Source organism: Mycobacterium sp. NGS18 (assembly GCF_059813185.1).
In genome coordinates this window covers 1-48,400 of sequence record NZ_JCALEC010000017.1, presented here as the reverse complement: position 1 = coordinate 48,400, position 48,400 = coordinate 1, and the positions used below count along the sequence as shown (strand labels likewise).

The 48,400-nt window shown below is 65.6% G+C and carries 45 protein-coding genes and 1 pseudogene; 17 read left to right on the top strand and 29 right to left on the bottom strand.

Going from position 1 to position 48,400, the window contains the following annotated elements; genetic code table 11:
• On the top strand, positions 1-481 hold a 481-nt coding region (locus tag AC5Y31_RS20830), incomplete at its 5' end, for a transposase (RefSeq protein ID WP_499982683.1).
• 457 nt (positions 482-938) lie between these two features.
• Here the strand turns inward: AC5Y31_RS20830 and AC5Y31_RS20825 are convergent.
• Both AC5Y31_RS20825 and AC5Y31_RS20820 read right to left on the bottom strand, forming a co-directional pair.
• Positions 939-2,054 (bottom strand): alkaline phosphatase family protein, encoded by a 1,116-nt coding sequence (locus AC5Y31_RS20825; protein ID WP_499982681.1) that lies wholly within the window; start codon positions 2,052-2,054, stop codon positions 939-941.
• 16 nt (positions 2,055-2,070) lie between these two features.
• Positions 2,071-2,586: a hypothetical protein gene (locus AC5Y31_RS20820; RefSeq protein ID WP_499982679.1), complete on the bottom strand. Its 516-nt coding sequence runs from the start codon at positions 2,584-2,586 to the stop codon at positions 2,071-2,073.
• A 377-nt stretch (positions 2,587-2,963) separates the two neighbouring features.
• Here AC5Y31_RS20820 and AC5Y31_RS20815 point away from each other — a divergent pair, with 377 nt between their 5' ends.
• The 3 genes and pseudogenes from AC5Y31_RS20815 (at position 2,964) to AC5Y31_RS20805 (ending at position 6,873) form a co-directional block, all read left to right on the top strand.
• Positions 2,964-4,502, top strand: coding sequence for an acyl-CoA synthetase (locus AC5Y31_RS20815; protein ID WP_499982678.1), 1,539 nt, complete (start codon positions 2,964-2,966; stop codon positions 4,500-4,502).
• 47 nt (positions 4,503-4,549) lie between these two features.
• Positions 4,550-5,734: an acyl-CoA dehydrogenase family protein gene (locus AC5Y31_RS20810; protein WP_499982677.1), complete on the top strand. Its 1,185-nt coding sequence runs from the start codon at positions 4,550-4,552 to the stop codon at positions 5,732-5,734.
• Positions 5,734-6,873: pseudogene (locus AC5Y31_RS20805) on the top strand (acyl-CoA dehydrogenase family protein). The gene AC5Y31_RS20810 and the pseudogene AC5Y31_RS20805 overlap by 1 nt, the downstream one beginning before the upstream one ends.
• Before the next feature lie 46 nt (positions 6,874-6,919).
• Here AC5Y31_RS20805 and AC5Y31_RS20800 read toward each other — a convergent pair.
• A complete protein-coding gene (locus AC5Y31_RS20800; protein WP_499982675.1) occupies positions 6,920-8,386 on the bottom strand; it encodes a PGRS repeat-containing protein in 1,467 nt (488 codons plus the stop codon).
• A 340-nt stretch (positions 8,387-8,726) separates the two neighbouring features.
• Between AC5Y31_RS20800 and AC5Y31_RS20795 the strand changes: the two genes are divergently transcribed.
• Both AC5Y31_RS20795 and AC5Y31_RS20790 read left to right on the top strand, forming a co-directional pair.
• The gene (locus AC5Y31_RS20795) at positions 8,727-9,488 is read left to right on the top strand and encodes an isocitrate lyase/PEP mutase family protein (protein ID WP_065024318.1); all 762 of its coding nucleotides are present in this window, start codon (positions 8,727-8,729) and stop codon (positions 9,486-9,488) included.
• A gap of 38 nt (positions 9,489-9,526) precedes the next feature.
• The gene (locus AC5Y31_RS20790) at positions 9,527-10,381 is read left to right on the top strand and encodes an SDR family oxidoreductase (RefSeq protein WP_499982674.1); all 855 of its coding nucleotides are present in this window, start codon (positions 9,527-9,529) and stop codon (positions 10,379-10,381) included.
• 19 nt (positions 10,382-10,400) lie between these two features.
• Here the strand turns inward: AC5Y31_RS20790 and AC5Y31_RS20785 are convergent, their stop codons facing one another.
• Genes AC5Y31_RS20785 through purT form a run of 3 tightly spaced genes read right to left on the bottom strand, consistent with a single transcriptional unit; the run spans position 10,401 to position 13,328 of the window.
• Positions 10,401-11,630 (bottom strand): O-succinylhomoserine sulfhydrylase, encoded by a 1,230-nt coding sequence (locus AC5Y31_RS20785; RefSeq protein ID WP_499982692.1) that lies wholly within the window; start codon positions 11,628-11,630, stop codon positions 10,401-10,403.
• A complete protein-coding gene (locus tag AC5Y31_RS20780) occupies positions 11,615-12,019 on the bottom strand; it encodes a rhodanese-like domain-containing protein (protein WP_065024321.1) in 405 nt (134 codons plus the stop codon). Before AC5Y31_RS20780 ends, AC5Y31_RS20785 begins: the two co-directional genes overlap by 16 nt.
• A gap of 43 nt (positions 12,020-12,062) precedes the next feature.
• Positions 12,063-13,328, bottom strand: coding sequence for a formate-dependent phosphoribosylglycinamide formyltransferase (purT, locus tag AC5Y31_RS20775; protein ID WP_065024322.1), 1,266 nt, complete (start codon positions 13,326-13,328; stop codon positions 12,063-12,065).
• An 80-nt stretch (positions 13,329-13,408) separates the two neighbouring features.
• On the opposite strand from purT, the gene AC5Y31_RS20770 reads away from it, so the two are divergent.
• Positions 13,409-15,007 carry a Na+/H+ antiporter gene (locus AC5Y31_RS20770; protein WP_301631915.1) on the top strand — a complete coding sequence of 533 codons (1,599 nt, stop codon included), beginning with the start codon at positions 13,409-13,411 and terminating at the stop codon, positions 15,005-15,007.
• Between the two features lie 109 nt (positions 15,008-15,116).
• A complete protein-coding gene (locus tag AC5Y31_RS20765) occupies positions 15,117-15,479 on the top strand; it encodes a DoxX family protein (protein ID WP_499982671.1) in 363 nt (120 codons plus the stop codon).
• A gap of 46 nt (positions 15,480-15,525) precedes the next feature.
• On the opposite strand, the gene AC5Y31_RS20760 is transcribed toward AC5Y31_RS20765, so the two are convergent.
• On the bottom strand, positions 15,526-16,164 hold the full coding sequence (locus tag AC5Y31_RS20760) for a PaaI family thioesterase (protein WP_499982669.1): 639 nt from the start codon (positions 16,162-16,164) through the stop codon (positions 15,526-15,528).
• Positions 16,161-17,474, bottom strand: a complete 1,314-nt coding sequence (locus AC5Y31_RS20755) for an adenylosuccinate synthase (protein WP_499982665.1) — start codon at positions 17,472-17,474, stop codon at positions 16,161-16,163. Before AC5Y31_RS20755 ends, AC5Y31_RS20760 begins: the two co-directional genes overlap by 4 nt.
• Before the next feature lie 75 nt (positions 17,475-17,549).
• Here AC5Y31_RS20755 and AC5Y31_RS20750 point away from each other — a divergent pair, with 75 nt between their 5' ends.
• Both AC5Y31_RS20750 and AC5Y31_RS20745 read left to right on the top strand, forming a co-directional pair.
• Positions 17,550-18,233, top strand: coding sequence for a peptidase M50 (locus AC5Y31_RS20750; protein ID WP_499982663.1), 684 nt, complete (start codon positions 17,550-17,552; stop codon positions 18,231-18,233).
• A gap of 9 nt (positions 18,234-18,242) precedes the next feature.
• Positions 18,243-19,028, top strand: coding sequence for a site-2 protease family protein (locus AC5Y31_RS20745; RefSeq protein WP_499982662.1), 786 nt, complete (start codon positions 18,243-18,245; stop codon positions 19,026-19,028).
• 7 nt (positions 19,029-19,035) lie between these two features.
• On the opposite strand, the gene AC5Y31_RS20740 is transcribed toward AC5Y31_RS20745, so the two are convergent.
• Both AC5Y31_RS20740 and AC5Y31_RS20735 read right to left on the bottom strand, forming a co-directional pair.
• Positions 19,036-19,905 carry an alpha/beta fold hydrolase gene (locus tag AC5Y31_RS20740; protein ID WP_064854471.1) on the bottom strand — a complete coding sequence of 290 codons (870 nt, stop codon included), beginning with the start codon at positions 19,903-19,905 and terminating at the stop codon, positions 19,036-19,038.
• Between the two features lie 264 nt (positions 19,906-20,169).
• Entirely contained in the window at positions 20,170-21,834 is a 1,665-nt protein-coding gene (locus tag AC5Y31_RS20735; protein WP_499982689.1) for an FAD-binding protein, read from the bottom strand.
• Between the two features lie 158 nt (positions 21,835-21,992).
• Between AC5Y31_RS20735 and AC5Y31_RS20730 the strand changes: the two genes are divergently transcribed.
• Entirely contained in the window at positions 21,993-22,268 is a 276-nt protein-coding gene (locus tag AC5Y31_RS20730; RefSeq protein ID WP_064854470.1) for a hypothetical protein, read from the top strand.
• Positions 22,269-22,328: 60 nt separating this feature from the next.
• Here AC5Y31_RS20730 and AC5Y31_RS20725 read toward each other — a convergent pair whose 3' ends face one another.
• A complete protein-coding gene (locus tag AC5Y31_RS20725) occupies positions 22,329-23,597 on the bottom strand; it encodes a phytanoyl-CoA dioxygenase family protein (protein ID WP_499982658.1) in 1,269 nt (422 codons plus the stop codon).
• 42 nt (positions 23,598-23,639) lie between these two features.
• On the opposite strand from AC5Y31_RS20725, the gene AC5Y31_RS20720 reads away from it, so the two are divergent.
• Positions 23,640-24,554, top strand: a complete 915-nt coding sequence (locus AC5Y31_RS20720; RefSeq protein WP_082947092.1) for a helix-turn-helix domain-containing protein — start codon at positions 23,640-23,642, stop codon at positions 24,552-24,554.
• Between the two features lie 112 nt (positions 24,555-24,666).
• Positions 24,667-25,917: an NADH:flavin oxidoreductase gene (locus tag AC5Y31_RS20715; RefSeq protein ID WP_064854467.1), complete on the top strand. Its 1,251-nt coding sequence runs from the start codon at positions 24,667-24,669 to the stop codon at positions 25,915-25,917.
• A 501-nt stretch (positions 25,918-26,418) separates the two neighbouring features.
• Here AC5Y31_RS20715 and AC5Y31_RS20710 read toward each other — a convergent pair.
• From AC5Y31_RS20710 to AC5Y31_RS20660, 11 genes are all read right to left on the bottom strand, one after another.
• On the bottom strand, positions 26,419-27,312 hold the full coding sequence (locus tag AC5Y31_RS20710; protein ID WP_064854465.1) for a helix-turn-helix domain-containing protein: 894 nt from the start codon (positions 27,310-27,312) through the stop codon (positions 26,419-26,421).
• Between the two features lie 76 nt (positions 27,313-27,388).
• Positions 27,389-27,811, bottom strand: a complete 423-nt coding sequence (locus AC5Y31_RS20705; RefSeq protein WP_064854507.1) for a hypothetical protein — start codon at positions 27,809-27,811, stop codon at positions 27,389-27,391.
• Positions 27,812-27,906: 95 nt separating this feature from the next.
• Positions 27,907-28,575, bottom strand: a complete 669-nt coding sequence (locus tag AC5Y31_RS20700) for an Rv1363c family protein (protein WP_064854464.1) — start codon at positions 28,573-28,575, stop codon at positions 27,907-27,909.
• Positions 28,539-29,984 carry an MCE family protein gene (locus AC5Y31_RS20695; RefSeq protein WP_064854463.1) on the bottom strand — a complete coding sequence of 482 codons (1,446 nt, stop codon included), beginning with the start codon at positions 29,982-29,984 and terminating at the stop codon, positions 28,539-28,541. The genes AC5Y31_RS20700 and AC5Y31_RS20695 overlap by 37 nt, the downstream gene beginning before the upstream one ends.
• A gap of 2 nt (positions 29,985-29,986) precedes the next feature.
• Positions 29,987-31,126, bottom strand: coding sequence for an MCE family protein (locus tag AC5Y31_RS20690; protein WP_064854462.1), 1,140 nt, complete (start codon positions 31,124-31,126; stop codon positions 29,987-29,989).
• Positions 31,123-32,418: an MCE family protein gene (locus AC5Y31_RS20685; RefSeq protein ID WP_064854461.1), complete on the bottom strand. Its 1,296-nt coding sequence runs from the start codon at positions 32,416-32,418 to the stop codon at positions 31,123-31,125. Before AC5Y31_RS20685 ends, AC5Y31_RS20690 begins: the two co-directional genes overlap by 4 nt.
• On the bottom strand, positions 32,415-33,722 hold the full coding sequence (locus AC5Y31_RS20680; RefSeq protein ID WP_499982652.1) for an MCE family protein: 1,308 nt from the start codon (positions 33,720-33,722) through the stop codon (positions 32,415-32,417). Before AC5Y31_RS20680 ends, AC5Y31_RS20685 begins: the two co-directional genes overlap by 4 nt.
• A complete protein-coding gene (locus tag AC5Y31_RS20675; protein ID WP_499982651.1) occupies positions 33,719-34,747 on the bottom strand; it encodes an MCE family protein in 1,029 nt (342 codons plus the stop codon). Before AC5Y31_RS20675 ends, AC5Y31_RS20680 begins: the two co-directional genes overlap by 4 nt.
• A gap of 26 nt (positions 34,748-34,773) precedes the next feature.
• On the bottom strand, positions 34,774-36,177 hold the full coding sequence (locus AC5Y31_RS20670) for an MCE family protein (protein ID WP_499982650.1): 1,404 nt from the start codon (positions 36,175-36,177) through the stop codon (positions 34,774-34,776).
• Between the two features lie 4 nt (positions 36,178-36,181).
• Positions 36,182-37,036, bottom strand: a complete 855-nt coding sequence (locus tag AC5Y31_RS20665; protein ID WP_064854458.1) for an ABC transporter permease — start codon at positions 37,034-37,036, stop codon at positions 36,182-36,184.
• Positions 37,033-37,743, bottom strand: a complete 711-nt coding sequence (locus AC5Y31_RS20660) for an MlaE family ABC transporter permease (RefSeq protein ID WP_064854457.1) — start codon at positions 37,741-37,743, stop codon at positions 37,033-37,035. The genes AC5Y31_RS20665 and AC5Y31_RS20660 overlap by 4 nt, the downstream gene beginning before the upstream one ends.
• Before the next feature lie 384 nt (positions 37,744-38,127).
• Here AC5Y31_RS20660 and AC5Y31_RS20655 point away from each other — a divergent pair, with 384 nt between their 5' ends.
• Positions 38,128-38,565: a CAP domain-containing protein gene (locus tag AC5Y31_RS20655; protein ID WP_234782979.1), complete on the top strand. Its 438-nt coding sequence runs from the start codon at positions 38,128-38,130 to the stop codon at positions 38,563-38,565.
• A gap of 412 nt (positions 38,566-38,977) precedes the next feature.
• On the top strand, positions 38,978-39,364 hold the full coding sequence (locus AC5Y31_RS20650; RefSeq protein WP_499982648.1) for a DUF732 domain-containing protein: 387 nt from the start codon (positions 38,978-38,980) through the stop codon (positions 39,362-39,364).
• A gap of 111 nt (positions 39,365-39,475) precedes the next feature.
• Here AC5Y31_RS20650 and AC5Y31_RS20645 read toward each other — a convergent pair whose 3' ends face one another.
• The 6 genes from AC5Y31_RS20645 to AC5Y31_RS20620 form a co-directional block, all read right to left on the bottom strand.
• Positions 39,476-40,384, bottom strand: coding sequence for an alpha/beta hydrolase-fold protein (locus AC5Y31_RS20645; protein WP_499982647.1), 909 nt, complete (start codon positions 40,382-40,384; stop codon positions 39,476-39,478).
• Between the two features lie 35 nt (positions 40,385-40,419).
• Positions 40,420-41,877: an FAD-dependent oxidoreductase gene (locus AC5Y31_RS20640; protein WP_499982685.1), complete on the bottom strand. Its 1,458-nt coding sequence runs from the start codon at positions 41,875-41,877 to the stop codon at positions 40,420-40,422.
• A gap of 11 nt (positions 41,878-41,888) precedes the next feature.
• Entirely contained in the window at positions 41,889-42,794 is a 906-nt protein-coding gene (locus tag AC5Y31_RS20635; RefSeq protein WP_499982645.1) for a VOC family protein, read from the bottom strand.
• A 3-nt stretch (positions 42,795-42,797) separates the two neighbouring features.
• Complete coding sequence (locus AC5Y31_RS20630) at positions 42,798-43,979, bottom strand: acyl-CoA dehydrogenase family protein (protein ID WP_499982643.1); 1,182 nt, start codon at positions 43,977-43,979, stop codon at positions 42,798-42,800.
• 45 nt (positions 43,980-44,024) lie between these two features.
• Entirely contained in the window at positions 44,025-45,185 is a 1,161-nt protein-coding gene (locus AC5Y31_RS20625; RefSeq protein WP_499982641.1) for a 3-ketosteroid-9-alpha-monooxygenase, oxygenase component, read from the bottom strand.
• Between the two features lie 210 nt (positions 45,186-45,395).
• Entirely contained in the window at positions 45,396-46,256 is an 861-nt protein-coding gene (locus tag AC5Y31_RS20620; RefSeq protein WP_499982640.1) for an IclR family transcriptional regulator, read from the bottom strand.
• Between the two features lie 287 nt (positions 46,257-46,543).
• On the opposite strand from AC5Y31_RS20620, the gene AC5Y31_RS20615 reads away from it, so the two are divergent.
• Positions 46,544-46,951 carry an SDR family NAD(P)-dependent oxidoreductase gene (locus tag AC5Y31_RS20615; RefSeq protein ID WP_499982638.1) on the top strand — a complete coding sequence of 136 codons (408 nt, stop codon included), beginning with the start codon at positions 46,544-46,546 and terminating at the stop codon, positions 46,949-46,951.
• 203 nt (positions 46,952-47,154) lie between these two features.
• The gene (locus AC5Y31_RS20610) at positions 47,155-47,832 is read left to right on the top strand and encodes a PadR family transcriptional regulator (protein WP_064854450.1); all 678 of its coding nucleotides are present in this window, start codon (positions 47,155-47,157) and stop codon (positions 47,830-47,832) included.
• 166 nt (positions 47,833-47,998) lie between these two features.
• Here the strand turns inward: AC5Y31_RS20610 and AC5Y31_RS20605 are convergent.
• On the bottom strand, positions 47,999-48,400 hold a 402-nt coding region (locus AC5Y31_RS20605), incomplete at its 5' end, for an IS1634 family transposase (protein WP_499982637.1).

The window sequence follows — 48,400 nt, the reverse complement described above, 5'->3', positions numbered from 1 at the left end:
CCAGCGGGTGGCCTCACTGCTGCGTCTGATCGACATCCTCGATGCCGAGCAGACCGCGTTGTCTGACCGAATCGCCACAGAGCTGCAACGCCACGCCGGTTACCGCGCGATCCAAGAGCTGCCGGGTGTGGGACCGATCTTGGCGGCCGTCTTCGTCGCCGAGATTGGCGACGTACACCGCTTCACCCGCCCGCAACAGTTGTGTTCCTGGGCAGGGCTGACACCGCGGCACTATGAGTCCGACACCGTGGTGCATCGCGGGCACATCACCAAGCAGGGATCCAGGCTGGTGCGCTGGGCAGCAATCGAGGCAGTGCAACGGCACCAGTCCACGGCCAAGATCGCCGCTGACAAAGATCGGATCGCCGCTCGACGTGGCACCAACATCGCCAAGGTCGCTGCTGCCCGCAAGCTACTCACCCTGGTCTACTACGGCCTGCGTGACGAACACATTCGTGCGTTGGCTAAGGACGCAGCGTGAGTAATCCGGGTGCGGTATACGCGTGGTCGCCGCAGAGTCTGGCCTCCCCAACCGGGGCATGGCCGTGCCGTTGATTGACCCCGCATACCGCACGCCGCAGCGCTCCATGCCCAGCCAGCCTGGGCGAAGGGATGACCGGCAGCCCGGAACAACCCCGGGCCTTGCCCAGCCTTGATCGGCATCACACTGGAGAGCCGCACCACCCACAACTCCACACCAGGATTGCCGTTTCGGCTCCGCGCCGATTCTGCGCTGAAACGGGCCGCCGTCAAGACCGTTCGTCCTCGCTACGCTGCGGGCGCTGCGTCTTGACCCCGCCCCTCATTCAGCGCTGCCCGCACATATTCCGAAACCGAACAAACCGCAGCACACCAACCCTTGACCGGACCCCACCCCTTCAGGGATGACTCTGCGCGTACCAGGCAAAAGTGCGAGTGACCTGCCTGGTGGCCGCTCGTCAACGCAGGGTGATCAGCGGGATCGCGGTCTCGGCCGGGGTGGGCCCGCCGTGGAAGCCCACCAGCTGCGCGGTCTGCGGCGGTTCGTGCTCGGTCGCCAGGATCGCGGTGTCGCCGCTACAGGTCACCACGATGTCACCGATGCGGGCCAGGTGCTGCTCGCGCACCGGCCCGAAAACGCCTGCGGCCACGGCCTGTTCGCGGGTTTGGACCAAGGCCCGGCCGGCGAGCAGTTCAGTCCAGGTGGCCAGCACCTCGGCCGTCGCACCGGGCTCGGTGTGCAGGTAGCGCACCCGCGGCTCGCCGGCCACCACCCGGATCCCGGAGCGCAGCCGCGGGTCGGCATCCAGGTCGATGCGCGCCCGCTCGGGCACGTTCAGCCCGCCGTGGTCGGCGGTGACCACCAGCGCGGCATCGCCGGGCAGATGGTCGAGCAGATGTCGCAGCAGCGCATCGACTTTGGCCGCCGCGGCGTGCCAGTGGCCTGAGCCGATGCCCGAGACGTGCGCCGCGTGGTCCAGCGCCGCGGTGTAGCCGTAGACCAGGCCGGGTGCCGCCGCCAGTTCCGCGGCGACCCGCGCGGCGTAGTGCTCGCCCTTGGCGACCGGGCGAAACTCCGCGCCCCGGTAGGCGGCCTCGGTCAGGCCGCTGCCGATGAACATCTCCGGCAGCACCGCCCGGGCGCTGATCCGGGCGTCGCGAAGTCGTTCGAACCAGGTCGGCACCGGCTGCCAGGACGCCGGCGACGGCTCGTCAGCCCAGAAGATGTGGGTCAGCACGGAAGCGGTTCCGGGCACGTTGACGGTGAAACCCAGCACACCGTGCTCCCCCGGCGACGCGCCGGTGCCCAGCGAGACCAGGCTGGTCGGCGTGGTCGACGGGAAGGTGCAGTCCAGCTCGGTCAGCTGCCCCGTGGCGCCGGCCAGCACCGCGGCCAGCAGCGGCGCGTCGACCGCCAACTGCGGCAGCAGGTGATAGCCCAGCCCGTCGACCAGCACCACCGCCAACCGCCGTACCTCGCCGATCTGCTCTCGCAGACCCAGCAAGTCGGTTGCGCCGACAACCCCGAGCGCTGCGGCCGCGGACGGCAGGATGTCGCAGATCGAACCGGGCACCGGTTCAGACTGCCACCTACGGCAGGGCCGCCGGCTGGGGCGTCGGTGCAGCGTTAGTGGCGCTGGTGTTGGACTTGGTCCGCGGCGCACCACCACCGCCACCGCCCGAGCCGCCACCGCTGCCGCCCGAGCCGCTGCTGGGGAGGCTGAATTTGGGCATGCTGGGCAGGCTGTTGTGGGAACTGCCGCCCTCGTTTTCGTCGGCACCGGTATGGGTATCGGGGGTGCCATCGGAGGACGCACCGGAGCCGGCGGTGTCGGGAGTCGGGTCGTCGCCGGCCCCTTGGTGGAACAACTGGTCGAGCTGGGCCAGCGGATCCTGAAGGACGCCGCCGAGATCGCCGAGGTCACCCGGGTCGGCCGGGATCGCGCCCAGGTCTACGTCGGCACCGGCAGTCGCTGCGCCGAAAATGCCGTCGAGCAGGTCGTCGAAGTCGGCGTGCGCAGTCGGTGCGGCCAGCAGGCAGCAGCCCAGCGCCAGAAACGCCGCGACTACCCCTGCTCCCGAACCGCCCCGCCGGCGACCGCTCATCTGCGAAACCCTTCACTTGGATTGCGCCGAGCATTGATCGGCTCGGCGATCATGAACCTAGCCGCTTCCTGTCCGATTACGCGAGCCGAAAAGTCGGAAGAATGACAATGTTCAAGGGCCGTTCATCTAGCGTCATCCGTCCCGCCATCACCGGCACACCATCCGGCATTTCCCCAGGTGGCGATCGGTATTGAGACCTCCGTCACAATGGTTCACAGTTAAAATCACCGCGCGCAATTTCATTTCTCACATAAAAGCGCCCCGCCGCCCACATCCGGTGAAAGAAGATCAGCGTCGAAAGACATAAAAAATCAGGCCGCGCGTTAAAGGGGGCGAATCGTGCCCCGACGCAAGGCTCTGGCGTTAGCGTTCACCGGGTGAGCACCGCTCCTATCGACCTCGGCTCCTGGATCGCCCGGCGGGCGGCGGCAACGCCGAAGCTGCCGGCGATCACCTTCGGCGAAAACACCTGGACGTATCGGGATTTCGCGGATCGTATCGACCGGCTGGCGGCCGAACTGGGCGCCGGCGGGACACGCCGCGGCGACCGGGTCGGCTATGTCGGCCTCAACCACCCCGACTTTCTGGTCACGCTGTTCGCCGCCGCCCGAATCGGCGCGGCATTCGTACCGCTGAATTGGCGGCTCACCGCCGACGAACTCTGCTACATCCTGGGCAACGCGGGAGTGCACACGCTGGTGGCCGACGCCGAGCGCGCCGCGGTGATCGACCCGGTGCGCGCCCAGGCCGGCTTACAACGCGCGATCGCCCTGGCGCCGGTTCCCGGTTGGGAGGTGGTCGACGACCTGCTCACCCAGCGCGCCCCGCTGGCTGACCCGGTCTTCGCCGACGCCGACGAGGTCGCGGTGATCATGTACACCTCGGGGACCACCGGGCGGCCCAAGGGGGCGATGCTCACTCACGCAAACCTGTTCTGGAACAACTTCAATGCCCTCTTGGCGTTCGACACCTGCCAGCACGACGTGTCGTTGGTCTGCGCACCGCTGTTTCACATCGGCGGACTCAATGTCACCACCCTGCTGACCCTGCAGAAGGGTGGCCAGATCGTACTGATGCCCGCCTTCGATCCGGGCGAAGCGCTCCGGCTCATCACCGAGCACCGGGTGACCACCATGTTCGGGGTACCGGCGATGTTCTTGTTCATGAGTCAGCACCCGGAATTCGCCGACTCCGATCTGTCCAGCGTGCGCCACTTCGTGTGCGGCGGCGCGCCGGTACCCGAGTCGCTGATCCAGCGCTACGGGCAGCGCGGTATCCCGTTCGCGCAGGGATACGGGCTCACCGAAACCGCGCCGCTGGCGTTGGTGCTGCGCACCGATGAGGTCGGCGCGAAGATCGGCGCCGCCGGCAATCAGGTACTGCCGCTGTCGGATGTGCGATTGGTCGACGCCAACAACGACCCGGTGCCCGCCGGTGCGCGCGGCGAGATCTGCGTCCGCGGGCCGCAGGTGATGGCCGGTTACTGGCGTAACCCCGAGGCCACCGCCGCGGTGATCGACGCCGAGGGGTGGTTTCACACCGGCGATATCGGCCAGGCCGACGACGAGGGCTACGTCTGGGTGATCGACCGGGTCAAGGACATGGTCATCTCCGGTGGCGAGAACGTCTACCCCGCCGAAGTCGAAGACGTGCTCTACGGGCATCCCGCCGTCGCCGAAGTCGCCGTGTTGGGCACCCCGCACGACAAGTGGGGCGAAGCGGTGACGGCGGTGGTAGCGCTGAAGGCGGGTACCACCCTGACGCTGGACGAGTTGCGCGAGTTCGCCCGGGCCAAGTTGGCGGCGTTCAAGCTGCCGATCCGGCTGGAGTTCGTCGACGCCCTGCCCCGCACCCAGTCCGGGAAGGTCGTGAAATATCAGCTGCGCGAGGCGATGTCGGACGAACCGAAAGGTTGAGTTCGGCCGGGCAAGCTGTGCGCCGTCAACGGTGGCAGGATGAGCTGATGGCACACGGTAATACCCCGGAATTCGACCCACTCGACCCGTTGAGCCTGGACAGTCTGTTGTCCGACGACGAGATCGCGCTGCGGGACACCGTCGCGAAGTTCTGCGCCGAACACGTCATGCCCCACATCGCCGAATGGTTCGAGATCGGCGACCTACCCGCCCGCGAGCTCGCGAAAGAATTCGGCAAGCTCGGGCTGCTGGGCATGCACCTGCACGGGTACGGGTGCGGCGGGGCGTCGGCGGTGCACTACGGCTTGGCCTGCGTGGAGTTGGAGGCCGCCGATTCCGGCCTGCGCTCACTGGTGAGCGTGCAGGGCTCGCTGGCGATGTTCTCGATCTACAACAACGGCTCCGAAGAGCAGAAGCAGCAGTGGCTGCCGGGGATGGCCACCGGGGAGGTGATCGGCTGCTTCGGGCTGACCGAGCCCGACGTCGGCTCCGATCCGGCCGCCATGACCACCCGGGCCAAACGCGACGGATCGGACTGGATCCTCAACGGCCGCAAGATGTGGATCACCAACGGGTCGATCGCCGACGTCGCGGTGGTCTGGGCCGCCACCGACGACGGCATCCGCGGCTTCATCGTGCCCACCGACACGCCCGGGTTCTCCGCCAACACCGTCCACCACAAGCTTTCGCTGCGCGCCTCGATCACCAGCGAACTGGTGCTCGACGACGTGCGACTTCCCGCCGAGGCGATGCTGCCGCACGCCCTCGGCGTCAAGGGCGCACTGGCCAGCCTGTCCGAGGCGCGTTACGGAATCATCTGGGGATCAATGGGTGCCGCGCGTTCGGCGTGGCAATCGGCCCGCAACTATGCCATGGCGCGCACCCAGTTCGGCAAGCCGATCGCCGGTTTCCAGCTGACCCAGGCCAAGCTCGTCGACATGGCCGTCGAACTGCATAAGGGTCAGTTGCTCTCACTGCACCTGGGCCGGCTCAAGGACGGCATCGGTCTGCGCCCCGAGCAGGTCAGCTTCGGCAAGCTCAACAACACCCGCAGCGCCCTGGAGATCTGCCGCACCGCGCGAACCATCTTGGGCGGCAACGGGATCTCGCTGGAATACCCGGTGATCCGGCACATGGTCAACCTGGAGTCGGTGCTGACGTATGAGGGCACCCCGGAGATGCATCAGCTGGTGCTGGGCCAGGCGTTCACCGGGTTGGGCGCCTTCCGCTGATGCTGAGCTACAACTCCGAGCATCACCAATTCCGGGAATTGGTAAGGGATTTCGCGCGAACCACCGTCCTGCCCACCCATGAGGACGCCGAACGTGATGGCAGCTGGGATCGTTCGATATTCGTCGAGGCCGGCCGGCTGGGCCTGCTCGGATTTCCGGTCCCGGAGGAGCTCGGCGGACCGGGTGTCAACGACTTCCGCTACCACGCGATCGTCGTCGACGAGCTGCAGCGGGCCGGGGCCGCCGCCGAGGCGATCGCGTTCTCGTTGCAGAACGACGTCGTACTGCCGTATCTGACCGATCTGACCAACGCGGAGCAGAAGAAGCGTTGGCTGCCCGGCGTAGTGACCGGCGAGACGGTGCTCGGCATCGCGATGACCGAGCCCGGCACCGGCAGCGACTTGGCCGGCATCGCCACCACCGCACACCGCGACGGCGAGCACTATGTGGTCAACGGCGCCAAGACCTTCATCTCCAACGGGCAGACCGGCAATCTGTTCGTGGTCGCGGTCCGCACCAGCGCAGACCGATACAAGGGCCTGTCGCTGCTGGTGGTCGAGCCCGACACACCCGGGTTTCACCGGGGCCGCAACCTGGCCAAGATCGGCTTGCACGCCCAGGACACCTCCGAGCTGGCGTTCACCGACATGCGGGTGCCGATCGACAACCTGCTCGGCGAAGAGGGGCAAGGCTTTTACCAGCTGGTGCGCAACCTGCCCCAGGAACGGCTCTCGCTGGGAGTCGGTGCCATCGCCGCCGCCGAAGGGGTGCTGGCCGAGACCCTGGAGTACGTCAAGCAACGCCGCGCCTTCGGCACAGAGATCGCCGGATTCCAGAACACTTAGTTCGTCCTGGCCGAGGTGGCCACCGAATTGGACGTCGCCCGAACCTTTCTCGACGACTGCATCGCAGCGCACTTGGACGGCAAGCTGACCGCGGCGCGGGCCGCCAAGCTCAAGTGGTGGAGCACCGACGTGCAGTTCCGCACCGCGCACCGCTGCCTGCAGCTCTATGGCGGTTACGGCTACATGCGCGAGTACCCGGTGTCGCGGGCCTTCGTCGACGCCCGCATTCAGAGCATCTACGGCGGCACCAACGAGATCATGAAGACGATCATCGCCAAGGATCTGGGGCTCTGACGACGGCGGCGTCACCGGCGGCGCCGTCGTGCGTTCAGTCGCGTGATCAGGTACCGCTGCCGGAACCGGCGGGCGGGCCGTCCGCACCGGGCTGACCGGCCTGACCGGGTGCGCCGGGCGTGCCGGTGCTGCCGTTGCCGTTGACGACGGGCGACCCGGGCGCACCGGGCTCGCCACCCGGACCGCCGGCGGCGCCCACGCCACCGGGTCCGCCGTTGCCGCCGTCGCCGCCGTCACCACCGGTCGCAAGACCGTCCGAGCCGGTGGCCCGGGCGCTGCCGCCATTGCCGCCGTTGCCGCCGGCCCCACCGTCGTTGCCGGCACCACCCTGACCACCGTTGCCGCCGTCACCGGCGTCACCACCGGTGGCGGTGCCACCCATGCCGTGCGAGAGCGCGTCGCCGCCGGCCCCACCGGCGCCGCCGTCACCGCCGACCGGCCCCGGCGTCGCCGGCGTGGCCACACCGGCACCGTCACCGCCGTCGCCGCCGTCGCCGCCGACGGTGTTGCCACCCGAGCCGTTGGCCGTGGCCGCGCCGCCGGCCCCGCCGTCGCCCATCACCTGACCGCCGACACCGCCGTCACCCCCGTCACCGCCGTCCCCGCCGAACGCGGTGCCATCCGACCCGTTGGAGGTGGCCTCGCCACCGGCGCCACCGACCCCGCCGTTACCACCGATGGTCGAGCCCTGGCCGCCGTTGCCGCCGGCCCCGCCGTTCCCGGCGGTCACGTCGCCGCCTTGGCCATTCGCGACGCCCTCATATCCGGCGCCGCCGGTCCCGCCGACACCGCCCGCACCGAAGATCGTGCCCAACCCGGCGCCACCGTCGCCGCCGATGCCGCCGACGCCGCCGTCCACACCGGTACCGCCGGCGCCACCGGCACCGCCGACGCCCATCAGCGTCCCGCCGGTGCCGCCCATACCGCCGGCGCCGCCGTCGGCTCCTTCACCGCCCATGCCGCCGTTACCGATCAAGCCGGCGTCACCGCCGACGCCGCCCACGCCGTCGGCGTCGGTGCCACCGGCGCCGCCGTCACCGAACCACAGCCCGCCGTTGCCGCCGGCCGCGTCGGCCAGCGTGCCGCCGTCCATACCGTCGGCACCGTTGCCGATCAGGAACTGGCCAGAAAGCGTATTGATCGAGTTGTCGACGAACTGACCGAAGTCGCTGGTGATCCAATCCTGCTCCCAGGTGTGGATCATGGCGTAGGTGTTCGCGTCGACCGACAAGTCGCCGAACAGGCTCCCAAGCAGGCCGCCGAACCAGTCACCCTCGCTGCCGTCAGCCGCTCCCGCGCTCGACGGGTCGAACAGCGCATCCCAACTGAAGGTGGTCGCGCTGGCGTCCGCGGCCGGAGCCGCCCAGTCGGTGGGGCTGAACAGGTCCAGAAGCCAGTCCAGCTCGTCGGCCTGAGCTTTGGGCGCCGCGCCCATCGGCGAGACGGCGAACGCCATGAACGCAGCCGCTGCCGCCCCCGCGCCCAGACTCCGAGTAATCCATTGACCGGTCATCTGTGCCACTTCCCTTACGTGCGAATCAAAGTCGGTTGCTTTCATAAACGGCCTACGGCACTGCAAGCCTTATGGTGAATCACAGGGCCGTCTCATCCCCCACCCGGAATTCAGCGGGGCTATACCCACCGCCGATGCCGGCAAAACCCGCGATAACCCAAGAATCCCAACGCAGTTCGCTCTATGTTTTCGGACTTCAGTCGAAGACCGTTGCAGTCCTTACCCGCTCGCGAAGCCGACCGAGGGGAGATGGAGACAGTTCGTCCGCATTCCTCGACCATTCGCCACAAGCCCGGCCCCGCTGAGCGGCCGGCAAATACCACATGGAAGAGTTGTAAAAATGACGAGTCACGAGGTTCTTGGGCAGCGGGCGGCGGCATTCCTGGCAATGCACCAGCCGGGCAATCCGGTGATCCTGCCGACCGTGTGGGATGTGTGGTCAGCCAAGCTGGCAGTAGGTGCCGGATTCGCGGCGCTGACGATCGGCAGCAAGCCGGTGGCCGAATCGATGGGCCTGAGCGACGGCGAAGGGATGTCGTTCGCCGAGGTGCTGGGCCGGGTCCGCCAGATCACCGAGGCCGTCGACGTGCCGGTCTCCCTCGACATCGAGTCGGGCTATGCCGAATCCGCCGAGCGGCTGGTCGAAGGCCTGCTGGCGGCCGGCGTGGTCGGCTGCAACATCGAGGACTCGGTGCACAGCGAAGACAAGCGGCTGCGCTCGGCGTCGGAGCATGCCGAGTTCGTGGGCGCACTGCGCGCAGCCGCCGACGCCGCGGGCACGCACCTGGTGATCAACGCCCGCACCGATTTGTTCCTGCGCAAGGACGGCGACGACGCGGACCGCATCGACCGCGCCATCGCGCGGCTGACCGAGTGCGCCGAAGCCGGCGCGGACGTGCTCTACCCGGTCGGGCGCCACGATGCGGAGACACTGCGCGCCCTGGCCGCCGGGCTGCCCAAGCCGGTCAACGCGCTGGCCGCCCCCGACCAGGACGACCCGGCCTCGTTCGGCGAGCTCGGGATCGGCCGGGTCAGCTTCGGGCCGCTGTTGCAGGCCGCGCTGGGCAAGCACGCCGGGGAGATCCTCGCCCGCTGGTCCTGAGGCTTTCCCACGAACTTGACACCTGTTAAGTTCGTCGCGTGGACAACATTCGTGGCAAGACCATTGCCATCACAGGTGCCGCCCGCGGGATCGGGCTCGCGACGGCCGCCGCCCTGCTCGCTCGCGGCGCCCGGGTCGTCATCGGCGACCGCGACGTGAGTGTGCTCGACAAGGCGGTACAGCAGCTCGGCCCCGGAAACCCGGTCAGCGGCTACCCCCTCGACGTCACCGACCGTGAGTCCTTCTCGACGTTCCTGGACAAGGCCCGCACCGACGGAGACGGCCACATCGATGTGCTGATCAACAATGCCGGGGTGATGCCGGTCGGGCCGTTCCTCGGCCAGAGCCAGGAAACCATCCGCTCGGCGACCGAGGTCAACTTCTACGGCGTGCTCAACGGCTGCCAGCTGGTGCTGCCCGAGATGGTCAGACGCCGCGCCGGCCACATCATCAACATCGCCTCGATGGCCGGGATCGTTGCCGTTCCAGGCCAAGTGCTCTACGCCGGAACCAAATTCGCGGTCGTCGGTCTGAGCACCGCGATGGCCGACGAGTTCGCGCCGCAGGGTGTGGCGATCAGCGCGGTGCTGCCGACGTTCACCAACACCGAACTGATCTCGGGCACGACGCCGTCGGCGGCACAGAAGCCGGTGCAGCCCGAGGACATCGCTGCCGCGGTGGTCAAGGTGCTCGACAAGCCGAAGACGCTGGTGTCGGTGCCGAGTTTCGGGCGTCGCACCGCGATCCTGGCGACCCTGCTGCCCGATCGGGCGCGCCGTTGGCTCAACAAGAAGACGCACAACGACACGGTGTTCCTGCAATTGGACACCGCGGCCCGCAAGGCCTACGAAGACCGCGCCCAGCACGCCACCGGGGTCATCGAGAACGAGTGATCCGGGGTCGCTCGGTGGACTATCTCAGCGCCTGATCCAGGTCGGCGATCAGGTCGTCGGTGCCTTCCAGCCCGACCGAGATCCGCACCACCCCGTCGCCCAGACCGATCGCGGCGCGCCCCTCCGGCCCCATCGCCCGGTGGGTGGTGGTCGCCGGGTGGGTGATCAGCGACTTGGCGTCGCCGAGGTTGTTGGAGATGTCGATCAAGCTCAGCTTGTCCAGCAACTCGAACGCCCGCTGCTTGGCGGTGCTCGCCGGGGCGTCGAGCTCGAAAGTGATGACGGTTCCGCCACCGGACATCTGCTTGCGCGCCAGGTCGTGCTGCGGATGCGACGCCAGAAACGGATAGCGCACCCAGCGCACCGCGAGATGCTGCTCGAGGAACTCCGCGATCCGCAGCGCCGCGGCATTGGCGTAGTCGACCCGAACAGCCAGTGTTTCAAGGCCTTTCAGCAACAGCCAGGCGTTGAAGGCGCTCAGTGCCGGGCCGGTGTGCCGCATCAGCGTCTGGACCGGGCCGTCGATGTAGTCCTGGTCGCCCAGGATCGCCCCACCGAGCACCCGGCCCTGGCCGTCGAGGTGCTTGGTGCCCGAGTACACCACCACGTCCACCCCGAGCGGAAAGCCTTGCTGCAGCAGCGGAGTGGCGAATACGTTGTCCAGCACCACTTTCGCGCCGGCGGCATGGGCCAGCTCGGTGACCGCGGCGATGTCGACTAGTGACTGCATCGGGTTCGACGGCGTCTCGAAGAACACCGCTTGAGTGGGTACCGACAGCGCCTGCTCCCACTGCTGCAGGTCGTCGCCGTCGACGAACACCGTCTCGACCCCCCAGCGGGGCAGGATCTCGTTGCAGACCACGAAGCACGACCCGAACAAGCTGCGCGCGGCCACCAACCGGTCACCGGCACCCAGCAACGCCCCGAGCGAGACGAACACCGCCGCCATGCCGCTGGCGGTGGCGAACGCCGCCGGGGCGCCCTCGATCAGTCGCAGCCGCTCCTCGAACATCGACACGGTCGGATTGCCGTAGCGCGAGTAGACGAACCGGTCGACCTCCCCGGTGAACGCCTGCTCCGCGGCGGCCGCCGACTCATAGACATAACCCGAACTGAGGAACAGGGCCTCGGCGGTCTCGTCGAACTGCGAGCGCAGTAAGCCGCCGCGCACTCCCAGGGTGGCTTGGCTTACTCCGTCGGGCAGCGGTTTGGGAACGCGGACCGAGCGCTCGCTCACGACTGCTGCCAGGGCAATCCGACTGCACGCCAACCGCCGGCGCCGCGGTGCCCGTGCTCGTCGAGTTGGCCTTCGAACCCGTCCAGCACGTTGTAGGACGGCGTGATGCCGGCTGCGGTGGCGGTCGCGGCGGCCGGAATGGAGCGGTTTCCCGAGCGGCACAGGAACACCGCCGGCCCGGCCGGCACCCGGGCGGCCAGTTCATCCGCGAAATTCACATTGGGGCTGCCGTCGGAGTGGACCCACTCGATGCAGACCACCGCGCGGTCCAGACCGGATAAGTCCGGCAGTCCCACGAAGCGCCATTCGGCGTCGGTGCGCACGTCGATGAGCGTCGCCGTCGGATCGTCGCGCAGTATCGCCCAGGCCTGCTCGGGGGTGATGTCTCCTGCGTAGCTCACCTGCGGAAGTCTCGCACCCGCGGCGGGTTCACGCCACGGCGGGTCACGGCCACAGCTTGCCGAGAACGGCCGCGACCTGCTCGGCCCGGTCGCGGGCGACTGCCACGTCCGGACCGGTCGCCAGCGCCAATCCCAGCCGCCGGCGCGGGTGACCCTCGTGGTGTCCGAACACCACCACATCACTTTCGGTCACACTGAGCGCATCGGCGACCACGGCCACGCTGTCGGCGGTGGCCTCGGTGGCCGCCCCGCCCGGCACCCGCCGCGAGTAGATCAACCGGGCGGCGCCGGGCGAGACCATGATGGCGTCGATCGCCAGCCCGAGGATCGCGCGTGCCTGCAATTCGAAACCGGAGAGCCGCTGGGTGCGCAACGTCAACAGCGCGGCATCGTAGGGCCGCACGTTGACGCCGGTGAAGTACACCTCGTCGCCGTGCACCAGCAACTGCACCTCGAACAGGCCGCGACCGCCGAGTGCCCGCGCGATGCGCGCAGCAACCGATTTGGCCGCATCCAGCGCCACCTTGCTCATCGGGTAGGGCTGCCACAGCTCCACTGTCAGTTGCCCGTTCGGGTTCTCTTCGGTGCGGTGCCCGATCGGCGCGCAGAAATCCAACGCCGGACCGTCCGCGCCGTCGCGATGCACGGCCAGCAAGGTGACCTCGCTGTCGAACTCGACCACGGTCTCGGCCAGCACCCGGGCCGGTGCGCCCGGACCGGCGGCTGAAATCGCGCGTTGCCAGGCCGGTTCGATGTCGCTCTCGCGCACCATTACCGAGCGGCCCTCGCCCAGCGCCCCTGCCACCGGTTTGACCACCATCGGGAATCCGGCGTGCTTGGCCACCGCCTGCAGTTCCTCGACCGAACCGGCGAACCAGAACGGCGCGGTCGGCAATCCGAGCTCGTCGGCGGCCAGCCGCCGCAAACCCTCCGGGTCGCCGGCCAGCCGGGCACCGCGCAGGCCGGGCACCAGTTCGGTGAAACCGGTGTCGACGACGGCGGTCAGCGCCTCTGTAGCCACCACGTCGGAGGCGACCACCACGACTTTCGGCTGCAACCACCGGATCGCCGCGGCCAGCTCGTCGTTGTCGCTCAGATCCACCACCACCGAGCGGTCGGCGATCCCGTGCAACGCGGCGTCGGCGTAGCGGTCGATAGCGATCACCTCGGCGCCCAGGCGCTGCAGCGCCGTCACGAGCTCCCGGCTGAGCTCCCCGGAGCCGAGCAGTGCCACCCTGGTCCGACTGGGACCGTCGGCGGACAACCGCTCGGTCGCGACCTCCCGCCCTTCCTCGGACTCCCCGTTCAACCGCCCTACCCTCCCGCGCCAAGGCAATGTTGCATGGTGCTCAAGGATAAAGGTGAACGCGGACGGAGGTGCGAACGACGGTGAACCCCGCACTGTTGGGCTCGCTGGTGGCCGCAGTGCTGGTGGCGGCCATCGCCCGGCACCACAAGTTGTCCGCGCCGCTGGTCTTGGTGATCGCCGGCCTGCTGGTCGGACTGATCCCGGCGGTGCCCGACATCGCGCTGCGGCCCGACCTGGTGCTGTTCGTGATCCTGCCGCCGCTGCTGTGGTCGGCGGGGCTGGAGAGCTCCTACATCAACATGCGCCGCAACCGGCGCTCGATCATGCTGCTGGCGGTCGGCCTGCCGCTGGCCACCACCGTCGCCGTCGGCGTGGTCGCCTACTACACCGTGCCAGAGTTCACCGTGGCGGCCGCGCTGACCTTGGGCGCGATCGTGGCGCCGCCGGATGCGGTGTCGGCGACCGCGGTCGGCCGCCGGGTCGGGCTGCCACGCCGGATCATGACGCTGCTCGGCGGGGAAAGCCTGCTCAACGACGCCACCGCGCTGACCGTCTACAAGATGGCGCTGGCCGCGGCGATCGGCGCCGCGACCGGCTGGGGCACCGGTCTGGCGACATTCGTGCTGTCCGCCGTCGGCGGCGTGGCGGTCGGGATGGCCTTCGGGGCACTCATCGTGGTCATCCGGTCCAAATTGACCGACCCCCTGGTGGAGAGCGCTGTCGGGCTGGTTGCCCCGTTCGTCATCTACCTGGTCGCCGAGGAGGTGCACGGCTCGGGGGTGCTCGCGGTGGTGGTCGCCGCCTTGATCCTCGGACAGCGCTTCACCCGGGCCCACTACGCCACCCGGCTGCAGGACCAGGCGGTCTGGCGCGCGGTGCAGCTGGTGTTGGAGTCGTTGGCGTTTCTGCTGATCGGCCTGCAACTGCCGACCGTGGTGAAGAACATGCAGGGCGTACGCTTTTCCACTCTGACCGTCGCGTCGCTGCTGGTGTTCGCGACGGTGCTGGCGGTGCGCGGGGTGTGGGTGCTGACGTTCTCCTACCTGCCGCGGAGGCTCTCGGCCGGGATCCGGCAACGCGAGGCCGCCCCCACGCCCGGGCAGGTGTTCATCCTGGCCTGGGCCGGGATGCGCGGCGTGGTGTCGCTGGCGGCTGCCTTCGGTGTTCCGATGACGACGCTGGCCGGGGAACCGTTCCCGGGCCGCCCGCAGCTGGTGTTTCTGACTTTCGTGGTGGTCGTCGGCACGCTGCTGCTGCACGGGATGACGCTGCCGTGGCTGATCCGGCGGCTGGATGTTCGCACCGATCAGGACCGCAACGATGCGATCGCCGCGGCGGCCGCACAGGACAAAGCGGCCCTCGCTGCCGCCAACCGGCTCGACGAGGTGCTCGCCTCCAGCGAGCCGTCGCCGGCCAGCGAGCGCGCCGCCGACGCCTTGCGTACCTGGAACACGCGTCGGCGTAACGCGGCCCGGGAACGGCTGCGCCGCTTGGACCCGGATAACGACGACAGCGACGAGACCGCCGCCGCGGCCTTTCGCCGGCTGCGGCTGGAGATGCTGGCCGCCGAGCGTGCGGCGCTGGTCGCCGAACGCGACCTCGGCCGCATCGACGACCAAGTGCTGCGCAGTCTCCTGCACGGGCTGGATCTCGAAGAGGCGACACTGAATCTGGACTAGTTCCCCCTTCTCCTTCCGCGAGCAGACATGAAAGCCCCCAAAACCGGGTTCCAGAGGGGGCTTTCACGTCTGCTCGCGGTCTACGGCGCCCGCGGCTACAGTCGGATCCATGAGCGCGCTGACATCGCCGAAGACCTACACGGGGCTGGCGGCCTTCCAAGTCGCCGACGCGGTGGCCTGCGCCATCCCGGTGCCCTACATCGCCACGGCGCTTGACCAGCTGGGCTGTTCACCCGAGGTCCGCAAGGTGCTGCCGATCGTCAAGGTGGCCTCGGCGGTCGGTCTGCTGTCGGTGCACCGCTTCCCGGTGCTGGCCCGCGTCACCACCGCGGCCTTGACCGTGTACTTCGTCCTGGCGGTGGGCGCGCACATCCGGGTCCGCGACGCGGTCGTCAACACCATCCCCGCCGCGTCGTTTCTGGCGCTGTTCGCGACGATGACCGTCAAAGGCCCGCGCTCAGGCTCAGTCTGATGGCGTCGACCCGCAGCGCCCGGCTCCGCCGCGCTTGCGATCGACGCTAGGGCTGCCCCGGCAGCAGTCGCACCATCAGCCCCTGCGCTTCGGCGAGCACGGTGCCGTCGGTGTCGGTGAGCTCGGCGGTGATGAATGCCTTGCGTCCCTCGGCCTTGTCGATCCGACCGTGCACCAGCAGTGGGGCGTCGATCGGGGTGACCTTGCGGTAGTCGACGTGCAGGAACGCGGTCCGGCTGATCGGGCGGTTCGCGGCGTGCACCACCATCCCGAACATCCAGTCGAACAGCAGCGGCAGCACTCCGCCGTGCACCGCGGAGTTGCCGCCCACGTGGAACCGGCTGAAGTGGCCCTTCATCGAGACACCGTCGGGCTCGAACCGGGTGATCCGCCATGGCGGCAGCAGCAGGCTGCCCATGCCCGGCATCGACGGCGCCCGGCCTGCCGGGGCCACAGCCTGCGACGCCGGGTACTTCTCCAGCAGCGTCACCAGCGCCTCGGCGCGGTCGGCGGCGTCGTCCCAGGTGGCGTCGTCGGGTGCGGTGGACACCGCCAGGTCCTGCAGGCGCCGCATGGTGGTGACGAACCGCACCAAGCCCGGGCTGGGATCGACGACGGCGAAGTCCGGGAACCCGCCGTGACTGGCGTAGTCGGGATCGTGTTTCTCGGGCTGACCCTCGCTCACGCGTGATCCCGCACGACGACATCTTGCACAACATCGCGGCGCACAATGGTCTGCTCCCGGCCGGGGCCGACCCCGATGCACGAAACCTGGGCTCCGGCGATATCTTCCAGCCGCGACACGTAGTCGCGCGCGTTGGGGGGCAGCTCCTCGAAGGTGCGGGCGTTGGAGATGTCCTCCCACCAGCCCGGCAGTTCTTCGTAAACCGGTTCGGCACGGGCGAATTCGTCCTGGGTCATCGGCAACTCGTCGGTGCGCTTGCCGTCGACGGTGTAGCCGACGCAGACCGGCACGGTCTCCAGGGAAGACAACACGTCCAGCTTGGTCAGGAAGTAGTCGGTGATCCCGTTGACCCGGGTGGCGTAGCGGGCGATCACCGCGTCGAACCAGCCGCACCGCCGCTGGCGCCCGGTGGTCACCCCGACCTCGCCGCCGGCCTTGGACAGATACGCACCGTTGGCGTCGAACAGCTCGGTGGGGAACGGACCCGAGCCGACCCGGGTGGTGTAGGCCTTGAGGATGCCCAGCACCGTGGTGATGCGGGTGGGCCCGACACCGGAGCCCACAGCCGCCCCGCCCGCGGTCGGGTTGGACGACGTCACGTACGGGTAGGTGCCGTGGTCGACGTCGAGCAGGGTGCCCTGCGAGCCCTCCAGCAACACGTTCTCGCCGCGGTCCAGCGCGGCGCCCAACAGCAGGGCGGTATCTGCGATGCGGTGTTTGAAGCCCTCGGCCTGCGCCAGCAGATCCTCGAGTACCTGTTCGGGCTCCAGCGCCTTGCGGTTGTAGATCTTGACCAGCACCTGGTTCTTGAACTCCAGGGCGGCCTCGATCTTCTGGGCCAGCGACTCCTTGTCGAGCACGTCGGCGACCCGGATGCCGATCCGGGCGATCTTGTCCTGGTAGCAGGGCCCGATGCCGCGGCCGGTGGTGCCGATCTTCTTGCTGCCCATGTAGCGCTCGGTCACCTTGTCGATGGCGACGTGGTAGGGCATCAGCAGGTGCGCGTCGGCGGAAATCAACAGCCGGGAGGTGTCCACGCCGCGGTTCTCCAGCCCGGCCAGCTCGTCGAGCAGCACCCCGGGATCGACCACCACACCGTTGCCGATGATGTTGGTGACGTGCGGCGTCAGCACCCCCGACGGGATCAGGTGCAACGCGAAGTTCTCCCCGGTGGGCAGCACCACGGTGTGGCCGGCATTGTTGCCGCCCTGGTAGCGCACCACCCACTGCACTCGTTCGCCGAGTAGGTCGGTGGCTTTTCCTTTGCCCTCGTCACCCCATTGGGCGCCGATGACGACGATTGCCGGCATGGATTCTCGCTAACTGTCTTGGCTTACTGTGGTCCAGCCGGGGTCTGAGCCTATCTGAAGTGATTCACAAGGAGCATGTTGTACGCCATTAACGGCACGACCAACCCCGAAACCGCTGTCCTGGTGTTTGCCGGGCGGGCGCTGCCGCGCCCGTTGCGTGGGCTGGCTACGGTGCCCATCGACGACGCCGCTGCGGGCGCCGAGACCATCGACTGGGCGATCGGCCGGCACAGCCGGTTGGTGGTCGTCGGTGGCGACCCGGACCTGGCCAGGGTGCTGACCCGGCTGCTGCGCACCGAGCGACTGGACGTCGAGGTCGGCTACGTTTCGCTGCGGCGAACCCCCGCCACCAGGGCCTACCGACTGTCGGCCGGCTGGTGGGGGGCGAGGCAGGCGCGGCGCGGCACCGCGCGCGCAGTGCCGCTGATCCGCGACGACGCCGGAACCGCCCTGGTGGGTGTCGGCCGGTGGTTGCCGGTGGACGGCGCCGAGGTGCTGCGCGGGGAGGGCATCGTCGACGACGCCGCGCTGTTCGACGGAGAGGTGGCCGAGGTGCTGATCGAACCGATACCCACCGCGCCGGGGCTGCGGGCCGGCATCCCGTCACGGCGCGGCCGGGTGCGCCGTTGGGTGTCGGGCCGGGCGGCACAGCTGGGCACCGCCGGCGCGCTGGTGGTACGCGACGGGCTCTACGGCGCCCGGACGGTGAAGCGCTCCACCTTCTATCGACACATCGAGGACTGGTTGCTGGTCGGATAAGTTCGTGCGGTGAACGTCCATCCGCTACGCGGCCAGGCCGTGCGGCCCAGCCCGATCTTCCTGGCCCTGGTGGCGGTGACCGTGCTCGGCGGGGTGCTGGCCTGGCGGGCGGCCGCCGACATCGGGCCACTGGCCTACGCCGGCGTGTTCGTGTTCGTGATCGCCGGCTGGCTCGTGTCGCTGTGCCTGCACGAGTTCGGCCACGCCTATACCGCATGGCGGTTCGGCGACCGCGACGCCCAGATGCGCGGCTACCTGACCCTCAACCCGCTGCGCTACACCCATCCGGGGTTGTCGTTGGTGCTGCCGATGCTGTTCATCGCGTTGGGCGGCATCGGCCTGCCAGGCGGGGCGGTGTTCGTGCAGACCTCCTTCATGACGCCCCGGCGCCGGACGCTGGTCAGCCTGGCGGGGCCGCTGGCCAACTTGGTGCTGGCGCTACTGCTGCTGGGCGCCGCCCGGATGTTCTACGACCCGGCGCATCCGGTGTTCTGGTCCGGGGTGGCGTTCCTGGGTTTCCTGCAGGTCACCGCACTGGTGTTGAACTTGCTGCCGGTGCCGGGGCTGGACGGCTACGGCGCGTTGGAGCCGCACCTGAGCCCGGCAACCCGCCGCGCTGTGGCGCCGTTCAAACAATGGGGCCTGTTGGTGCTGCTGGTGCTGCTGATCTCGTCGCCGATCCTGAACCAGAAGTTCTTCGGGTTGGTGCTGTGGTTCGTCGACCTTTTCGGCGTACCGCGAATGCTGGTGTCGTGGGGGATGTCGCTGACCCAGTTCTGGAACGCCTGGCTCTGAGGCCGGCTCAAGAGGACGGCGGGTGGGCCTCCTTACGCAGCAGGAAGGCCAGGACCACGGCCTCGAACGCTTCTTTAGCCTCGATCATGGCCCAATGCCCGCAGTTGGGGAACACATGAAGCTCGGCACGGGGAATGGTGCGCATCGGGATCAACGCCATGTCCAATGGGCTGACCCGATCATCGCGGCCCCAGGTGATCAGTGTCGGGGCCGTGACCTGATGCATCGCCGCCCACGGTTGGGGCCCTTGTGCGGACTCCATCGCCTGGATCATCGCGGCAAAGGCTGCCCTGCTGTACATCCGTCGCGCCCCGGCGAGCGCCTCCGGGGCGGTGGCAAGCCGCCAGCGTTCTTCGATGAGTTGCTCGGTCACCATCGCCGGGTCGTAGACCATCGAGTGCAGCCAGCGGATCAGCCCCTCGCGAGTGGGACTTTCGGTGAACTCCTGCAGCAGTCGGATGCCTTCTGAGGGACCGGGACTCAAGATGCTGCGGCCGATACCGCCGATCGTCACCAACCGCTGTACCCGCTGGGGTTGTGCAATCGCATAGTTGATTGCCACGCCCCCACCCATCGAGTTCCCCACGATGTCGACGCGATCCAGACTCAATCCGTCCACCAGGGCACCCACCGCGTCGGATGCGGTATGCATCGGGTGACCGCCGAAGTCGTCGCTGACACCGAAACCGGGAAATTCGAGCACCAGGCAGCGGAAGTGTTGACTGAAGGTATCCAGTACGCCCCGGAAGTTCTGCCACCCGCTCACCCCAGGACCCGAACCGTGCAGCAGCAAAAGCGGTGGGCCGGCACCAGCTTCGTGATAACGCAGCACGCCCCGCTCGGTGCGAAGCTCCCGCAGCGTCTCTCGGTGACTCATTTCAGCCCCCTTCGTTCGGCTCGCAACGCTGACTGTCCACTGGTATTACCCCGGCATCGACTGCTCGATCGATCGAGTCGCGCAACGCCGGGCAGGTCGCTGTCCATCTACTGCACTCGCCGGCGGCGGCTCTCCGGGCGAACTCGGCGCAGGCAGACTTCGCATCGGTCAGCCATTGCACACTGGTGTGCGTCGGACTGTACTTTTCGACCAGCACCGGCGTGCCGCATCTGTCGCAGCGCAGTTCTTGCATGCCTTCTCGCCTCAGTGAACTCCGGCGGCATGCCGGGCCGCGATATAGCCGAACACCATTGCGGGCCCGATCGTCGCGCCTGCTCCGGCGTAATCATTTCCCATCACCGATGCCGACGCGTTGCCGGTGACATAGAGGCCCTCGACGAGGGTGCCATCAGGGCGACACACCTGCGCGTCGGCGTTATACGCCAGTCCGCCTTTGGTTCCCAGATCGCCGGCCCGCAGTCGCATCGCGTAGTAGGGCCCCCGGTCGATGGCATCCAGGGTGGGCTGCGGCAGGGTCGGATCACCATAGTAGTTGTCGTAGGAGCTTTCCCCGCGACCGAAATCGGCGTCCTTTCCGGTCCGCGCGAAGCCGTTGAACCGTTCCACGGTGTCGCGCAATGTCGCCGGCGGGACCCCGATCGCGGTGGCCAACTCCTCGACGGTGGCGGCACGGTGGATGAACCCGGGTGCCAGCCAGTCGGCGGGGAATTTCTGTCCGGGTAACACGCCGCCAATCTGATAGCGGCTCTTGGCTTTCGTGTCGAATACGAACCAGATCGGATCATGTCGCTCGGCAAGCTGACGGTGCACGAATGTCACATACGGCGCAGCTTCATTGGCGAACCGCTTGCCGTCCTGGTCGACGATAATCGAGCGAGGGATGGACCGTTCGGACACCAGGACGACCATGATGCCGTCGGGCCGTTGAAAGGACGGCATCCACCAGGCATCATTCATCAGGTCGGTCGCCCCGCCCACCGCCTGGCCCGCGACGATTCCGTCACCGGTGTTGTCGACCGAGCCCGCGCTGTAATCGTCTGTGCCACCTTCGCGAAGATAGTGTTTCCGCATCTCCGCGTTGTGCTCGAACCCTCCGCTGGCCAAGAGCACCCCCTTGCGGGCGCGTACAGCGATCACCGAGCCCTCATGCACGACGCGCACCCCGAGGACCTTCCCCGCCCCATCGGTGATCAGCGACTGCAGCGGCGTGTTGAGCCACAACGGAATGTCAGCCTCTTTGACAGCCAATCGCAGACGACCGATCAGCGCCTGCCCGAGTGTTGCCATGTGACGACGTAGCAGGCGCGCCTTGATTGCACGCCACCCCGTGCGCAGCGCAGCGCGCCGGCCCGCCCAGGTTCGCATCACCATGTTGAGGCGGGCGAATTCCTCCGAGGTCACATACAGCCCCGCCGGTGTGGCCAGCGTTGCCGGTCGCAGCAACGCCTCGTCTGCACCCAGCTTCTTCAGGTCGAACGGGAGCGGCTCGATGCTGCGTCCCCGGGCACGCCCACCCGGCGCTTCGGGGTGGTAGTCGGAATAACCGGCACACCACTGAAACCGCAGACGCGGGCTGGCCCGCTCGAGGAAGTCCATCGTTTCGGGGCCGTAGTCGATAAATGCATCGAGATTGCCTGACGGCACCCGGTATTCGACGATGGCGTCCAGATAACGGCGCACGTCAGCCCGACTGTCCGCCAACCCGGCCCGTATGAGGGTCGGGTTGTTGGGGATCCAGATATTGCCGCCGGACAGCGCGGTACTACCGCCGTACACGCCGGCCTTTTCGATGATCAAGGTGTCGAGCCCGCAAGCATTGGCGGTCAGCGCAGCAGTCAGACCACCGCAGCCGCTTCCTACGACGACGAAGTCAACCAGGCGCTCTGTGGGCTCTACGCTAGGCAGCATCTGCGCCTCTTTCTCGTCACTCGCCAATTGGATTGGCCCACACAATCACAGCGATTTCTCGGTTGGAGTGATTGGTCCCGCCCAGCGGGAAGAACGGCCCAGGAACGGGTTACGGGTGCCTCTTACGTCCGGTAAGCGCACGCACACGAAGAGCGTCGATGCGGCCCGCAAGCTCCACCGGCAGTCAGCAGTTCGGCTCGATCCTCAACGACGCGCTGTTTGACCCGAACACCAGCATCATCTCGGGCATCCTCAACGCCCGCGACGACCTGGCAACGTCGGTCATGACCGCCAACGGCGGATTCCCGACCGAACTGGGTTCGCTGGCCACCTGGGAGTGGGAGCACATGTCACAGTTGACCGATCTGAGCCTGGCCACGGCGTGGGCCGACCTCGGCTCACTATTCAATTCCGCCGATCTCCTCGGCGCCTGAGCTTGGCGGGGCCGGCCCAGTTTTACCGGGCCGGCCCCGAGCACACAGCTCCGAAAATCCTTAGACGACCGCCTGATCGGCGACGTCGAAGAAGCTGGGTTGATCTCCGGTGCCGTAGCCGGGCAGCACCTGCTCGAAGGCTTCGAACCGGCCGAGCAGTCGCAGCGTGTCGGGCCCGTAGAAGGGCAGGTAGACGGTGCGGCGAGTACCCTCACCTACTGGTGGCGGGCCGGCATGTGTGGTGCACGAGTAGTGGATGGTGACGTCACCGGGCTTTGTGTCCATCGGGATGGCATTGGGCTCGTCCACCGTGATCTTGCCGGGGCTGTGCGTGACCTTGCCGTTGGAGCCGGCCAGCGCCCAGAGCTGCGATCCGGTGGGCCCGGCACTGTCGAGATGGATTCCGATGTTGATCGACGGGCACATGATGGTGCATCCGCCGAGATCGCAGTCCCGGTGCCAGCCGAGGTTCGCCGCGATGCTGCCGCCGAGGTCGGCTCCGACGCCGAACGGCTTGAGCACGGTCAGTGGACCCTGCCCCCGGTCGTGCAACGGCACCAGGTCCCGTTTGGCCAGCGCGACAAGGGAAGCGACGGTCGGGTCGTCCTCGATGAGCGAGCGAATCAGCGCGGAATACTCCGACATGAACAGCAGCCGATAGGGAAAGCGTTTTCCGGTCGCCTTGTTGTCAACCCACCACGAGAACATCTCGCCCTCTTTCGCGGCGGCCGTGAGTCGGTCCACCTCGTCGGCGATCTCGTCGCGGCGATGGGCCATGGCGCCACGAACGACCACGTAGCCCGCGGTGCGCAGGAAGTGCGACAGGTCTTCATGGTCATCATCGAGGGTGAAGGACTGCCGCAGATCGAGCGGGTCCCCGTGGCGATCGGTGAAGGCCATCGCCGGGTCGTAGATGGGGCGCCCGGAGTACATGCACCTAATGGCCGGTGCCCAGGTGTCCCAGTCGTCGTAGCCGCCGCGAACGAAGCGCACGCTGTCGGCCAGCACCAGCGACGGCGGGTTGCGGAACTCGTGGACGTAGTCCTGCCAGGCGCGCTCCTGGAGTTCCACGATACCGACTGCGGCGTCGGAAACACCGGCATCCACTCGGACCGACCCGTCCTCACACACGTAGGTGTACGCGCGACCGTCGGGCAGCGCAATGGCGAGCGGCGCCGCGTTCGCCACATCCCACGCGACCTGCTCGTTGACACCTTCGCGTAGCCGTCGAGGCAGCTCGGTGCGGTGGAACTCGTCGAAGTCCCACCGTTGCAGCCCCCATGCCTCCAGGCTGCCGACGCTCGTATTGCGGCTCATTTGTTCTGTCATCACCTTGCTCCTTTTTCCGACTATTCGTGGTATGGTTCCGGTATGCCGGATAACCATAAGGCACCCTCACCGCCGACGGCAAGGGTGTTCGCGGTGTTGGAAGCACTTGCCGAGTCGTCGAGCAGTGGACTGTCGCTGTCTGAGGTCTCCCGCGAACTCGCGCTGAGCACCTCCACGACCGCGTCGATCCTCGCCACGATGGATGCATCCGGCTACGTCGAGCGGCTGCCCAACCGGGCATACCGGCTGGGGCCCGGCCTGATCAGACTCCTTGCGGGACTGCGGAGCCGGTATCCCCTACTGGGTGCGGCTGACGAGGAGCTTTCTCGGCTTTCAGCGGTGGCCGGCTGTGGTTGCACCCTCGCGCGCATCAACGCCGAAGACCTCGAGGTCGTCCTGACGGTGGGGACCGTCGACGAGTTCGACACCCGGGTCGGCCAGCGCATGCCGCTGCACCCTCCGCACGGCAGCATCGCCGTCGCGTGGCGATCGCCGGCCAAGATCGATGAGTGGCTGTCCGATGCGCCCGATCCGCTGGCGCCCAACGAGATCGCCGCCGTGCACAGCACTCTGGCCGAAATTCGGGAACGCGGCTATGCGGTCTACAACGTCAAGCGTGACGTTCAAACCATGGTGCACCAGATCCGTGACCTCCTCGGCCAGGCCGACGATCACGCCCCCACCGAGGTGCTGCGCCGCCTGCTGCTCAGTGCTGTCGTGGGAATCGGGATCTACAGCAGCGACGAACTCACCGACTGGCGTCGGCGCCCCGTCAGCTACGTGATCGCGCCGGTTTTCGGACCTGATGAGCAACCGCGCTACCTGGTGTCGCTGCACATCATGCGGGACGCCGTGTCGGTCGCTGATCTCAACCTCTACATCGAGGCGCTCGTGCAGACCGCCACGACCTTGACCAAGGTTGGGGGTGGCAGCTGGCCGAACCGGCCGCTGACGTGAATGGCTGTTTCGCAGAGATGTTTCCGCTGACTGGGAAGGGGCACTTGACTGCCACGGCGGCTGACGCAAAGGTCTGCCAGGCGCATCCCCTCGGAGAAGGAGCCCCGAAACGATGACAACCAACGCCGCGCCGAACCAGCCGCTGCCCGATCCGTTCTCCCCGGTGATGCTGGGGCCGGTGCAGTTGCGGAATCGCATCATCAAGGCGGCCACCTCGGAAGGACGGTCACCGGATGGGTTGGTGACCGACGACCTGATCGCATTCCATCGCCGTTTCGCCGACGGCGGGGTCGGAATGACGACCGTCGCCTATTGTTGCGTTTCCCGAGAAGGCGCCAGCGCGCCAGGGCAGATCGTCATGGATCAGCGGGCCGTCCCCGGGTTACGCCAGTTGGCCGACAACGTTCACGATGCCGGCGCCGCGATCTCAGCGCAGCTTGGGCATGCCGGCGTGGTGGCGTCAAAATCGATAACCGGCGTACGCGCGGTAGCGCCGAGCAGGTTCGTCAATCCGTCATCGTTGCAGTACTGCCGGAAAATCAGGCCCCGCGAGATCACGCAGGTCATCGACCAGTTCGGATCCGCAGCCGAAGTCGCGATAGCGGCGGGCTTCGACGCGATCGAACTGCATTTCGGCCACCTGTACCTGCCGAGCTCGTTCCTGAGCCCGCTGCTCAACCGGCGCAAGGACGAATACGGCGGTGGCATCGACAACCGTTCTCGATTCGTCCGTGAGATCGCCCAACGGGTCCGAGAGGTGGTCGGCGACCGGATCGCGGTGATCGCCAAACTCAGCATGGACGACGGCATTCGTGGAAGCATCTGGTTGGACGAATCACTGCGCACCGCCCAACTACTCGACCAAGACCGCAATCTAGACGCCATCGAGCTCACCCAGGGTTCATCGGTGTACAAGCCGATGTACCTGTTCCGCGGAGACGTCCCCGTCGCGGAATTCGCCGCGGCGATGAATCAGCCTGCCAGAACCGGCATCCGCCTGCTCGGCAAGAAAGTCATGGGAGACTACCCGTACCGCGACTTGTACATGCTTGACTCAGCGCGCCAGTTCATCTCGGTCGCCAAAAACACCCGGCTGATCCTGCTGGGGGGCATCAGCGCCCGTGAGCACATGGTCACCGGCCTACAGGAGGGATTCGACTTCCTCGCCATGGGCCGAGCGCTGCTACGCGAACCAGACCTGCTGAATCGGATGATGAACGATCCCACGGTCCGAAGCCGCTGCAATCACAACAACAAATGCATGGTCACCGTGTTCGGCCGCACGCACTGCGTACTGGACCCTGCAGAGCGGTACGGGGCAGTCCCTGACCCACAACCCGCCACCCCGCCGACCGTCCAGTAGCCCGCGTTCCAACGGCCCGACGACCGCCAGACCCGCTCTGCTCTCGACGCTCACACCAACTCAGCCGCTGAATAGTGAGCCGAGGTCGGCCCACGCCGTGGCCGGGCTCAGATCGGTCAACTGTGACATGTGCTCACTCCCAGGTGGCCAGCGAACCCAGTTCGGTCGGGAATCCGCCGTTGGCGGTCATGACCGACGTTGCCAGGTCGTCGCGGGCGTTGAGTCCCCGCCGCGCGAACAGCATCAGCAGGCACGATGCCTCGGTTATGAATTGCCTTGCAGCGCATTATCTTAGTCGATATCTGAACCCCTCCGATGCGTCAGGCTGTTATTTACCAAGACGGACACGGCATACGGTAATGAAGGCGTGCTAGGTGAACCGGGGGCTCAGTTCCACTGAACGGGAGACTGATACGCCGGGTATCCAGCGCCTCACGGTGCCGAACAGGTCACCATTGCACTGCCCCCGTCCGGTCGAGCTTCAGATGCTGCGGTGAATCTTCACAGCGCGCTCAAATACGCAGCGGTAGCCTTGATTTCATTCATGTAGTGTTCGCGCCCGGCCGCGCTCACCGCTGCGCTCAGCGGACCGAGTTGCAGCTCGTAGGTAGCATGCCCCTGCTCGTCGAATACCGGTACGGCGAGGTAACTAACCGAGAGATCCCCGGACGTTGCGAGCTGGGTAGCAGTGTACGGATGACCGCTCAAGCTGAACAGCATCTCGAACACGCGTTGGCGAAGGGTTGCCCGGCGAGGGTGCTCGGCGAGGAGCTCAGCCACTTCGGCCAGCGTATTGAGCGCCTGCGGGTCGGAGTTCCCCATGCCGAATACCGCCACTCCGCTCTGTCGTACCTGCGACAGCAGGTCGGCAAGTCCCGAGCGGTTCGCCCCGGCCGACTGCAGCCAGTCACGCTGAGTCCCTGAGTCCCGGTGCGCCACTACAGTCGCTCCGACAGGCGCCATCAGCGGAAGCCGGACACCTACACCGACACCGGCCGGAAACCGCTCTCGCGCGGCGGCGACGCTGAGGAAGGTCAGGTCGGTCGCACCGGCGAACGCCAGCGTTGCACCGCAGTTCGCCCGTCGCGCCAACTCCTCGACGGCACTGGCGTATTGGCCGCCAAGCGGCAACGCTGCCCGAACCGCTTCGGCAACCCCGATCAGGCCGACCCCCAACGTGTAGCGGCGGTCGGACTGCCGCGAAGCCCAGCCGGCCCTTTCCAACGCCCCCAAAATAGCGGTCGCCGTGGACCGATTGATCTCGAGCCGGGAAACGATCGAAGCTACCGAAATGGGCTCAGACAGCGTCGCGAGCAGTTCCACGACGGCCACCACGCGGTCGGTCGGCGGCGATCCCGCCCGTTCATCGCGGTCCTGAGATCGGGCCCGTGACATCGTGTTTCCCTGCCGATCTGCGGACAACCGTTGACTAACGAAGCACCGCCAGCGTATATCCTCAGCTGACCGTCGGCTAGATCGGATCGAATGCCGACATCAGCCACCGGCCGTTCACCTTCTCGAGGCTGACCCGAACGCTGGAAGCCAGGTTGGTCGGAGATTCCGCGCCCACGGTCGTCGTCTGGTTTACGAACACCAAAACGACTGCATGGTTGCTGCCCGCGGACACTGAAGCCGCGGCGGGCACGGTGGCGACCGCTGAGATCTTTTTCTCTTTCGCCCCGGGCATGACAACGTCGTGCGTGAACGAACCGTAGGAGTCCCACAGGGCTCCGGTCATCAGATCGCGGGCGGCGTCAAGCTCTTGCTCGACCGTATCGGGTCGGTAGGTGAGCATCTTTATGGTTCCCTGGCTGGCAGCTTGCACTGACTCAACCCGGGAGACCTCCGCACTCCGTGCGCTGGCATCACGAAACTTCAGAAATCCACTGCCCATCGCCAGCAGCAGGGCCACACCGGGTAACAGGCCATATACCAACACCCGGATCCAGGAGCTGGGCCGCCGGCTCGACTGGTTCAGGTCCTTTTCGCTCACGGCACGAACCCCACATTCGACACCTTCAGTGCGCCGTCCACCTTCTGGACCTCGATCCGCATCCGCCAGTTCCGAGGTTGCTGTTCAGCAGCCCCGGCATTCGAGGTCTGTACCGAAACCGCCACCAGGGCCTGCGCCGAGGCACCGGCCACCGACTCCAAACCGGCCTCGGTGATCGTGCCTACTGTCTTTGACTGAGCCTGCTTGACGACCTGGATGAATGCCGGTGCCCGCTGCTGGAAGTCCTCGTAGAAAATGCCCGTGGCCGAACCCAGGATGCGCTGGATGTCAGCTTCGACGTCGGCGTGGTCAATCGTGGTCAGGTTCAATGCTCCCTGCCGTGCTACCTGCAAATAGAGTTTCTCCTGCTGCTCAGACTGGCCGGACTCGTAGGCACCGAACCCGAACACCCCGGCAAGCCCGGCCAATATCAGGACCACCACCACACCGAGCGCCATTGCCGACCGGGTCTCCGGCCCCGGTTCGTCTCCACCCACCTCGTCATCGACGTGGTCGGCCCCAGCAACCGCTTCGGTGGCGGCTTGATCGTCGACCTCAGGCACGTCGCCCGCCTCCCCGCTGTGTTCAGGTGCTACGGCGGTGTCACCGTCGGACGGGGGAGGGGTTTTCAGTTCCCCGCGGGGGGCATCATCATGGTCTGCCATGTCGGCTCCTGCAAGGTGGACTGGGCTAGGTCGGACTGGGTGTACACGTGTCCGTCGGGACCGATATAGGTTCCGGTGGTGGGGTCATATGCGGTGGCTGCAATCGGCGACCCTGGCCCGGCCGGCGGAGAATCCGGTCGCAACTGCGGGATGTCCTGGCCAGTGTAGGTAGCGTTCGGATCACCCTTCCAGTTAAAGCCCTCATTGAGCGGAACGTACTCCTCGTCGCTTTCACACATTGCCGCGGTCGGAGCACGCTTGCCCGGCTTCGTCGCGCACGGGATGTTGCGTGCACCCCGCACGTACCACGGCGAATCCTGGGGTATCCGGCAGTATAAGTCGCCGTCCGGCCGGTCCGGGTAGTCCTCGAAATTCGCCGACCGCATCTGACGGGCCGGCAGGTAGCCGGTCGTGCAGGGCGGCGGCAGGCCAAAGTTGATGTTGAAGTCCAGGAAGCCGCTACCGTGGACAAGGCCCTTGACGTTGCGGTTCGCCACCGAGATCGCCTGCATCATGGCAGCCCCCTGCGGCAGGAGCACGAGTAGCTGTTCGATGCCGTCGTGGTAGGCGACGGCCACCGGCGCGACACTGGCGAGATTGGCCAACACGATCGGTAGCGTCGGTTTCAGCCGTTCAATCAGGTTCCGTGCCTCATCTGCTGCTGGGCCGCCCTGCTCCAAGACACCGACTGCGGCGTGGTCTTCGGTCCGTACCTGGTCGGTGATTGCGCGTAGGTGAGCGGCCCAGGCCTGGATCGCATCCGCAGTATCAATCTGGGTATCCATTATCGGCGCAGACTGGTCGATCAGCGCGGTCAACGAATCGAGGTTCTTGCGGGCATCAATGGCAAGCTTGGTGGAACCTCGGACCATGCGGGAGATCTCCGGGCCAAGACCACCGACGGCAGTGTAGCTCTCGTCGATGACCGTTTTGACATTGTCGTGTGGAATCGCCTGCAGGCCACGGTTTGTGGCATCCAGCAGTTCGGTGATGTCAGGGGGCACCGAGGTACGGCTCCGCGGTATGACGTCACCGCCTCGCAGTGGCCTCGCCTCCGCGGTACGCGGCAACAGGGTCACGAACTGCTCCCCGATCGGTGTCTGGCTATGCACCTGGGCATCCAGATCTGACGGAATGGCCAAATCCGACCGCAACGACAGCACAGCCTCCACGCCGGTATCGGTCACGTGGACTCCCTTGACACGGCCCACCTCAACGCCCCGGAAGGTAACGTTTCCGTTGTGGTAGAGCCCACCGGCTTGGGGCAGTTCCATCCGCACGGTGTAATACCCGACCCCGAACAGCACCCTCGGCAGCTGCATGTAGGCGAAGACCATGACTCCACCGGCGACCAGGGTGATGACCGTGAAAATAATCAGTTGGATCTTGATCCGTCTGCTCAACACCATGGCTATGACCCTTGGTCCAAGTGGTACGGAACGGTCAGTGGGTTTGTGGCGGTGTAGGGGCTGGGTAGTTGTCCGATCGTGCGGCCCCACTGCATCTCGAGTTGGGTGAGGTTGCCTTCGTAGCGGGTGCCCGTGAAAAATGACGAGTCGAGGCGGCTCAGCGTCAAGTCGATGACCGCCGTCAGGTTGGCGTAATCGCCCCGTACCCAGTTGGTGAGCGTCTCTTTCGACCATGGAAACGTGGCCAACAGGCTCAGCGAGCGGGTCAGCGACGGCCCGGCGTCGCCCAGCGACTCGAAGACGGGGCCCAAATTCCTGAGTTCTTGAACCACGGCATCTTTGGTCTGGTTGACCGATTCCGCAGCCAGGGAGCTGAACTCGCCCACCTGACCTAGTGCGTCACCGAGGGTGACTCGCTGCTCTTTGAGCACCCTCAGCGCATCCGGGATGACCCGCAGCGCCCGATCCATCACGTCCTTCTGATCCGCGAACTGACCGACCAGCTTGTTCAGGCTGTCGGTGGCCGCAATGATATCGGGGGTCTGGTTACTGACCTGACCCATATAGATATCCAGTTGCCGGATAAGGCTTTTCAGGTCTTCCACACGCCCGGCGTTGGCAGTGCTGAACGCCTCGGTGATGTCTTGGAGCTGGCCGACCCCACCGCCGTTGAGCAACAGCGACACCGCCGCCAATGTCTGCTCTGTGGTGGGTTGCTCGCCGGCTCGGGCCAGCGGGATCAGGGCGCCATCGTGCAGCCTACCTTCAGACGGCACATCTTTGGGGGACACCAATTCGATGTGCAGGGATCCCAGCAGGCTGGTCTGACCCACTTTGACGATCACGTTGGCCGGTAGTTCGACGTCCCCGTCGAGCCGTATGGTCAGCAGCGCATGCCAACCCTGGCGTTCGATCTTGGTGACGTTGCCGACCGTCACATCGCCGATCCGGACACGGGAGTTCTGTTGGATGTTCGTCACATCATGTAGCTGCGCCTGAATGGTATACGCGCCGGGACCACGACCGGCAGTACCCGGCAACGGCAGCGAGTTCAATCCGTGCCAATCACCACAACCGGGCAGCGCGGCAACGGCGAGTGCCACCACCGCGCCGGCAGCGCTGCGGCGCAACGTCCACGTCACGATCCCCCCCCTGGCGGCAGCATCATTCCCGGCAACCCGGTCGCGGGATTGGCCGGAACCGAGACGGGCGCGGGATGCCCGGCCGGATTGGGTGTATCGACAGGTGGTTGCGCTTGCGGCGGAATGTAATCCGGGCGCATCCAGTTTTCGCTGTAGTCGATCTCGTTGGGGCGAGCCATCGCGCCGACGAAGAGGTTCTCTCCGATCGGGGCGAAGTTCCAGGCCCGGTTCTTGGCGATGGGCGCCATGTACTGCACGCACAGTTTCGCCGCTTGGTCGGCGCCGAGCCTTGACGCCGCTTGGATCGCACCGCAGATGAAGCCGACCGGGTCCGCGAAGTTGTTGATGACCAGCTGACCGGTCAGCGCGTTCTGAGCGGGCTGGTAGATGTTCGAGAAGTTGGCGAATGCGTTAGGCGCAATATGCAGTAACTGCTTGATTTCCGGAACACTGTCGTTGGCGGCCTGGCTGATTGTGGACAGCCGGTCCACCCCCGTGCCCAACGCCTCCCGATTGTCCTCGATGAAGCCGCGTACGTCGCCGATCGCGGTGTGCAGATCCCGGAGCGCGTTGCCGACCTCGTTGGGGTCGTTGGCCAGTACTGCAGTGGCCGCTGCGAGGTTGCGGTTCAGCTGTCGCATCGAGCCGGTGCTGGTTTGTAGCGCCGACACCAAAGTCGACACGTTTCGTACCGATGTGAAGATGTCGTCGCTATGGTCTCCCAGGGTGGAAAACGCCTGGGAAAGCTCGATAACAGCATCACGGATATTCACACCCTGGCCGCGCAGGTTGTCCGCTGCGGTATTGGTGAACTCGCCCAGCGTGCTGACGCCGCCCGGACGGGTCGGCTGCAGCATCTCGGTGAGCTTCTGCAGCTGGTCGCGCAAGTCGTCGTATTCGACCGGCACTGCGGTGCGATTCTCGGGGATCACCGCGCCGTCCGGCAAGGTCGGGCCACCGGTGTAGGCCGGTGTCAGTTGGATGGTGCGCGGTGTCACCAGAGATGGCGACAAGACCGCAGCGCTCGCGTCGGCGGGCACCTTGTACTTGTCGTCGAACCAGAACGAGATCTTGACCCGGGTGGGTTGTGCCTCGATCTTGTCAATCTTGCCGACCGTCACGCCCAGGATGCGGACATCGTCGCCGACGAAGATCCCGTTGCTGTTCTCGAAGTAGCCCACGACGTTGACGCGGTTGGCTTCCTCGATGCTGCGTACCGCCACCAGCAGGCCGGTGATCAAGCACAGCGCAGTGACGGCGGCCAGTCCGATTCTGGCGTTACGGCGCGTCATCGATGTCCACCGTTCGACGTCGGCGCTTCACCCGGGGCCGGCACGTACGCCGGCGCCGGAGTCGGCTGTGGTACCGAATCACCGGGCGGCAGGGGCATCGGCAGACCAGGGGGCGGACCACCCGGCGCACCCGGCGGCAACGGCTCTCGGTACGGATAACGCGGATCGCCCGGGTTACCCGTGATCGCATCCGACACCGACATCGGCGGATCGCCGCCGCGGCCGGTGCGCGGAAACGGCATCGGCAGCGGCGGAGTACCCGGCTGACCGGTCGGTGGATCCGTGCGATCAGACGGCAGCAAGGTGTGGGGGTCCAGGCCGAGGTCGCCGAACGCGACATCGATGTAGGGCTGCAGGAACTGGCCGGGGATCAAGTTGACGATATAGGCGTTGAAAAACGGCCCCGCAGATACTGATTCACCAAGCGACAGCGCGTAGGCATTGAGGGGTTTCAGCGCCTTCTGCACGCGTTCCTTGCGATTGTCGACGATCGTCAACACCCCGTTGAGCTTGTCCAATGCGGGCCGGAGTTCGGCGCGGTTCTCGGCGACGAAGGCCGACAGTTGTCGAGAGAGCGCTGAAATATGAGTGGAGATGCGGTCTAGAGCCATGCTCTCGGTTCGCAGTTGGGCCAGCAGTGCGTTGCTGTCCGCGATCAGGCTCACTACCTGTTCGCTTCGCTGCGCGAGGACGGCGGTTGACTTGTTGGCGTTGGCCAGCAGCTTGCGCAGCTCACCATCGCGCTGGTTCAACACCTCCGAGAACCGCGCGACCCCGTTGACCGCTTCTCGCAGATCGGCCGGAGTGTCGTGAAACGTCTGGGCCAGCGTGGATAGCGCGTCAGAGACCTGCCCGGTGTCCAGGCCACTGATGGTAGTGGCCAGATCGCCCAGGGCGTCGGGCAACTGGTAGGGCGATGTGGTGCGCTGCAGCGGTATTGGCTGGCTCAATTCACCATCTCCGCGGGAGGTCACTTCGAGAATCTTCGAGCCCAGCAGGTTCTTGGTCTTGATCGCTGCCTCGGTGTCGGCCCCGAGGTGGACATTTTTCGAGATGGTGAACTTCACCAGTACTTGCGGGCCGTCCAACGCGGTGCTGGAAACCTTCCCGACCTGGTATCCCGACGCGTGTACGGCCGCCCCCGGGACGAGCCCGCCGGCCTCGGCGAAGTATGCCGAATAGCTATTCCCGCCGGCGATGAACGGCAGCTTGTCGTACCCAAGGGCGCCTAATACCGCGCCAGTCGTCACAGCGATACCGACCATTCCGACAGCCAGCGGATTCCGTTCACTGAAGAGCTTCATTTAGGCGCGCACCGCCCGGTGTCCTGGCCGACTACCTTGGCGTACAGCGGTTGACCACCTCTGCCGTTGAGCTTCAGCACGACGTCGCACAAGTAGAAGCTGAAGTACGCCCCGGTGAGCGCCTGGCGGGCAAGCGCCTGATAGGGGATCGGCAACGTGTTGAGGAAGTTGTCGAAGTACTCATGGTCAGCGAGCACGTTCGTGGCTGTGCGGTTCGATTCGTGGACTGTCCTGGCGAACGGCTGACGCGACTGGCTGAGCAGGTCGGCGAACGACCCGGCGGCCGCGTCTCCGCCGGCGACCGCTTTGGCGATGTCAGTCTTGCGATCTGACAATGTCTTCACCAGTTCCGACAGCGAATCGACTGCCTTTTCAAACTGGCCGCTCTGGTCACCCAGCGAACCCAGCGTGGTGCTCAGGTTGGTGATGACTTGGCCGATCAGCTGATCACGGTCGGCAAGAGTGTTTGTTAGCGCGGCGGTCTGGGCGAAGAACGATCCGATGGTCGCTCCCTGCCCCTGCAGCGCGGCGATCAGTTGGCTACTGAGCGCGTTGACTTGCTCCGGGTCAAGCGCGCGAAACAGTGGACGGAATCCGCCGATCAGCGCATCGAGATCCAGGGCAGGTTGAGTGCGGTCGACGGGGATGGTGTCGCCGGGTACGAGTTGCTTGACTTCCCCGGCGCCCTCCTCGAGCGCGAGGTAGCGGTCACCGATCAGGTTGTCGTAGCGGATCGCCGCCCTGGTTCCTGCGGTGAGCATGACCGATGGGTCGGCGGAGAAGTCCACCGCCACAGCGCTGTCCGGCAAGACCGTGATGCGCTTGACCTTGCCGACCTCGACTCCGGCGATGCGGACGAAATCGCCGTCGGCCAGGCCCGTCACGTTGGTGAACAGTGCCTGATACGTATTTTCAGCCCGGAAGCGCAGAGCACCGAAAGTAATGAACAGGAGGGCGATTCCAAGCGCGCAGACGACCATGAAAACGACAAGACGCCACCCGGCGCCTACCAGAGCCTGTTTCATGGTGTGGTTCCTCTGCTGCTCAGCGGTCACTGGCTTGGTCGGAGCGGCGGTGCCGGCTCACTCGGTTGGGACGGCTCATCGGGCCACAGCGGCGTACCGAATATCCCTTCGTAGATCGGTGTTCCAGGTGCGGCTGGATAGGCCGGGGTGCCGTCTGGCGTGTACAGCGGGGCTCCATAGGGTGGCGAGTTGGGCGGTCCGGGAGCCGGCGGCCCCGGATAGCGCACGGTCGGTTCTTCCGGTACTGCGCGGGTGTAGGGGAAGAAATCGACCCAGCCCGGCACGCCCACCCCGGGGTTGGGGCGTACATCGATGCCAGTGCCCCAGCCGGTGTTGGTCACCAGATAGGGCACGGGGAAGTTGTCGTCCACGAGAGGCAACTTCCCGCAACCGGGTTCGCCGCCGGGACCGCCCTTGGCCGCGATGATCGGCAGGTTATCGGGATAACGGTACGGGTCCTTCCCGAACAGAAGGCCGTCGTCCAATACCGCTGACCTGCCGTTTCCTCCAGCCATGTAGTAGCCGGAACGCTCGACATAGAACTGTGCGCCGACGAGCGTACATGTGTAGACCGGGTTGTATTTCATCAGCAGATCGGTCGTCGGTTTCAGGGCATTGACTGCCCGAACAAGGTTGTCCTGGTTCGGTTCGAGCAAGCTGACCCCGCTGCTAGAGAGCCCGATTATGCTGAGCAGTAACGTATTCAGTTCGCCGGCGTGATCGATCACTGTGGCGCTTGTCGTGCTGGCCGCGTCCATGATCGACGTGATGTCCGCTGCAGCGGAGCTGTAGGTGTCACTGAACTCCTTCAGCGCGCGCCAGTCCCGGCCGATGGTCGGATGCCGCGTATTCAGCGCCACCAGAACCTCGTTGGTGGCGGTGGTCGCTTCGCCGATTCGGCTCCCCTGTCCGCGCACACCATCAGCCACTGCGGTTAATACGGCATTCAACTTGGCCGGGTCGATCTGATGCAGCACATCCATCAGGTTCTGGAAGACGTTGTCCACCTCGGTCGCCACATCACGGGTGGGCACCATCGCGCCCGCGGCCAGCCGCTTCGGGCTGGGCGAATCAGGGTAGACGAGATCGACGTACTTGGCCCCGAACGCGGTGGTGGCCCGAATCCGCGCTTCCACATTGGCCGGGATTTGCTTGAGTTGGTCGCGGTTGAGGTGCAGTTTCAGGGTCACCGATTCTTTCCCGACGCTGACTGACTCGACCCGTCCGACCTGGACGCCGCGCAATTTGACCTTCCCGCCGGGTTCCATCACCAGTCCGGCCCGGTCGGCACTCACCGTCACTGGAATGGTGCTCGTGAAGGACCGGGAGAACAGGGCCATCGACATATACAGCCCGATGATGACGACGACGATCAGGCCCGACGTCCACCACCCTGGGTGGGTTACCCGTATGCCAGTTTCGTCTAACATGTCGCTAACCCGACAGATTGAAGTTGCCGGATTGGCCGTAGATGGCCAAGGTGCCTAACACAGTCACCGATACCACCACGATCAGCGAGGCGCGCACCGAACGCCCTACTGCTTCACCGACTCCGGCCGGACCGCCACGAGCCGTAAAGCCATAGTAGGTGTGAATCAACATCACGACGATCGCCGCCATGATCGCCTCGAGGAACGACCAGATCAGATCCGTGGGGTTCAAAAACGTATTGAAGTAGTGGTCATACACCCCGCTGGCCTGCCCGTAGTACACCGTGGTTCCCACCCGAGTAGCCCAAAACGATGCCAACACCGCGACGCAATAGAGGGGTATTACGACGATGACACCGGCCACCAACCGAGTGGAGGCGAGGTAGGCGATCGAGCGGATGCCCATCACCTCCAACGCGTCGATCTCTTCGGCGATTCGCATCGCGCCAAGCTGCGCGGTCGCGCCTGCCCCGATGGTGGCTGCTAACCCGACGCCGGCCACCAAAGGCGCGATCAGCCTCGTATTGAGAAACGCTGAGGTGAACCCCGCGAGCGCCTCCACGCCGACATCGGCCAACTGGTCATAGCCCTGCACCGCCAACAGTGCACCCCCGGACAGCGTCAACAGACTCACGATCGAGATCGTGCCGCCGATCATGAGCAGCGCTCCGGCACCGAGGCCCATCTGCGCGATCTGTCGAACAATCTCGGTTCTGTAGTGCGCGAACGCCTCACCGACCGATGTCACGGTCTTGCTGTAGAAATACGCCTGGGCGCCGAGCCGGTTCCATCCGTCGACCGATCGACGAAAGCTGCGGTAGAGCCGCGGGTAGAGCGGGCTCACGACACTGGCGCTCATCCTTTGACCTTGACCCCGACGGCGGTCGCGATCACATCGATGACAAACAGCGCGACGAATGAGAACACGACGGTTTCGTTGACGGCGTTGCCGACTCCAGCCGGCCCCCCACCGACCGAAATCCCCTTGTAGCAAGCAATCAGGCCGGCTGCCAGCCCGAACAACGTCGCCTTCACCAGGGAGATCACCACATCAACTGTCCCGGTCAGCAAGGTCAGCCCAGCAACGAAGGCTCCCGGCGTCACATGCTGAAAGAACACCGAGAACACGAAGCCGCCGACGAGGCCGACCATGGTCACAAGTGAGGACAGTGCCAGTGCGACAACCGTTGCCGCGATGACGCGCGGTACCACAAGCGCCTGAATCGGCTGGATTCCCATTACCCGCAGGGCGTCGAGCTCTTCGCGGATGGTGCGGGCACCGAGGTCTGCACACATCGCGGTGGCAGCCGCACCGGAGATCACCAACACAGTCGCCATCGGGCCGATCTGGGTGACGGCGCCCACGGCGGCGCCGGTACCGGAAAAGTCAGCCGCGCCGAGTTCGATCAGCAGGATGTTGATGATAAAGGTGGTGATGACGGTGAACGGGACCGCCAACAGCAGTGTCGGAACGATCGAAACCCGAGCGACGAACCAGGTCTGCAGCACCAACTCCCGCCAGGCAAACGGTCGCCTGAACATCAGGACCAGGGTGTCGAGCGCCATCGCGAAAAACCCCCCGAGGGCGCGGATCGGCTGAGAAGCAACACCGGCCCACTGAGGATCGAACCGGGCGGTAATCGCCCGCGGTACTCGACGCGCATTGCGGAGCAACACACCCGCCACTAGGTCTTCCCCTTCCCCCTGCGATTCGAACCCTTGGTTTGACGCGACCGGCATAGGTTATGAGCGCTCAACGCGCTGAGGACGGCCCGTTCCCACTCACCGGGAATACGTTGCCGTCGTCGACCAGTCGCCCGCGACAATGTGGTCGGTTCAAGGCATCGTCGGGCGCCGGCCCGTCACGCCGAAGGAGGAACAATGGCGGCCAGTCCTAGCAGAGCCCGCCTGGCGGTCGCTGTATGTGGGTCACTCGTAATGGTCGCGGCCATGCTGTTCACCGCCGCGGGGGCAACCGCCGACAACCTCCGGCTCAACAAGAGCGTGCTGAACGACATTCTCATTGCACAGGCGAACAACGGCTGCCCGGTGCAGTCCCGGATGGATCCGCGGTTGACCGATGCTGCACGCCGGCACAGCTTCGACGTGCGAGACAACCAGATCGATGGGCACATCGGCTCCGACGGATCGACAACCGCGGACCGGGCTCGCGACAGCGGGTTCATCGGCAGGAGCGCCGAAACGATAGCGATAGCCCCGTCGGTGGCTATCAGCGGGATCGCAATCGTCAACCAGTGGTGGAACGATCCGGAGTCGCGCGCCATCATGCAGGACTGCAGCAACACCGCCATCGGCGTCTGGTCGGAGAATAGCCCCTTCCGCACGGCGTTGGTCGCGGTATACGGCCAACCCGGGATGCCGCAATGATCCGCCCACTGCACGTCTTAGTTGCGCTGTCTACCTTGGGGCTTCAGCTGGTATTGCCAGTAGCACCGGCTCGAGCGCACAGCGTCGAGAACTGCTTGTTCGAGCTGTTCCCCCCGCAGCGCACCACGTTGCCGGGCGGAGCCACCGGTGTCGCCGCGACAGCTCAGGCGACCAAGTGCAAGGGCACGGCCCAACCGGTGAAGGTCACAGTCTGCGTCGCGTCACCTGCGGACCCCCCGGTTTGTGACACGAAGTACGCGTGGGTGCCGGCGAAGGCCTTCCTCGGTTCGACGCAACCGGGTGTGAAACTCACCGTAACCGGCAGCGGTTGTTCCATCAGCCCCTCCAACGATTCCGATTCGGACGCCAGCCAGGGCAGCTGTCAGTCACTCGGACCACTGGAGACCACAACATGAGCGGCCGCAAGAAACCGTGGGCCGGACCGGCATTTACTGTGGCGGGCATGCTGAGCTTCTCGGTAATCGATGCTCCAGCTGCCCGGGCCTGGGACGAGACCGCGTATCTGTTGAACGTGTTCATGCGGCCCGGCTACAACTTTGGCAATGCCGACGAGGCGCTTGGCTACGGATACGGCATCTGCCACAAGATCGAGCAGGGTGGCAGTTACGCCCTGCTCGTCGCCGGGGTCAAGGCCGACTTCCAAACGGTGGACGAGTTCCAGGCGTCTTATCTGATCAGCCAGGCAGCCAACGAGCTGTGTCCGAATCTCATCTGGCAGCTGAGGAATTCGGCCGCCAACTACACGCCGGCGTCGAGTTTGGAGATGTTCCATGGATGAAGAGGATTACGACCTCAGCGATGAGCTTGTATATGCGAACAACTGGTGGGCCTGGATACTGAAGGGCGTCTATCCGCCACCGGGGTTCCCGCAGGTCTGAGCTCGAGGAGACTAGCCGCGGATGGTGCTGACGATGTCCTCGGACATCACCGACAGTTGCGGGGCCCATGACGACCAGCCGTGGTCGCCGCTGACCGGGAAATCGAAGTGACCGAATTGGCCACCGACAGCCCGGTACTGCGTGGAGAACATCCGGTTGGTGGCCTGGATCTGATCGGGGTAGCCGAGCATGGCGGCCGGGTTTTCGGCAGTCAGTGTTGCTGGGCTGAAAACCCATATCCGGGTGGTGTTGTCGGCGAGTCGAGACGCATGATGCCAGGGGTCATGCCACTTCCACCGGCCGGCTTGGAGCGGCCCCCACATCTCGTAGGCGTCGGCGCCGCCGAACTGTTGCAGACCGGTGATGAGCGCACCGCTCATCGTGGTTTCCGAGGGATAGAGCAATCCGGACATGGAACCCGCGTAACGGAAGCGGCCGGGATGGAACTCTGCCAGCGTCATCGCCGCGTATCCGCCCTGTGCGGCGCCCACGACGGCGTGACCGCCCGGCGCGAGGCCCTTGTTGGCCGCCAGCCAGTCCGGCAATTCGCTGGTCAGAAACGTCTCCCACTGTCTGCTGCGGTCGCGTTCCCAGTCGGTGTACATGCTGTAGGCGCCACCAGCCGGCGCAACCACCGAAATCCCCTTGCCCGCCAGGGTATTCATAGCATTTCCGGCAGTCACCCAATTGCTGACGTCGGGGGCGGCGTCAAAAGCATCAAGCAGATACACCGCGTGCGGTCCGCCGGCCAGGAACGCGACCGGGATATCGCGGCCCATTGCCGGCGACGGCACCATCAGGGATTCGTATGCCGCCGCCCGAGCCACGCCGGAGGATCCCACGGTTGCGCCGCTGCCCCACAGTCCCAGCGCCAAGACCGCGGCGCACACCATCCGCAGGATAATCGATAGAGCCCTCATGCACACCTCACCGAATAGGTTGTGTTCGTTCTGTTCTAGGCTGCCGCCCGGCGACCGGCTCGTCGCCCGTAGAAGCTTCCGTCACCCAGGGAAACACCGCTGGCATATCCCCAGGCGGCCAGTCCGGACGTCGCCCGTCCCGCGGCGAACAGCCCCGGGATCGGTTCGCCGCTGACGTGCAGCACCTGGCTGTGCAGAGTGGTGGACAGGCCGCCGAGAGTGAAACCTCCAGTGCTGCCGCGTAGGTCGATGGCACCGACCGGGGTTCCGATCGGCTTGAGCCACTGCGCTTTCTTGTGCAACACCGGATCTCCACCGGCCTCCGCCGCCTGGTTGTAGGCGGCGACGGTGGCTTGCAGCGTGCCGATCGGCAATCCGATCTCCTGCTCCAGATCGGCCACACTCTCACAGACCCACGTCGGTGGACGCAACAACTCTGGAGTCGCTGATCGGGCCGCCATCGCCTGTTCGTGGGCGTCGGCGTCAATCACCAGATAGGCCTTGTCGTCTTGGTGATACAAGGTGAGCTGCCCGATTCGGCCCGGGTAGGTGTCTTCGGCAACGTAACGCTGGCCGCGACCATTGATCAGGATGCCGCGCACCAGCAGCTGCGGGTCGACGAAGAAGGCTACTTCGGTGGCGTCCATGTGGGCCAAGTCCGCGCCTACAGCCTGCGCCATCCGGATGGCCACCCCGTCGTGCTCCTCGATGGAGGCGGCTGAGCGTCCGGCCAGGCGAGGAGCATATCGGGTGACCATCGAATCGTTGTATGCAAAGCTTCCGCTTGCCAGCACGACGCCGCGACGGGCCCGCACGGCCACGGTCTTGCCGAATTGTCGCGCCCTTACGCCCACGACGCGTCCGTCGGCGGCAACGATGAGGTTGCGGACCCGCATGTTGTAGGACGCGCGGACGCCGAGCGCAGTCGCGGTGTCCACCAACGGTTTCATCAACATGTAGCCGCCGCCGCGTTCGCCGGTTCGCTTGTTGTCCATCTGTGGCACGTGACCGCGGGGCGCTGGGACGGCGACCTCGTTGAACGGATGGGCGTTTTCACCGCCGGTGTACATCAGGCCGTCATCTGTTGGCGGTTCCCAGCCCGGCTCAGCATAGAAGCTCGGCTTGAAGCGAACCCCGCAACCGACCAGCCACTCGAAGTGCTCGACGCTGCCCGCGCAGTAGTCCGCGATGCGCGTTTCGTCGGCTCCCGGTCCCATCGCCGCGCACAGGTAGGTGGCCATGTTCTCCGCTGAATCTTCGAAGCCGCACACCTCCTGGATCGCGGTCCCGCCGCCGAGATAGATGAATCCGCCGGCCAACGAGGCCGCGCCTCCCCACCCGCCGGTCCGTTCCAGCACCAACACGTCGGCCCCGGCGCGACCGGCCTCCACCGCAGCCGATACACCGGCGATGCCGTAGCCGACGACGACGACGTCAGCGGTCTCGTCCCATCGCACAATGCTGCGTGCCGGCACCGGCCAGACATCGGTCATCTCGGTCGTGTTCACATCGCCGCCAGCGGTTGGCTGCCGGACCAGTCATGTCCCCAGTAGCTGTCCGCGGTGATCTCCTCCGCGGTATAGACGGATTCGTCGACCTTCATTCCCTCGGTACCGAACTCGATGTCCCAACCGCCGGGCGCCCGCACATAGAAGGAGACCATCTTGTCGTTGGTATGCCTGCCCAGGGTCGAAGACAGCGACAAGCCTGCGTTTTTCACACGATCCAACGCTTGGCCTACAGCGTCGAGCGAGTCGACTTCCACCATGATGTGGATCAGTCCCGGAGCGCCCCCATGCGGTGTGGGGCACAGGGCCAGGCTGTGGTGACGCTGGTTGATCCCGAGGAACCGGATCCGCATTGGGCCCAACTCCGGCGGCGCCGGCAGGCGCATTGCCCCGCGAGGAAGAAAGCCCAGCACCTCGGTGTAGAACGTGAATGCACCGCCCACATCGGTGGTGGGCAGGACCACGTGACCGAGACCTTGACTCCCGGTGATGAACTTCGCGCCATGCGGGGTGATCACCGGGCTGTGGTCCAGTATCGGCCCGCAGAAGGCCTCCAGGGGGGCTCCAGTCGGATCGGTGAAGGAGATCGCATCCTCAACGCGACGCGAGTCGGCGTCTTGCAGGGACAGCGGCGTCACCGCAACTCCGGCGGCTTCCAGACATTCACGCAGCCGCCGCAACGCCGGGCCGTCGCGAACCTCCCAGCCGATATTGACCACTTGGTCGATCTCACCGGGCAGTACCACGATGCGTGCGGCCCGCTCGTCCATTCGCAAGTACAGCGCATCCGGGTTCGGGCCGTGCCCCTCAGCGAACCCGAGTACGTCCAGAGCCAAGCTGCGCCAGCCAACCATATTTGGGGTTCGGATGGTGATGTAGCCCAGGTTCTTGACCTCGCTCATAACTCAGATCATCTTCCGCAGCGGTTCGGCAGGTTCGAGACCCAGAGATGCCAGCGCGGTGCCATGAAACACGGTGCTCGGCACATGGATCGCGTGGTTGAGCCCGGCATGCGCGTCACGCCAGAATCGCTGCAGCGGGCTGTCGAGGCGCAACGCGTTACCTCCGGATCGCGCGAAAATCTGGTCTACCGCCATCACCGCCCGCCACGCGGCGCGTACCTGGGTACGCCGACCGACCGCGCGCCGCTCGAACGACACCTCTTTACCGGAGTCGACGATGTCCCAGATTGCGTCGGCGTTGGCCAGCAGCTCCTGCCGTGCGGCATTGATATCGGCGGCTGCCTCGCTGATCGCATACAGCACGTAAGGGTCATCCTTGATCGCAGTGCCCTGCGCACCGACGCGGTCGCGCTGGTAGTCGAGGTGCGCGGCCAGCGCACCCTCGGCGATACCGATCACCGCCGAAGTAATGCCCAGTGGGAACATGTGCGACCACGGGAGGCGGTACAACGTCTCGCTGACCCCCGCCTCCTTTTGGGTGGTTCCGTCGATCACCTGGTCGCCATTCATCACCCGGTAGGAGGGCACGAAGACATCGCGCACAATGATGTCCTTGGACCCGGTTCCCTTCAATCCGACAACGTTCCACGAGTCTTCGACGATCTGGTAATCGTCGCGCGGCAGGATCATGTGCAGCATGGTCGGCGGGTTCGCGATGCCGCCGTCCGCGTTTCCGAGCATGGCGCCCAGAAAGATCCAGTCGCAATGATCGGTGCCGGAGCTGAATTGCCAGCGACCGTTGAACACGTAGCCGCTATCGGTCGGCACCGCAATACCGGTGGGCGCATACGGCGAAGCCATCCAGGTGTTGTTGTCTTCTCCCAGCACCTCCTCTTGCACCTTGGGATCGGCGAACGCCAACTGCCACGGATGCACCCCAACAACTCCCGAGATCCATCCGGAGGCACCGTCCGATGCGGCAATTGCCATCACCGTCTCGGCGAAGTCGCGGGGGTGCGCCTCGTAGCCGCCGTAGCGTTTCGACTGCAGTAGCTTGATCGGACCGGCTGCTTTCAGCAGCTTCGCGGTCTCATCCGGCAGGCGACCGAGTCGTTCGGCCTCGGCGGCCTGCCCGCGGATCTCGCCTGCGATCCGCATGATATTGTCGAGGACTTGGTTTGCCATGGTCTTCCTTTTCGCGTGCAGGGATCGATTGGGTGAGGAAGCGCTTCAGGCGTTTGCTTCCGCTGCCTTCGTCAGGTTCGCGGCAACCTCGGCCTTCCAGCTCGTGACGGCACGTTCGGTGTCGACCTCGAACTCGAAGCGGTTGACCATGTCTTGGGCTACGTCCTCGACATCGACATAGAACTGCTCGTACCAGCGCCGCAACTGATACACCGGGCCGTCCTCTTCAGTGAGGAGCGGATTGTCGATCCGGGTTTTGTGTTTCCAGATCTCGATGTCCTGCTTGAATCCGAGCTCGACTCCCTCGGCGAACTGCGCTGCCATCTGGCCCGCGGCTTCATCGCTGACGGCCTCGGGCTTCTTGACCATTGCCCCGTACTGCAACACGAATGAGTTCGGGGTCACCGGGTAGTGACAGTTGATCAGCACCGTCTCTACGACGCCGCCGTGGGCCTCGATCCAAAGCTTGTCGATCATGTATGACGGCCCGTAATAGGAGGCGTCCGACCGAAGCGTCGAGTTCGGATCACCGTAGTTGGTCCCCGTCACGATGTCTTCGCGTGCAGTCGATTCCATGTACTGGGTGGCCACGTGGCCTTCGAAGACGTTCTTGAAGTACCGCGGAAACGAATAGTGCACATAGAAGAAGTGCGCCATGTCCACGACGTTGTCGACTATCTCCCGGCAGTTCGCGTTCTCGACCAGCAGGGAGTTCCAGGTCCAGTCGGTCCACTCCGGTGTGCCGTACCCCTCGATGGCCGGGATCGTCACGTCGCCAGTTGGCTTGCTGCCCTGCGGGTCGTGCCAGATGAATAGCTGTCCGTTACGTTCCAGGGTCGGCCACGATTGGGTACGGGCTACCCGCGGAACTCGACGCGCGTACGGGATCTCGGTGCATTTGCCGTCGCCACCCCAGCGCCAATCATGAAAGGGGCAGGCAATGGAATCGCCCTTGATGGTTCCCCTGGTGAGGTTGCCGCCCATGTGCCGGCAGTACCCGTCGAGCACGTGGAGTTCGCCGTCGGACTGGGACGCGAAGACGACCAGGGTGGCCCCGAACGCATCGACCCGGTGCGGCTTGCCGTCCCGGAAGGCATTCGCCAAGCCGAGACAGTGCCAGCCCCTAGCGAATCGAGTCAGCGCATTATCCGCCTCAATACCTCTGAATGTTGTTGAGTCATCACGTGACTCATCGATCGAGTTCATCGCAAACTTTCCATCCGTGACCTCTGACGTTGGTGATGTCCACTAGGGTGCCCCCGTTGGGTCCGGGGTGTCGATGGCTGCTCCCGGTCAGTGGGAGCAGCGACACACTCCTGGACAGGGCGGCAGTCATACTGTTCCCGTGCGGGTACCGGCTCCGAGGGGCGAACGCGCCCCGGGGCCTGTCGTCGATCACGCGGATTATTGCTGCTGTCAGGCGTATTGAAGAGCGTCCCGCAGAGTCTTGCACTCTGCCCGCGGCGCCAGCGGTTGGGCCTGCCCGCCGTAGACCGACTGCCGTTGCAGCGTCGGGCGGACACCACTGTCGTCCAAGTTGTGCCAGATACGTACGGCCGTCATCCGCACCGGCGTCGCCAGCCGATGGTCGAACCGGATCCGATCCACCGGGCCGCAGACTGACACCGCCGCGACGGTCTTCTGCGTGTCGCCGATCGGGACTGCGACACAACCGAATCCAGGCACCGATTCCTCACGTTCAAACGCGTACCCGCGGGCACGCACCTTGGTCAGCTCATCGCAAAGCTGGGTCCTGGTAGAGATGGAATAGTTGGTCTGCCGCCTCAGCAGGTCGGTGCCGAAGTCGGCGAGACCACTCTGGCCGGCGTTGGCCAGCAGGGCTTTACCTACAGCGGTGCAGTGCGCCGGACGGCGACCGCCGATCCGGCTCGGCAGCACTGCGGCCAGCCGATCCCCAACCTTGTCGAGGTACACGACGTCGACGCCATCGAGAATCGCCAAATGCACGACCAGGCCGGTAACCCGGTGCAGATCCCATAGGAACGGAGCCGCTACGCGGCGTACCTGGTCCTGATGGACCGCAAGATGGCCGAGTTCGATCAAGCGCATCCCAAGTTCGTAGTGCCGACCGCGACGGCCCAGGAAGCGCAGCTGCACCAACCGCTCAAGCATTCGATGCGCGGAGGAGCGCGGCAGATTCGTGTGACTGACGATCTGGGCCAGCGTCAGACAACCCCGTTCGTCGAACGCGTCGAGTATGAGTGCCACGCGATCGATCATCGCGCTGGGCGTACCAGCGTCCGCCTGGGTCGACATCGCCCCTCCATCGTCCTAACCGAGCTATTCCAGTTTGCAATATTCCTACTTATAGCATCCCGCCGTGAGGATTGTCACGGTAATCAGGAGACGTGGTGCCGGCCCTATGGACGGCCGGCCGCCGGTTCCGGCCGCGCCTCAGCCGCCAGGAGCGAGGCCAACGCTGCGACCTCTCCCGATCAGCGGGCATACCAGGTGATTCCCATCCCCTGACCCGGTTGACTCCCAAAGAGACGGGAGGCTTCTCCGCAGCGGAGCGTGCCACCATCACGGAAACGGACCCGACGATGACGAAACCCCTCGCCGGAAAAGTCGCTCTCACCACCGACGCCGGGGGCGGCGTGGGCCTGGGTATTGCGGCCGAGCTGGTCGACAGAGGTGCCCACGTCGCATCGGTCGGCAGGACCGCAGCAACACTCGAGTCAGCCGCTGCGGCAAGCAACAACGCCGGCACGGAGCCCAACGGTCATGCCACGGTTTTCGTCTGCGACGTGAAGGACGCGGCAGCGATCACCGCAACGGTATATGGCGTCGTCGCAACGCTCGAACGGATCGACATCTTGGTCAGGCCGAGGCGTTCGAGAAGGACATCCCACTCCGGCGGGTGGATAGTTTCCGCCACGACATCGGTGCTGCGGTCGCGCCTTGACCGGGCCCGACTTCAACTACCTCACCGGTGCGATCATTCCGCTTGACGGAGGCCAAGCAAACGTCACCGACCGCCGCACAAGACTGCCAGAAGAAACCGCCGAATCGTCTTCTGGCAGAAGATCAGCCACCGGCCGACCAGCCGGAACAACGACGCACCGGGTGTTTCGGCCCCTGCGCCGTGCCGAGGCGTCGTCCCATTGAGCGGACCACTTTCCCTGTCAGTGCTCAGAATGACTACGATGAGCCCATGACGGCGCCCCAGCCACCAAATGATGAGCTGCCGAACTTGCGAACAACAAGTTGGACGGTTCTCGGCATGCTGGCCTTCAACGAAGAGCTATCCGGCTACGACATCGATAAGTGGGCGGATTGGACGGTTCGGCATTTCTACTGGAGCCCATCCACTAGTCAGATCTACTCAGAGTTGAAGCGGCTTGAGTCGTTGGGCTACGTCGTGTCGCGAGTACAACACGATCACGAGGTGCGTGGGCGACGGATCTACCAGATCAGCGAGTTAGGAAGGGACGCGCTGAGCAGGTGGTGCGGAGAGGGAACGGTCGATCCACCTATGCTCAAACACGGTGTCCTGTTGCGGGTTTGGCTGGGACACCTCAGCGATCCCGACCGCCTCAAAAAGATTGTGCAGGAACACATCGCCTATGTCGATCGGATGCGCCAACGCGTGGCACTCGACGAGCAGGGCGCTGCACTGGAGCCGGGCTGGGCATTTTCGAGAGTGGCGATGCGCTGGTCTCAGCGCTATTACGAGGCCGAACGCGAACTCGCACTTCAGTTGATCAAAGATATCGACGAGGCGACCGAAGAGTTCGTGCATGCCCAGCGTGCTGCGGATGGTGAAGTCCCAATGCCTGCGCCTGGGCGGTGGCGTGAAGTTGAAAGATGGGTGCAGTCGCACAATGCCTAGTCAGTAGTGGGCGCTTTCAGGCCGAAGGGGCTTCGGGCTGAAAGTTGATCGCTCCCCACCGCTGCGGCCTTGGATCAACGATCAACCCGATGCTGAATCGGTTGCAGCCCAAAATGATCGCGATCCCGGGCACTCGCTACCATTTACCTGAGTTCGGACATTTGGCCTAGTACCCAGGCTTGATGCCGTGGTCGGTCAAAATCTGGCGCTGCGTGTCGGGAATGGCCGGCGGGAATGTCTGGGCCGCCCCGTTGATGTTGATGGTGGCGCTGCGCAGTGGCCGCAGTAGCTTGACGACCTTGGCGATCGACAGTCCGGTGCGCGACTGGATGGAATGGGCGACGGCCAGGGCGGTAAACACGATCGTCAGGTGCGCCTCGATCGCCGCACGGGTGTGGTGAAACATCGGCCGGCCACGAAGGTCGCTCTTGGACATGCGAAACGACTTCTCCACGTGCCACAGGTCGTGATACTTGGCGATCACCTCGGCGGCGGGCATGACCGTGATCGGCACGTTGGTCACGTAACCCTTGAGGCCGATCAGGGATTGGGCACGGGCGAGATTGGC

Excerpts from the sequence above, each read along its gene's own strand:
- AC5Y31_RS20820 (WP_499982679.1), bottom strand. The coding sequence starts at position 2,586 with ATGAGCGGTCGCCGGCGGGGCGGTTCGGGAGCAGGGGTAGTCGCGGCG.
- AC5Y31_RS20670 (WP_499982650.1), bottom strand. The coding sequence starts at position 36,177 with ATGTTAGACGAAACTGGCATACGGGTAACCCACCCAGGGTGGTGGACG.
- AC5Y31_RS20720 (WP_082947092.1), top strand. The coding sequence starts at position 23,640 with ATGCCGGATAACCATAAGGCACCCTCACCGCCGACGGCAAGGGTGTTC.
- AC5Y31_RS20620 (WP_499982640.1), bottom strand. The coding sequence starts at position 46,256 with ATGTCGACCCAGGCGGACGCTGGTACGCCCAGCGCGATGATCGATCGC.
- AC5Y31_RS20735 (WP_499982689.1), bottom strand. The coding sequence starts at position 21,834 with ATGCTGCCTAGCGTAGAGCCCACAGAGCGCCTGGTTGACTTCGTCGTC.
- AC5Y31_RS20765 (WP_499982671.1), top strand. The coding sequence starts at position 15,117 with ATGAGCGCGCTGACATCGCCGAAGACCTACACGGGGCTGGCGGCCTTC.
- AC5Y31_RS20695 (WP_064854463.1), bottom strand. The coding sequence starts at position 29,984 with ATGGTGTTGAGCAGACGGATCAAGATCCAACTGATTATTTTCACGGTC.
- AC5Y31_RS20615 (WP_499982638.1), top strand. The coding sequence starts at position 46,544 with ATGACGAAACCCCTCGCCGGAAAAGTCGCTCTCACCACCGACGCCGGG.
- AC5Y31_RS20665 (WP_064854458.1), bottom strand. The coding sequence starts at position 37,036 with ATGAGCGCCAGTGTCGTGAGCCCGCTCTACCCGCGGCTCTACCGCAGC.
- AC5Y31_RS20610 (WP_064854450.1), top strand. The coding sequence starts at position 47,155 with ATGACGGCGCCCCAGCCACCAAATGATGAGCTGCCGAACTTGCGAACA.
- AC5Y31_RS20725 (WP_499982658.1), bottom strand. The coding sequence starts at position 23,597 with ATGACAGAACAAATGAGCCGCAATACGAGCGTCGGCAGCCTGGAGGCA.
- AC5Y31_RS20635 (WP_499982645.1), bottom strand. The coding sequence starts at position 42,794 with ATGAGCGAGGTCAAGAACCTGGGCTACATCACCATCCGAACCCCAAAT.
- AC5Y31_RS20685 (WP_064854461.1), bottom strand. The coding sequence starts at position 32,418 with ATGACGCGCCGTAACGCCAGAATCGGACTGGCCGCCGTCACTGCGCTG.
- AC5Y31_RS20675 (WP_499982651.1), bottom strand. The coding sequence starts at position 34,747 with ATGAAACAGGCTCTGGTAGGCGCCGGGTGGCGTCTTGTCGTTTTCATG.
- AC5Y31_RS20660 (WP_064854457.1), bottom strand. The coding sequence starts at position 37,743 with ATGGCGCTCGACACCCTGGTCCTGATGTTCAGGCGACCGTTTGCCTGG.
- AC5Y31_RS20800 (WP_499982675.1), bottom strand. The coding sequence starts at position 8,386 with ATGACCGGTCAATGGATTACTCGGAGTCTGGGCGCGGGGGCGGCAGCG.
- AC5Y31_RS20640 (WP_499982685.1), bottom strand. The coding sequence starts at position 41,877 with ATGACCGATGTCTGGCCGGTGCCGGCACGCAGCATTGTGCGATGGGAC.
- AC5Y31_RS20630 (WP_499982643.1), bottom strand. The coding sequence starts at position 43,979 with ATGGCAAACCAAGTCCTCGACAATATCATGCGGATCGCAGGCGAGATC.
- AC5Y31_RS20700 (WP_064854464.1), bottom strand. The coding sequence starts at position 28,575 with ATGGCAGACCATGATGATGCCCCCCGCGGGGAACTGAAAACCCCTCCC.
- AC5Y31_RS20680 (WP_499982652.1), bottom strand. The coding sequence starts at position 33,722 with ATGAAGCTCTTCAGTGAACGGAATCCGCTGGCTGTCGGAATGGTCGGT.
- AC5Y31_RS20810 (WP_499982677.1), top strand. The coding sequence starts at position 4,550 with ATGGCACACGGTAATACCCCGGAATTCGACCCACTCGACCCGTTGAGC.
- AC5Y31_RS20740 (WP_064854471.1), bottom strand. The coding sequence starts at position 19,905 with ATGAGTCACCGAGAGACGCTGCGGGAGCTTCGCACCGAGCGGGGCGTG.
- AC5Y31_RS20650 (WP_499982648.1), top strand. The coding sequence starts at position 38,978 with ATGAGCGGCCGCAAGAAACCGTGGGCCGGACCGGCATTTACTGTGGCG.
- AC5Y31_RS20795 (WP_065024318.1), top strand. The coding sequence starts at position 8,727 with ATGACGAGTCACGAGGTTCTTGGGCAGCGGGCGGCGGCATTCCTGGCA.
- AC5Y31_RS20710 (WP_064854465.1), bottom strand. The coding sequence starts at position 27,312 with ATGTCACGGGCCCGATCTCAGGACCGCGATGAACGGGCGGGATCGCCG.
- AC5Y31_RS20625 (WP_499982641.1), bottom strand. The coding sequence starts at position 45,185 with ATGAACTCGATCGATGAGTCACGTGATGACTCAACAACATTCAGAGGT.
- AC5Y31_RS20645 (WP_499982647.1), bottom strand. The coding sequence starts at position 40,384 with ATGAGGGCTCTATCGATTATCCTGCGGATGGTGTGCGCCGCGGTCTTG.
- AC5Y31_RS20730 (WP_064854470.1), top strand. The coding sequence starts at position 21,993 with ATGCGGCCCGCAAGCTCCACCGGCAGTCAGCAGTTCGGCTCGATCCTC.
- AC5Y31_RS20655 (WP_234782979.1), top strand. The coding sequence starts at position 38,128 with ATGCTGTTCACCGCCGCGGGGGCAACCGCCGACAACCTCCGGCTCAAC.
- AC5Y31_RS20705 (WP_064854507.1), bottom strand. The coding sequence starts at position 27,811 with ATGGGCAGTGGATTTCTGAAGTTTCGTGATGCCAGCGCACGGAGTGCG.
- AC5Y31_RS20755 (WP_499982665.1), bottom strand. The coding sequence starts at position 17,474 with ATGCCGGCAATCGTCGTCATCGGCGCCCAATGGGGTGACGAGGGCAAA.
- AC5Y31_RS20750 (WP_499982663.1), top strand. The coding sequence starts at position 17,550 with ATGTTGTACGCCATTAACGGCACGACCAACCCCGAAACCGCTGTCCTG.
- AC5Y31_RS20715 (WP_064854467.1), top strand. The coding sequence starts at position 24,667 with ATGACAACCAACGCCGCGCCGAACCAGCCGCTGCCCGATCCGTTCTCC.